This window comes from Nitrosomonas sp. Nm34 (assembly GCF_900113925.1).
Lineage (GTDB): Bacteria > Pseudomonadota > Gammaproteobacteria > Burkholderiales > Nitrosomonadaceae > Nitrosomonas.
Genome location: NZ_FORD01000001.1, coordinates 173,015 through 230,685, shown reverse-complemented (window position 1 = coordinate 230,685; position 57,671 = coordinate 173,015). Strand labels below are relative to the sequence as shown.

Here is a 57,671-nt window from a genome sequence, read left to right as displayed (position 1 = left end):
GTTGCGTATACTGCTGTAGACCGAGCTGAAAGCGAGCCCGATCTGGCGTACCAGATCAATGTTGAAGCAGCGGCCATTTTAGCGCAGGAAGCGCAGCGTATCGATGCCTGGTTGGTTCACTACTCTACGGATTATGTCTTTGATGGCAGCGGTGATAGCCCATGGATTGAATCTGATTTGACTTCCCCTTTGAATGTTTATGGCCAAACCAAACTCCAGGGGGAAGAGGCTATTCGCAATGCTGGCTGCCACCATTTGATTTTTCGGACAAGCTGGGTTTATGCGGCACGCGGCAATAATTTTGCCAGAACCATGCTGCGTCTGGCGCAAGACCGTGATCAGTTAACTGTCATTGATGACCAGGTTGGTGCGCCGACAGGAGCGGACTTGCTCGCTGATGTGACGGCGCACGCAATTTTAAAGGCATTGAAACAGCCTGAGGTAGCAGGACTTTATCATCTGGTCGCAGGCGGGGAGGTTTCCTGGTATGGTTATGCCCGCTTCGTACTTACTTTTGCAAGAGAGCACGGCTGGGCAACCAAGACTCAATCTGGAGCTATTCTGCCAGTGCCCAGCCGTGCCTTTGCCACAGCTGCGAAACGACCGCTGAACTCTCGCTTGAATACTGAAAAATTCCGCTGCACTTTTGGGCTGAATATGCCTCACTGGCAAATAGGAGTTGCCCGGATGCTGATGGAGGTACTGGAGAAATAAGCCAAAGTTATCGGAACTGCCAGCTTTCCGCAGTCCCAATTAGCAAATTGGCGGTCATTTTGCCGAAACGCTTGGCAAAATGCTCAGCTAATCCTTCTTTGGTTGTATAATCAACGATACGTTCGACTTGGATGACTTCTCGCGCTACATATTCGGCACTGCCGAGTGCATCGACCAAGCCGAGGTCTATGCTCTTTTGACCTGTCCAGAGCATGCCGCTGAAAATTTCTGTTGTATTCTTCAGGCGTTCCCCTCTCCCTTGTTGAACCACCTGTATGAATTGCTGATGAATTTCAGCTAGCATTTTCTGGGCATGCTCTCTTTGTTTGGGGTCAGTGGGTGAAAAAGGATCCAGAAAACTCTTATTTTCCCCAGCTGTGAGCAGGCGTCGTTCAATACCCAGTTTTTCGAGAGTGCCCGTAAAACCAAAACTATCCAGAATGACGCCGATGGAACCAACAATACTTGCTTTGTCCACAAAGATTTTATCGGCAGCCACCGCGGCATAGTAACCTCCAGAAGCGCAAATATCCTCTACTACGGCATAAAGTGGAATTTGCGGATACTCCGTTCGTAACCGTCTAATTTCGTCATTGATATAGCCTGCCTGTACCGGGCTTCCTCCTGGGCTGTTGATTCGTAGAATTACTCCCGCTGTATTTTTGTCTTTAAAGGCTTTTTGCAGCGCTGCATTAACATTATCAGCGCTTCCCATACTATCAGGCTTGATTTCGCCACGTAAATCAACGAGTGCCGCATGTCTTTCGGAAATTCCCACAGATTCTTCCCCGAGCCAGCCTAATCCCCAGAAAAGCAGAACATAAAGGTAAATAAAAGTCAGTGATTTAAAAAAAATACTCCAGTAACGCGTGCGACGTTGCTCCTGCAAAGAGGAAAATACCAGTTTTTCCAATATTTCCTTTTCCCGGCCTTCTTCATTACGATTTGTTGAATCTGTCATAGCTTCCTCAACTCTTTAGAATGATGTTTCTGAAAATAATAGTAAGTATGGTTAGACTATTTTTGAAATCTTACTCACATTATAAGCATTAAATGATATGTCGGGATTGCAATGAGATGCTGAATAAGTGCCATTTACCAGTAGGCTGGTACGTTAAGTGACGTGAAGGAATGAGCAAAGTTCGCTTTAACGAAACTAATTTTGCTCATTTTAGCGAAACTCACTCTGTTCGTTTTCTCGTTTACTGCACTCCGTTTGCCTTACACTTTATCTTGCTCGGTAGCTATTCAGGATCTGGGTTTCCTTAATGGCGAGTCAGGGTTGCCCAATCCTGACTACTTTACGACGATTTTAATCCCATCATCGGGTTGAAGTCTGGGATGACTGCTGCTCCATGACAAAGATTTCCACGCGCCGGTTTTTAGCTCGATTAGAGGGTGTGTCGTTTGAAGCAATGGGTTGAGAGGAGCCACGGCCATCAATCTGTATACGTCGAATTGGCACATTACGACTGACCAGGTAATCACGTGTACTGGCAGCACGATTAACCGATAGAGGATTGTTAATGGCATCCGTACCGGTATTATCAGTGTGCCCCACAATCATTATGGTCGTATTAGGATTATTAAGTAGACTGGTTGCGAAGCTATCGAGAATGGGCCTGAAATTGGGCTTAATATCTGCGCGCCCGCTGTCGAATGAGATATCACTCGGAATATTGAGCATCAAGCGGTTATCAGGAGTTTGCGATACCTGTACCCCAGTGCCGGCCGTCGCTGCTTCCATTTGTCTTTTTTGCTCTTCCATTCTTCGTGACCATATGTAACCTGCTCCAGCACCGAGTACAGCACCGGAACCTGCGCCAATGGCAGCACCTTTGCCACCACCCAGGATTGCACCAATCACGGCTCCTGTACCTGCACCAATGGCGGCACCTTGTGAGCTACCGCGTTGTGTTTCCGTCATGGTGGCACAGCCACCGAGCGTCAACGAAGTTACAAGAGTTGCAATTGTCATTCTAAATTTCATAAATATCTCCCTCATGAATAAACGGTACTGTAGCAGAAGAAGTAAAAAATTCAATCTTCATTATCTTATAGAGTGCGCTATTATTTCCTGTAGATAGCGTTGAAACCAGTTTTTCATTATTTTAAAAGGTTGAATATTTATGACACAACAGATCATTGATTGTGAACTGCACGATTATATTGAAGTGGCTTGTATGTATGGCTATCAAGTCAGACTCATTTTAAGGGATGAGCAAATATTTGAAGGTAAAGCAAAAGATATGGCAACAACTGCTGAAAAACGAGAATTTTTGATTATTGATAATGAGCAGGGGTCACAACAGGTTGAGCTGATACAACTTAAAAAAATACAGATACTGACACCTGATGCACCGTTCAAAGAAGTTGTCTTTTGATAACTATCTTGCAGAGAATTTACAGAATTGTCTCTTTTCACCAGATTATCTCTTGAATTAACTATTAGGCGCCTCGAAAAATTCAGAGTTCTAAACAAGACAAGGCGAGAACCAAAAATGTTGATGCAGCCTATAACAGATAGGCAAGGAAATATTTTTTGTGAACTACGCAGTATTATGACGAGACGGGGTAAACAGGCAATCTGCGAAGTGGATGCTCACAAATATGAATTTTTAGAGATGCCCTATTTTAAAATCGGAAATTAGGGTGCGATGTTTCACCGTTGTGTATCATGCTGGTTATGTCTTTTATCGTCTACTTTATTTCCGTATCTGGTATGATCACAGCTTACGACATACAAAACTTTGCAGAGAGCCTCTATAATGAATTCATTTTATTCTTGATATGTTGTCAGTAATAGTTATATAGCGGAGATAACCTATCAGCAGAGCGATCTCACAATAACATTAGGAGTGTGTGCAAATCTGGTGTTGCCGAAGGATAGAGTTGTTCAAAATTCAAGCATGGAAGCTTTACAAAAAAATATCCAATGCTTGATGTTTAAATAGTACCTAACAAAGGAGACATAATGAATCTGATTCTTACCGGAGATCATGTAGAAATCACACCTGCCTTACGCGATTATGTGAATTCTAAAATGGAGAAGATTAGCCGGCATTTTGATCATCTGATTGATGTTAATGTCATTTTATCAATAGAAAAGCATCAACAGAAAGCTCAAGCTTATATTCATCTCCGTGGCAAAGATATTTTTGTCGAGGTAGAGAACGCTGATATGTATGCTTCAATTGATAGTTTAGTGGATAAGCTTGACCGGCAGATTCTTAAATATAAGGAAAAAAATATAGAACGTCGTAATCATGAGGCATTAAAAAATCAGGAATTTGACCATCCTGAGTAACGTTAAGTCAACTTAATAGAAAGTTGCAATGCCAGAAATTATCTGCTTCATCACAAGACTTAATCGGCCTAAGATAGGACAAGATTAAGAGAATAGAAGTTATGGCATATCAAGTTGCCTACAGATATGTTATCAATACAAGCTAGTTTTTTCCCTCGTTATCAAATCCCACCTAATTACAGCTTCAACTTCGATGTAAAAAGATAATTTCAGGCGGAATATCCTATTTGTGTTTATTGAGAGTATTTTATTTCTTTTTATGAACCTTATTTCACAATTTTTACCAGAATCCAACGTGATCGTTGATCTGGATGTCGCCAGTAAGAAACGCGTCTTTGAGCAGGCTGGATTATTGTTTGAGAATACACTGCACATCGCACGCAGTCAGGTATTTGATAGCTTGTTCGCGCGAGAAAGGCTTGGCTCTACTGGCCTGGGTCAAGGTGTGGCAATTCCGCATGGTAGAATCAAGGGGCTGCGTGAAGCTGCTCTAGCTTTAGTCAGAATGAAAGAAGCCATACCTTTTGATGCACCAGATGGTTTGCCAGTCAATATTGCCTGTATCCTGTTGGTACCTGAAAAAGCAACGGATAAACATCTCCAAATTTTAAGTGAGCTGGCCCAAATGTTTAGTGACAAAAGTTTTCGTGAGAAACTGCTCTCGAGTAAGGGCGCAAAGGAGATTCATCAGCTTATCTCTGATTGGACACCGGGTAATGTCTCACATTAGCATTACTCAGCTATTTGAAGGCAATAAAACTAAATTGAGGCTGACCTGGAATTGTGGGCAGGAGTATGGCAATAAGGTGCTGAATAATGAAGTCGTTGCTAAATCTCCACAAGGGCTCATAGGCCACCTCAATTTTATCCATCCTAATTGGATACAAGTGCTGAGTAGTTTGGCTATGGATTATCTTAATCAGCTTGACCTCTCTTCCTTGGAGAGAAAATTTCAGCAATTAGCCCAAAGTAATTTAGCATGCATGATTGTGGCTGATGGTGCTTTGGTTTCTGATGCCCTAAGATCATTCGCTGCGAGGACACACACACCGATACTTTGTTCAACCAATTCAAGCCTGGATGTCATCTGGATATTACGCTCCTTTTTAACCAAAGTGCTGGCGCCAAGCGTGAGCAAACATGGGGTGCTATTGGATGTTTTAGGAATGGGTGTGCTGATAACGGGTGAAAGTGGGGTGGGTAAAAGCGAATTGGCATTAGAGCTGATCAGTCGCGGTCATGGGTTAGTAGCAGATGATGTGGTTGAATTACGTCGTATCGGACCAGAAACACTAGAGGGTTTCTGTCCGCCAATATTACGAGATTATCTGGAAGTGCGCGGACTCGGTTTATTGAATATTCGGACTATTTTTGGGGAAACTGCGGTTCGTCGGCGCAAAAATATGAAATTAATCGTCCATTTGGAAAAATCCAGTGGTTCAGATATCAGTGCGGTTGAACGACTTCCTCTGAGCAATCTGAATGAAGATATTTTGAATGTAAACATACGCAAAGTGATTATTCCCGTTGCTGCCGGGCGGAACCTCGCGGTATTGGTCGAAGCGGCAGTCCGGAATTATGTTTTGCAGCTGCGCGGAATTGACAGTACCCAGGAGTTTATTAAGCGGCATGAGCAGAAAATGACCGATATTGCTTCAGATTAATATATTGGAGATCCTTTCCTGAAAATGAGGGCTGCGCATACGATCACTCTTGCCTTTACAGGTGCATCCGGTATGCCTTATGGCATTCGTTTGCTAGAAATATTATTAGCTCAAGGTGTGCATGTTTATTTACTATATTCACAAGTGGCGCAGATCGTTGCCCAGCAGGAGATGAAATTGACGCTCCCTTCGCGCCCACAAGAAGCAGAAGCATTTTTTACCGACTACTTTAATGCAGAAAAAGGGTTACTAAAGGTATTTGGGCGGGAGGAGTGGTTTGCCCCCGTTGCTTCTGGATCAAATCCAGCTGATGCGATGGTAATTTGTCCTTGTACTATGGGCACCTTGTCAGCCGTTGCTTCAGGCCTGAATCAGAAATTAATCGAGCGTGCGGCGGATGTCATGCTCAAGGAGGGACGTAAACTTATTCTGGTGCCGCGTGAAATGCCCTTTTCTACGATTCATCTCGAAAATATGCTGAGGTTGGCTCGTTGTGGCGCCATTATCCTGCCGGCTAATCCCGGATTTTATCATCACCCCCAGAGCATACAGGATATCGTCGATTTTGTCGTCGCACGTATCCTTGATCATCTCGGTGTCGCACATACGTTAATGCCACGCTGGGGCGAAGAAAGCGAGTGAGTTATTAAGCAATAAGCGTTCTTCTGGTTATCCCATTTCTAAATCAAACCTGACTTTGTAGCTTCGCCTTACCGTATGATTGATGCTGTCTGCCGCTCGCCTTCGCGTCATGTTTGATTTAGAAATGGAATTAAAAGCTTTTCACTAAACCTGACATTATTTCAATGCATTTCTTATCGCACATGTCTCCCGTGAAATTGACTGTAATGTATGGTCAGTTAAATAGTAGATCGTTTTCTCAGTAATCACATAATCCATCGCGATATCATGCTCATGGGGATAGATAGTAGGGAGGTGGAGTACCTCAAAAGCGATCCCGATAGTTAACGGTCGAGGATTGATGGCAGCCAGGGTGCGATCAAAAAAGCCGCTGCCATAGCCTAGCCGGTACCCTTGACTATCAAAAGCGACCATTGGGATGATGATGGCGTCGATGATGACTTCCTCGGTATCGTGAGGAATAGCAATGCCATAAGCATCTTTTCTCATTGGAGCTTGCGGCCACCATTTGCGGAATTTCAATGGTTGATGCGGACCCATCACCTCGGGAAGTGCCAGTGTCGCTCCACAGGCATATAAATAGGTCATTACTTGTGCCGGGTCGTACTCGCCCTGGAAGGGTGAATAACATCCCACATGGCTTTGTTGCAGTGCCGGGAAGGCTTGTATGAGTGAGGTGGTGATCGCCTCACTCCATAGAGTGCGTTCTGCCTCTGGGGTTTGTTTACGACGCGCGATCAAATCTGCACGCTGTTGTTTCCGCCATTCTCGCCAGTTATTCATGGGGTGACATTTTAATCTGTCAGAAGTAATTGCTGGAAGTAAGTTCTAACAAAATTTTTCTGACTGGTACAGGGATAGCTAATTGTAATGCCTTATCAATAGTTAACCAAATCTCAGTAGCTGTTTTCTTGCGAGAATAATTGATCACTTGCAGTAGTTGGGGGTGAATCCGCAGCTTAAAATGGGTAAAGGTATGGTTAAGCGGAGGTAAGCTACTGATCGGTACACTCTCAATCCCCATACATTGCCTGCAGTAAGTTTGACTGTCGATGTCGATCGGTTTTTCTGGCAGACACCATAACCCGCCCCAAATACCCGGGCTTGATCGTTGTTCAAGTAAAATCTCATCCTGATTTCTTAATATTAAGAAAGTGGTTTCCTTACTGGGTAATGGTTTCCTGGGTTTGGAGGTAGGCAGGCTCGCTACCCGATTTTCCGCGAAAGCAATACAATCTGGCTGTAAAGGACAACTCAGACATTTTGGCTGATGACGCGTGCACACAGTAGCGCCCAGATCCATCAATGCCTGGGTATAAGTAGCCATTTGTTGTTGGGCGTTTTCTTGAGGGAGGAGTCCCTCTGCTTTTTGCCACAATAGTGCTTCTGTTTTCTTTTCACCCGGATAACGGGTGACAGCAAAGTAACGAGCAAATACCCGTTTGACATTTCCATCCAGTATCGCGCAGCGCTCCCCATAAGCGAAGGCAGCGATAGCCGCGGCCGTGGAGCGACCTATACCCGGCAGCTGTGCAATTTCTGCGGCATGTCGGGGAAACCTGCCCTGAAAACGCTCCATTATGAGGCAAGCTGCTTTATGTAAATTTCGGCCGCGCGAATAATAACCAAGACCGCTCCATAAAGTGAGTACAGTATCAAGCGATGCTTCGGCGAGGCATTCGATATCAGGAAAAGCTTCCAAGAAACGCTGATAATAAGGGATCACTGTCATCACTTGTGTCTGTTGCAACATAACCTCTGCCACCCAAATAGCGTAAGGGTCATTGGTTCCCTGCCAGGGCAGACTATGCCGGCCATGCTGCTTTTGCCATTCAATCAGGGTATTAGCGAAAGTAGACATTCAAGCAATGCGATGACTCGGTTTCTGATTGGACATGCTGAGGATGATACGGCTGAAACCCATTAATTCAAGGAGAATACTACTCGGCTGTTAGGCTGCTGATCATCGCTTGCAGGCTCTACTTTTGTTCCCAGCACGAATACGCGCTCGTTCGGAATGCCACCTTGTTCAATCAGCCAATAGAGGGCAGCGCTTGCTCTTTGTTCTGCAAGTTCATGCAACTCATCATCACTGATTGTGGTGTGAGCGAGGATCAGCTGTTTCATTTCCTCTACAGGTAAGTTTTTGGTCAATCCGATGATGTTTTTGGGCTTTTCGAAATCAGCTTCTTTATAGACGTGCGTGAGATACTGGGCGTATTCTTTTTCATCGAGCCTGATTTCGTCCAGTGTACCAGTAGCCTGTCCTTTTTTTACGCTTGCGGAAAGTTTCTGTGCCTTGATGCTTCGCTCGAGTAATGCATGTTTGAGCTCTTCATGATCGTTGACCGGATCCGCAAAACCCGTTATTTCAAGCTTGAGCGCAGGATGATCCAGCAAGGCTGCCGCGAGTGCCTGCAGACTTTTTTCTGCTTCAGGTTGAAGTGTGGGGTAGCCTGAAGGGAAGCTGATCTGTGACAGCTCCTCTTCATCTCCCATTAAAGAGCTCAGCAAGGTAAACGGAGCCGTGGCGGCTTTGGTGATCAAATTGACAAATGCTGTCCAGATAATGCCTGTCAAACTGAACTCGGGATCGTTGATCGAGCCCTTGAGTGGCAGACGAATGTCTATTTCGCCATGTCTATTCTTGAGAAGTGATATGGCGAGATGGAGCGGCAGTGACACAGCTTCAGGACTATCGGTTTTGTCACCGAGAGCAAGCTGGTCCAAAAAGATTTTGTTTTTCGCTTTCAATTCACCTTTTTCAATATGATAACTGACATCAAGCGAGAGTTTTCCTTTCTCAATGACATAGCCAATGTATCTGCCAGAATAAGGACTGAACGTTGGCAAATCGATCCCCGTCACGGTTGACTTGATATCGAGAAAGAGTTGCCCGCTGAATGGATCAATCATGCCTGAAATATGCAAGGGTGCAGATCGATCAAACAAGCCTTGGATATCTATTTTTCCGGATTTACCTGGATGAAGTGGTCCAATCTGGCCTTTGAGTCTAGTCAAATTAGCGCGGTAGCTTGGTTTGATGAATTGATCCGCAAAATCAATATCACCATTTCGTAAAACAATTTTATCGATATAAACGGGTAAAGGGGCATTGTCGGCTGGTGCAATAGAGGTTGGCTGGACTGAACCGTTCAAAGTGGATTCGGGAATGGGAGTGGGCTCTGTTTGCTTGACAAGACTGTGAAGATTGAGCTTCTTATTCGGTAATAAGGTGACGCGCGCATAAAAATCAGCGAGGTCAATAGTTGCAATGTCTACTCGTAATGGTTCGTTGATAAACTTGATGTTTGCCAGATCGATTTCCTTCCAGCGTAGCAGCCTAGAGCCTTTGTCCTTATCAACTATATTGAAGTCAGTCAGTTGTCCTTTGCCGATTAGAGCTATTTTGAGCGGTTCTCCCTCTGCTTTGATATTACCCTCAAAAGAAAGCGCACCCTGACTGAGAAGCGCATTTAATCGGTCGCTTAACCAACCTTGCAAGGGCACTAGATCAACATTTTTGAGATTAACGGTGAGATCAGTTGTTAATGGTGTTCGCCTGAGATTGCCTCTGGTTTCAATGCTGCCGTGCTGATTAATGGTTGCTTGCAATAGCAGATCGAGTGGTGTAGTACCGTCCACATCAATATTATTAATCATCAAATTCAATGAATCGATGTTCATTGGGGTTATTTTTGCCAGCGTGTGATCTTCAAAACGTACGGAAGCATTCGTCAATTTCACTTGATTGATTTGTGTTGACCAGGCTTTGCCGGTTTCAGTGTTTACCGGGGGGGTAGCGAATTTTGCCAACACCTCGTCTCGATCGTTGTTAATTTCTACCATGCCAGTGCTGGCTGGATAGGCCGGTTTGGCAGCGGGAATGGGAACGGTCGTTTTGGCTGAAAACACGGCAACCTTCTCTGCTTCACTGGATACATCGGTTCTATTGGCAGGTTTTTTATCTGGAATAGGAATGAGAGAGGTGGAATTTTGGATGGATTGAGGCGCTGATGACAATGTTGCTGCGGGAGCAGCATTGCCGGATGATGGTGTCAGGATAAACAGTTGAGCCAGATCAAGTTGACCATCAGCTTGCCGGCGTATCAATGTTTCTGCCTCATCCAGTATCACCGAACCCAGCTCGATAAACCGTTGAGCACGATTGATCTTGATCGTATCGATGTCCAGTTTCGGCAGTTGCAGCACAGGTTCCGTTTCACCATGACGCGTGAGTTTTGCATCTGCCAGCGATATTGTTGCCTCTACAGGCTGAGGCTCAGTCAGCACGGCTTCCTGCAATGTCATATCGAGCCGTTTCAACGCTATCTGATGCGGCGCTTGAACTGCTTCATTGTCGATAGCCAGGTTCTTGAGTGCAGCACGGCCAGACAGGCTAATGGTGGGTGCTTTGTCCCTCATTTGCGTAAAGACCAATGATAAATCGCTGTCTAGGTTTCCGGAAAGTAGACGGAAACCGACCGGAATGGGAGAATATTCATCGATATCAGTCAGATCAATATCATTAAACTTAAGCGAGAGCGTTGCTTCACGCCTGTCAGTAAACGGGCGCAACTTACCTTCGAGTAAAAATGGAGCACCATTGATCGTAGCGCTGAGATGGGGTTCAACCCAATTGGTTTGCACGCTTTGAAAATTAGCGATAAATGGAATGCCCAGCTTGATTTGGTCAATATTCTGCTGGCTTTTTTTGAGCCGATCCTCAAACGCTACGGCTCCTCCATCAATGCTGATGTTACTGATGGAAAAGCGCGATTTGCCTTGTGTATCATCTGCTGGGCTGGTGGGCTGTGATTGGAATTGCTCGATCAGATCGGAAATATTGAAACGATGCTTATCCTCACGCACGAGGTGCAGTCTGGGCGCTGTTAACGTCATGGTACTGACAATGGGGGCTAGATGCCTGATCGATTCGGCGCTCAGATCAACATATAAACGATCGAAAGCAAACAGGAGGTTGTCAGTATTGGCTTTTTCCGCTACCCGGAAGCCCGATATAGTCAATTCTAACGTATAAGGGTGAATGTCAATGGATTGAATAGTAACCGACCGATTCAGCTTCTCGGATAAAATGCCTTCAATCTTGGTCTTGGCATAACCAGGTAACCAATAATAGCCAAGCAATCCAAACAGTGCAATGACCAGTATGGCGGCAACGAAGCTAATAACGAGACGCTTGCGCGTCACGAAACGACGTGGTGCTATAGGAGAATTTGAAGAATTTTCCATGCATCGTACCTCCAAAAACGAGCCTGCAGGAAGCGGGTAACGCAAGCCAAAAGTTGATACTAAGTGCAGGTGATTACTTTGCCTGCGTTACCTGGCTGGATTGGCTACTATTGCAAGCCAATCAATTCTACATCGAAAATCAAGGTTGCATTAGGTGGAATCACATTGCCAGCGCCGTGCGCGCCATAAGCCATATTGGGGGGGATGATCAATGTGCGTTGCCCACCCACTTTCATTCCCATTACTCCTTGATCCCAGCCTTTGATAACACGCCCTGAACCCAGCAAAAATGAAAAGGGCTCCTTTCGGTCGTATGAACTATCAAATTTTTTTCCTTTTTTATCAGGAGCCGCCGCATCATAAAGCCAACCTGTATAATGAACACGCACGGTTTTACCTATCCCAGCTTCCTCACCTGTACCCTCTTTGACATCGATTTTTTGCAATTCAGTGACTCCTGACGTGGTGGTGTGTGGCTCTGAGGCATGTTCCTTGTAGGCAACAGCGCTCAGCGGCAATAGCGTTAAACTTAGCAGAAAAAAGCTCAAACTCAATGAAATTTTTGTTTTATTCATGAAGACCTCAAAAGAAAAATCAAAAAATGTATTGCCTTTTATCAAACAGCAGCAAGTATTATACTCACTATGGCTTACCTAATAGGGCAATCCATGCAATTTCATATTATTGTGCCTTATTAACGGTATTCTGTTTTTTTAAATTTTATAATCGGCAGTCCGTCTATTTATTCATATGCAATTAAACGAACAAGCAAATCAGAATAGAGAGGGAGTGCATATCCTGCACTTGCATAATTCTCTTTTTATGCGTTGGCTTTATTTTGGGGTCGGCATCACAGCGTTGCTGTTGGGGATATTGGGGATTTTTTTACCTATTCTTCCTACTACACCGTTTATCTTGCTAGCTGCAGCTTGTTTTGCACGCAGTTCAGAACGTCTTCATGAATTTTTGCTCGGTAATCGTATTGCTGGCCCCATCATTTACGAGTGGTGCCAATACCGTAGCGTATCCCGGCGAGTCAAACGCTGGGTATATTTTATGATCGTCTTGTCATTTGGTAGCTCTATCTTGATGGTATCTTCCTATTGGCTTAAGTTGATGTTAATTGCGCTGCTAATAATATTAATATTTTTTATATGGCGCATACCAGTCAGAGATACCGTCATTTATCCAAAAGAAAATTAGCAGACTTGATTATTGTCAGCAGCTATTTTGCCGATCCTTAAAAACGCAAAATCAAGTGCGTGCTGATGTATCTGGTATGCAAGAATACATTATTCCCGCCACGACGGAAGCTGGTAAATTTATAGAACGGTAAAAGCTAATACCCAAGCGGGGATGAAAAGTATTTATATGAATCTTAAAAAAGCTGTCAATAAAATTATTGTAGCTGATTCATCAAGGGGATAGTCCGCTTAAAACTATAACGACGCGGTAAAACCCTAAAAAGTAAAACTTCAGTTCTCTGCCAAAAGTATTGAACAAAAATATTAGCCGAAAATTTTTTTTCAGTATCGTGCAGACATCTTTCCTGGTTAACTTTAATGTGAATTAAGAGCTAACTGGTAAAAAATTTCAGGAAAACAAAGCCGCAGCCAGCTTTCCGAACACATGCGCCATAAGCCCCTTATAAGAACGAACTTTGCTGGCACATTCAATGCCTGTTTTTTCTTCTATCCAGGCAAATAATGTTTTAATCGGTTGCCGCACGCGAGAAACTGCTGTAGACAACTATTGATCCTGTGGTTCCAGATAGGGTTGCCTCGCAAGGATGACTGTAAATGTATCAGTCAACCAAACCTGCCCGGGGTTCCTGGTTTCCTGTTCTTGCTGAATCAGTGCTAATAAGGGTGCAAACACATCGGCTACTCGATTCAGGCGCTGAACATAAGCCACATAACCAGGAAGTCGTGGAGACCACTCGCGTAAATGGCGAGCTGTGTACTCATCAATACCTTTGATTTCTCGATGCTTGTCCACCATACCGAACAGGAAGAGGGTAATGATTTCTTTGTCGCTAAAACTTAAATCCGCGTAATGGCTCATTCTTTGACTATAAGTTCAAAGATTTTGCTGATACTGATAATGCTTGCAAACATAGAGATAAATGGTTATTGATCGGTTTTTCCAGCTCATTGGTTACTTTGATTGAGGTTGGGTGATGTCTTCCTCAATAGTTTTATGTTATTGATGAACTGGCTTCTATTTCAGCTCTTAATTCGCATTTTAATAGTAACAATTGAGTTGCAGAGGTTCGTAAGCAATTTTGGGGGCTTAGTCTGAGTATGATAAACTATGTAAAGAAGAGCTTAATTATTTAGAAGTTAACAGGAGAGAAGAATGAAGAAAAAGCTACCTTTGTTGTTATTAGGTTGTATGCTGGTTGTATTGAGTGGCTGCTCGAGAGATAAATATATGCCAGAAGCAGGCGCAACGCCTGAGACTATTTTTAAGGAGGCTTGTGCAAAATGCCATTCTCCTGTAAATGGCAAGGTAATGGCGTTGAGTCCGGAAATAGCCAACAAGGAGGCAATTATTGATAGGATTAGAAATGGGAAAGGATTAGGCATGCCTGCTTTCCCTAATCTTATGGGGGATTCCGTGGAAGATCTGGCACAGTATGTATTGGAAAATAGCGCAACAAAGTAAATTGTTGACAGTCGTCGTTTTCTGTGATAAAGATTTCTGCTGGTCATTATGAGCTATCCATGCCGCATAAGGATTTCTGAATGGTTTGCTTGTGCGGCATTTTTTGATTGAAGCGGTAATTTGAGTTGACTTGATTCGTATTTACTCAGGAATTTGTTTTGCCTAATCACACAATAGCTAGAAATTATATTGTATCTACAGCGGAATCGAAATGTGCTACGTGTAGTTTGCGAGAGATATGTTTGCCAGTGGGTCTTGATAAAGATGAAACAGAGCTCCTGGGCGATTTAATTAATCATAAGTATAGGATTCGACGTGGAGAGCACTTGTTTCATGCTGGATTAGCTTTCAAATCACTTTATGCTGTCCGCAATGGTTTTTTTAAATCTTGTGTGCTTGACTCGGATGGTCGTCAGCAGGTTACTGGGTTCTATATGACGGGAGAGTTGTTGGGGCTGGATGCAATTAGCTCAGAAAAACACACTTGTGATACCGTTGCGTTAGAAGATAGCGAGGTTTGTGAGGTTCCTTTTATCAAGCTTGAAGAGATTAGCCGTCGTATTCCCTTGCTTATGCATCATTTTCATAAAATCATGAGTCGTGAAATCGTTCAAGATCACGCCATAATGATGTTGATGGGGGGTAGGAAAGCTGAAGAACGATTAGCTGCTTTTTTACTTAATCTGTCAGAACGTTTTGCCAAGCGTGGATATTCATCCACAAATTTTATTCTTAGAATGACGCGCGAAGAGATCGGAAGCTACCTGGGACTCAAGCTTGAAACGGTTAGCCGTTCATTGTCCAGATTGCAAGAAGAAGGAATTATTACGATCAACAACAAAAACGTCAGATTAAACGATATTTATCGCTTGAACCACAAAATTAGTGGCTACTCAGATTGAGAGTGGTTGTGTCATTTCTTGTCATTCAGAATTTATTGGAACCTCAATCTATATTTTTAGATAAATGGCTTTCTTGAGAGTAGGCTAGAGCATGTTATAATCGCCGGCTATTAAGACTCTCAAATATATAGCGGGAAGTCTAATTGTAATCCATATAGTAAATATTAATAAATACACACACTTGTCATTATAGGGTGCTTAATAAGCAAAATAGCTGGAGACGAGTGGCGGTTTAACCCTAAAGGAAATTTTATGTCAGTAAATATGCGTCAAATGCTAGAGGCTGGTGTACATTTTGGACATCAGACCCGCTTCTGGAACCCAAAAATGTCTCCGTATATTTTTGGGCAGCGAAATAAGATTCACATTATCAATCTTGAAAAAACCTTGGTCATGTTTGATGATGCGATGAAATATTTGCGCAGACTGTCTGCAAATGGAGGCACTATTCTGTTTGTTGGAACAAAACGCCAAGCACGCGATATCATTCGCGAAGAAGCAACACGTTGTGGTTCTCCCTATGTCAACCAACGCTGGTTGGGGGGGATGTTAACCAATTTTAAAACAATTAAACAATCGATCAAGCGCCTCCAGGACATGGAGGCAATGGTGCAGGATGGTTTGCTTGATAAGTTCGTCAAAAAAGAGGCGCTCGATTTTCAACGTGAACTCGATAAGCTCAATAACAGTTTAGGTGGTATCAAGGAGATGAAGGGGCTGCCTGATGCGATGTTTGTTATTGATGTGGGATATCAAAAAGGCACTATCACTGAGGCAAACAAATTGGGGGTTCCTGTTGTGGGTGTTGTCGATACTAATCATAGCCCGACTGGCGTGGAGTATGTGATTCCGGGCAATGATGATTCAGGCCAAGCTATACGTCTTTATGCGCGCGCAGCAGCTGATGCTATTTTGGAAGGGCGCAATCAATCTATCCAGGAAATTATCGAAATGAGTAATTCTAGCGCTGAAAGTTGATTGGATTTAGCTGGAAATGTAGAAAAGTAGTGATTAGAGCAGAAACAGAATTTGAAGCAGATATTCACTTTTGATGCTGTTATAAAATAAAAAAGTGATAAATAATTAAAACCATTATCTTGCTCTTTTCTTTCATCTTTATTAATCAATAATTAAGTTTTTAGTACTTGGAGTAAATATGGCGGAAATTACCGCAAGTATGGTAAAAGAATTACGTGAGCGAACCGGCTTGGGTATGATGGAGTGTAAAAAGGCCCTGGCAGAAACAAGCGGTGATATGAAAGCAGCGGAAGATTTGTTGCGAATCAAAAGCGGTGCCAAGGCAAGTAAAGCGTCTGGACGTATCGCTGCTGAAGGTGTTATTGGCGCTTATATTTCGACAGATAGAAAAAATGGCGCATTAGTAGAAATTAACTGTGAGACTGATTTTGTCGCAAAAAATGACGATTTCGTCAATTTTGCCAAAAGTTTGGCGCAGTTGATTGCATCAAAAAAAGTGACTGAGACAGGAGCGCTTTCGACAATGACGCTGCCTCATGGAGAAACTGTGGAAGCCTCCCGCCAAGCCTTAGTGATGAAGCTTGGAGAAAATATCAGTATAAGACGAAGTGTTTGTTACACGGCAAGTGGCAATCTTGCAATGTACCTGCACGGATCAAAAATTGGTGTAATGATCGATTACTCCGGTGGGGATGAAGCGCTAGGTAAGGATTTAGCTATGCATATTGCTGCATGTAAGCCGATATGCGTTTCTGGTGAGCAAATACCATCAGACTTGCTGGAACATGAGCGTCAGATTTTTACAGCACAGGCTGCAGAGAGCGGAAAGCCGGCCAATATTATCGAGAAAATGGTAGAAGGACGGATAGCGAAATATTTAGCTGAGGTAACCTTGCTAGGTCAGCCTTTTGTTAAGGATCCAGAGCAAACAGTCGAGAAATTGCTTGCTAGCAAATCTGCCAAGGTTAATGGTTTTACTCTTTTCGTGGTTGGTGAGGGGATAGAGAAAAAGTCTGACGATTTTGCTGCTGAAGTTATGGCGCAAGTTAGTCAAACAAAAGAGAAAAAAGCATAATAGCCATTTCTTACTTCAGCTTATGCCATCTGCTTATAAACGTATTCTGCTGAAACTTTCTGGGGAAGCCCTGATGGGCGATGATAAGTATGGGATTAATCGCAATGTAGTAGAGCATATCGTAGTTGAAATTGCAGAGGCATGTCAGTTCGGTGTTGAAGTGGCCATCGTGGTGGGAGGGGGAAACATCTTTCGTGGCATGAAATCTGCCGGTGACGGCATGGATCGGGTAACCGCGGATTACATGGGTATGTTGGCTACCATAATGAATGCTCTGGCTCTGCAGGATGCGATGCGAAGGAAAGGCTTAATATCACGAGTACAATCTGCATTACGAATTGATCAGGTGGTAGAACCCTATATACGCAATAAGGCAATACGGTATTTAGAAGAGGGGAAAGTTGTAATATTTGCTGCGGGTACCGGTAACCCTTTTTTTACTACCGATACCGCTGCTGCGTTGCGGGGCATGGAAATTAATGCTGACGTTGTACTTAAAGCGACTAAGGTAGATGGGATTTATTCTAGTGACCCCAAAATAAATTCCAACGCAACACGCTATCATCATTTATCTTTTGACGAGGCGATTATTGAAAATCTGCAAGTCATGGACGCTACAGCTCTGACACTTTGTCGCGACCAGAAACTACCCATTAATGTTTTTAGTATCTTTAAATCGGGCGCGCTTATGCGAATACTCATGGGGAAAGATGAAGGAACCCTGGTAAGTAATGGATGATTCAAATTAGGACGATTAATTATGATCGCTGATGTAAAAAAATCTGCTGAGCAGAAAATGCAGAAGACTCTCGAAACACTTAAAAATGATTTTAGTAAAGTCAGGAGCGGCCGTCCACATACTGGTCTATTAGACCATGTTATGGTTGACTACTATGGAACCCCAACCCCTATTAATCAAGTGGCTAATATTAGCTTACCAGATGCACGTACCATTGGTGTTGTGCCTTGGGATAAAAAAATGCTCAATGCTATTGAAAAAGCCATTCGTGAATCTGAATTAGGGGTGAATCCTATGACAGTGGGTGAAATGGTACGTGTACCCATGCCGCCGCTGACTGAAGAGCGGCGTCGAGAACTTACCAAGATTGTTAAGAATGAGGCTGAAGCCGCCCGAGTAGCCATGCGTAATATTCGTCGAGATGCAAATGCTCATATGAAAGAATTACTCAAAGAAAAACAAATTTCTGAGGACGATGATCGGCGAGGTCAGGAGGAGATTCAGAAACTCACTGATCGCTATATCGCTGAAGTAGATAAATCTTTGCAAGCCAAAGAAGCCGAATTGATGGCTGTGTAAGTTATGCCTCAGAGCCTTAGCTCAACTGCCGAAATTTCAGGAAAAAGTATCATTCCCAGGCATATCGCCATCGTTATGGATGGTAATGGGCGTTGGGCAAAAAAGCGGTTTTTGCCAAGAGTTACCGGGCATAGAAAAGGTGTCGAAGCTGTAAGGAGTATCATTAAGGCGTGCATTGAACAGGGGGTGGAGTTTCTTACGCTCTTTGCTTTTAGTAGCGAAAACTGGCGCAGGCCTGAGGAAGAGGTCACATTTTTGTTACAGCTTTTTGTTAATACACTTGAGCATGAAGTGACCAAACTGAATGAAAATGGCATCTGCTTCAAGGTGATAGGTGATCTATCCAAATTTGATGCAAGAACTGTAACGTTCATTCGTCAGGGCGAAGAATTAACTGCCAATAATAACCGCTTGATATTTACGGTTGCAGCAAATTATGGAGGACGCTGGGATATCATGCAGGCTATCCAGAAAATGATGATCCATTCACCAGGTTTAATGGAAAATTTTGAAGAAGCGGATCTTGCCAAGTATTTTGCGATGAGTTATGCACCTGACCCAGATTTATTTATTCGGACTGGTGGGGAATGTCGTATCAGTAATTTCTTGCTGTGGCAATCAGCCTACGCAGAATTATATTTTACAGATACACTTTGGCCAGACTTCGATGCCCAGGCGCTTGATTTGGCGATAAAATCTTATCAGCAACGAGAGCGTAGGTTCGGTCGAATCAGTGAGCAATTGCAAAATATGCCTGTTGAAAAAGGAATGACCAAAATTGCTGCCAAGAAAAAATTTTAATTTCTTTATTTTTTATTTCAGCGGGATGTGACCCGCTCATGCTGAAAACACGGATCCTTACAGCTATTATTCTGATAGCTTTATTCATACCAGCTTTATTTTATTTGCCGGCAATATTTTGGGCGATGTTGCTTCTAGGGCTGACCATTGTTGCGTCTAGAGAATGGTGCAGATTGGCAAAGTTTACAACCCATCAAACTATACTTTATTTAATTTCGACAACCTTGCTGGGTGGAGAGTTACTGCTAATAATAAGTGAAGCAGTGACAATTAATCCAAACAATACTAGCATGATGTGGATTTATGTGGTGTCATGTATATTTTGGGGAGGCGTTGCCCCGGTTTTATTATGGAAATTTTACGCGGTTAAAAGCGTAGGCTTATTAATGTTAATGGGTTGGCTCATTCTTCTCCCAACTTGCCTGGCCTTATATCAATTGCGCGCTATCGATCCGTGGTTACTGCTTGGATCGATGGGTGTGGTCTGGGTATCAGACATTGCTGCCTATTTTGTCGGTCGCTCGTTTGGTAAACATAAACTCGCCCCTAACATTAGTCCTGGCAAAACTTGGGAAGGTGTAGCTGGCGCTTTAATAGTGGTTGTTTGTTATGCGTTGATATGGGGTCAATTTATAGGAAAAGGGAATAATATATTAATAATCAATTTGGTTTTATTGTCCCTGTTGCTAGCCGGATTAGGAATTATAGGTGATTTATTTGAATCGCTAATGAAGCGACAGGCCGGTGTTAAAGACAGCGGTAACATTTTGCCTGGCCACGGCGGTATACTCGATCGAATTGATGCACTTACTTCAACTTTACCCATTGCAGTATTGGCATTTCTCATTTTTTATTCATTCGAACTATGACAGTAATGCATCATCTGACTATACTTGGATCTACGGGAAGTATTGGTGAAAATACATTGGATGTAGTAGCGCGTCATTCCGACCGGTTCCACGTGATTGCCCTTACTGCTAATAAAAATGTAAATAAAATTTTTACACAATGTCAGCGTTTCCACCCTAAATATGCAGTCATGCTAGATGCAGTCAGCGCTGAACAGCTGGAAAAAAAATTAAGAGCAGCAGGTATTGATACGCAGGTATTGGCAGGGATTGAATCGCTGGAAAGCGTGGCTTCTTTAGCTGAAGTGGATACTGTCATGGCAGCAATTGTTGGTGCTGCTGGCATCCGCCCGACGATAGCAGCTGCACGCTCGGGTAAGAAAGTTTTATTAGCTAATAAAGAAACGCTAGTGATGGCAGGTCGTATTTTTATGGATATAGTAAAGCAGTGCCACGCCATCCTGTTGCCGATTGATAGTGAACATAATGCCATCTACCAGTCACTGCCAAGACATTTTAGTGGAGACCTTGCTTCATCAGGTGTTCGCCGTATCCTGCTAACAGCATCAGGAGGACCCTTTCGGCGGTTAACTTTGTCAAATCTAGACCATGTCACACCTGAGCAAGCTTGCGCACATCCTAATTGGGTTATGGGAAGAAAAATATCAGTAGATTCTGCCACAATGATGAATAAAGGGCTGGAAGTGATCGAAGCACATTGGTTATTCGATGCAGCATCAGATAAAATCCAGGTTGTCATTCATCCAGAAAGCGTCATTCATTCCATGGTCGAGTATATTGACGGTTCAGTTCTGGCGCAACTGGGAAATCCGGATATGCGCACGCCAATTGCGCATGCCCTCAGTTATCCTGAGCGAATGGAAAGCGGTGTCAAGTCATTGGATATATTTGAGATAGCACAATTAAATTTTGAAGCACCGGATTTTGCGCGTTTTCCTTGCTTGAGACTTGCCTATGAGGCATTGTCTGCAGGTGGCAATATGCCAGCAGTACTCAACGCTGCCAACGAAGTTGCTGTCGAGTCTTTTCTTGCTGGTCAAATGCCATTTACTGCGATACCAGTAATGATCGAGCAGGCTTTGCAGATGATCAGTCGAACAGAGATTGCCTCACTGAATGATGTGCTGACAGCTGACTCTATGGCACGAGACGTCGCACGAGAGTGGTTGGCGTGCCAAGCTTAAGGTTAGCGTGGCTTTTGTGTGAAAAATAGAAACAATGAGTAATTGACGAGGTGTAGCACGTTCTTTCTTCCTAAGTATATTAAGAAACATATTGTTGTCATCATATTTAATTGATATGTCATTACTTTTTACAATTCTCTCTTTTATTGTTGCGCTTGGCGTATTAATCACTTTTCATGAGCTTGGTCACTATTTCGTTGCACGCTGGAGCGGTGTTAAAGTGTTGCGTTTCTCAATTGGTTTTGGCCAGCCATTGTTCAAAAAACGCTTAGGTAAAGATCAAACCGAATGGGTGATTGCAGCGCTTCCCTTAGGGGGATATGTCAAGATGCTGGATGAGCATGAGGGAGAGGTTTTGCCCCAGGAGTTGCCGCGTGCATTTAATCGCCAACCTGTCATAAAGCGTTTTGCTATTGTCGCTGCAGGGCCGCTCGCTAATTTTCTGCTGGCAATTCTTCTCTATTGGCTTCTTTTTATATCTGGAGTGAGTGGGTTGAAGCCTATACTGGGTCCCATAAAGCCATCGACACCCGCTGCCTTTTCAGCTTTTAAAGAAGGTGAAACCATTGTAAAGATTGAAAATGAACCTGTGGTGACTTGGCAGGATGTGCGTTGGCTCGTATCAACCCATGTCATTGACCGTAATCCTGAAGTGATGGTGGAAACAGTTAATCCTCAGGGGGAAGTTTTTTGGCGGAAATTAGATTTAAGTAGTGTAGATACTGAGGATGTGAATGCAAACTTCCTGGAAAAAATTGGTTTGGTAACTTATCCACCGAATATGGCGCCAATTATTGGTCAGGTAATGACTGGCGGAGCAGGTGATCGGGCAGGGTTGCACGTCGGAGATGAAATTCTTGCAGTAAACAATAAAGGCATTTCATATTGGGAAGAATTGGTTAAAGAAATCCGAGCCATGCCAGGGCAGCCGCTTACCTTGGAAGTTTTGCGTGATGGTAAGACAATAGATATTCCTATCACACCGGATAAAGCGGTCGATGGTAATGCAGAGATCGGGAAAATTGGAATTGCACCAAGGATTGATCAGGAAGCACTCACTAAGCTGCTGGTTAATGTAAGTTATCCTGCTGGCACTGCATTGTTGAAAGCGTTGGATAAAACTTGGGAGATGACCTTTTTTACTCTTCGAATGCTCGGAAAAATGGTGATGGGGGAAGTTTCATGGAAGAATATGAGCGGTCCCATCACGATCGCAGATTATGCTGGGCAATCGGCAAAAATGGGGATAATTGCTTATCTTGGCTTCCTCGCTTTGATCAGTGTGAGCCTTGGAGTATTGAATCTATTACCTATTCCGGTATTGGATGGAGGACATCTAATGTATTATATGATCGAAATTTTTAAGGGTGCTCCAGTATCTGAGAAAACCGTGGCTATTGGCCAACAGATTGGTATGGTGATGTTATTTACCCTCATGGTTTTTGCAATTTACAATGATATTTATCGGCTTATTTCTGGTTAAGCATGAAATTCAAGTGTCTCGTCATACTTTCTTGCTTGTTCTATTCGCTTGTTTGCGAAGCAATTGAACCATTCGTGGTAAAGGATATTCGTGTTGACGGGATACAGCGTACTGAAGCAGGAACAGTCTTTAGTTATCTCCCCATAAAAGTGGGGGATGTTCTCGACGATACTAAAGCCGCTGCTGCAATAAAAACACTTTATGCAACTGGCTTTTTCCAGGATATAAAATTAAAGGCACAAGATGGATTATTGATTGTACAAATCCAGGAGCGTCCAGCTATTGCGCAAATTAATATTAACGGCGCCAAGGAATTTGAAAAAGACAAGTTGAAAGAAGGCTTAAAACAAGCGGGTTTATCTGAGTCGCGTATCTTTAGTCGCGCCTTGTTGGAGAAAGCCGAGCAAGAGTTGAAACGCCAATACATCAGTCGCGGCAAATATGCTGTTAAGATTACGACGACAACGACCCCATTGGAGCGTAATCGCGTAGGAATTAACTTTGATATTGAAGAAGGTAAAACGACCAGAATCCGTCATATCAATATTGTTGGTAATGAAGTTTTTAGTGATAGTGATTTGGTAGGGTTGTTTGTGCTGAGAACACCGGGATTACTGACCTGGTTCACAAAAGATGATCAATATTCGAAACAAAAATTATCTGCCGATCTGGAAACATTGCGATCGTATTATCTCGACCGTGGTTATCTAGAGTTCAATATTGATTCTACTCAGGTATCCATTACGCCTGATTTGAAGGATATTTACATCACCATTAATATCACGGAAGGGCCGCAATATACGGTTTCAGATATCAAGCTTGCTGGAAATTTATTGGTACCAGAACAAGAATTACGCAACCTGATTAAACTCGAACCAGGAGGTGTTTTCAACCGGGAGAAGTTAACAGAATCCATCAAACTGATTACTGATCGATTGGGTGATGAGGGTTATGCCTTCGCCAATGTTAACGCTTCACCTGAGCTAGATAAGGACAGCAGGAAAACAGCGTTTACTTTTTATATCGATCCAGGACGCCGAGTCTATGTTAGGCGTATCAATATCAGCGGGAATGATCGGACCCGAGACGAAGTCATTCGCCGGGAATTTCGTCAAATGGAGGGAGCATGGCATTCAACCAGCCAAATCAACCGTTCGAAGCAACGCGTTGACCGAACAGATTTTTTCTCGAGTGTCGATGTGGAAACTCCCCCAGTACCTGATGCGCCTGATCAGGTTGATATCAATGTCAGTGTAACTGAGAAACCTACCGGTTCGATCATGTTTGGGGCAGGTTACTCAGATTTGGAAGGGATTATTTTAAATGCTTCTGTTTCCCAGAACAACATTTTTGGCACAGGAAATTTTCTCAGCGTGAATGTCAACACTGGTAGTGTCAATAAGATATTCGCGGCCTCTTTTACCAATCCTTATTGGACGATCAACGGCGTCAGCCTTGGCATTGATATCTTTCGACGTTACCTGAACACTAATTCCTTAAACAATGTGGGTGTTTTTAATACGGATACATCTGGCGCGACGTTACGCTTCGGGATTCCGATCGCGGAAAACGATATCGTTTCTCTGGGGCTGGGTGCGGAACATACGAAAATTGATCTTAAACCCAATAGCCCCCAGCGCTTTAGAGATTTTGTCGAACAGTTTGGAAGCTCGACCAATAATCTTCCGATTACCCTTAGTTGGGCGCGTGATAACCGTGATAGTGCAATCTGGACTACCTCAGGGACGACGCATCGAGTATTTGGAGAAATTAGCCTGCCTTTTGCTGAGCTGGAATACTACAAGGTGAGCTATGAACAGAAATGGTTTGTTCCTATTACTCGGATATTCACCTTGATGCTGAATGGACAAGTAGGTGTTGGCGATGGTTATTCAGGTGAGCCGCTGCCTTTTTTTAAAAATTTCTTTGCGGGCGGCTTTAATTCGGTGCGTGGGTACAATATTAATTCACTGGGACCGCGCGACCCCATATTGGATGCCAATGGCAACCCAATACCTGGCAGAAGAGGAAGTGTTGTAGGAGCGAGTAAGCGTGTGGTTGGCAGCGCAGAAATTTTGTTTCCCGCTCCTTTTATGAAAGACTCAAAAAGTGTACGTTTGGCTGCTTTTATTGATGGTGGGAATGTTTTTAATGATTGGTCAGAACTGGACCTGAACTATTTACGCTTTTCTACTGGGCTCGCTGTTACCTGGATTTCACCAATGGGTCCGCTGAGGTTCAGTGTGGCACAACCATTAAATGACCAAAAGGGTGATGATATACAAAGATTCCAATTCCAGCTGGGGCAAACATTCTAACTCCAGGCTAGTTAGTTCAGCAGGAGGAGTAATTGAGGCGTAAACTGTTACGAGTACAGTGGTTGATCAGCTTGTTCATGCTGATTTTTCTGATGGGTGGGAGCTCAAATATCTGGGCGGGAGAGATCAAGATCGGGGTGGTGAATACCGAGAAAATCCTGCGGGTATCTGCACCAGCTATCGCAGCACAAAAAAAAATAGAAAAAGAATTTCTGGTATATGATGAGCGCATCAAGAAAATGGCCGCTCAAATCAAAGAATTGCAGGAACATTTAGAGAGAAATGATAAAAGTACCACAATAGAAGAAAGGCAAACTAAGGAACGTGAGCTGGCGAACATCAGCCGACAATATCAACGTGCCCAGCAACAGATGCGGGAAGATTTAACTATGCGTCAAAATGAGGAATATAGTTTGATTTTGGAACGCGTCAATAAAGTTATTAAAAAAATAGCGGAAAATGAGGGTTATGATTTGATCTTGCAGTTACAGGATTCAGTCTATCGCAGCCAGCGTATCGATATTACGAATCACGTAATCAAGGCGCTTGCCGAGCAGGAGCAGGCAAGCGGAAAATAGGTATAATTCCAGCTCTAAATCAAAACTGACTTTGCCAGCTTCACCTTGCCGTATGATTGATACTGTCTGCGGCTCGCCTTCGCGTCATTTTGATTTAGAAATGGAATAACCTATTTTTCATTTATACGCACTCTGGGGCAGCATTAAGCGGACTATTATACAAATAGCTCATTCACTATCCAGGCTAAAAAGGGAGATAAGATTGAATGCCATGGACATTTATGAAATTTTAAAGTATTTGCCTCATCGCTATCCTTTCATTTTGGTTGATCGAGTTGTATCGTATGAGCCAGGCGAAAAGATTATTGCCCTGAAAAATGTATCGATCAATGAACCATATTTTATTGGACATTTTCCGCATTATCCCGTTATGCCAGGTGTTTTAATCGTCGAAGCTTTGGCGCAGGCAGCTGCATTATTAACGCTCAAAACAGAGAATGCTGCAAAAAATGATGCACAAGTTTATTATTTTGTAGGGATTGATGGAGTACGTTTTAAAAAACCAGTCATGGCTGGTGACCAGCTTATGTTGAAAGTTGAAATTACTAGACAGATCAAAGGCGTTTGGAAATATTCGGCGCGAGCAGAGGTAGATGATCAGCTTGTGACTGAAGCAGAATTGATGTGTACTGCTAGAAACATATAGAAGCTGCTTCACTTGTTTGCAAATTCCTTTTTGACTTCGGCGTTCTCCACTCATAGATAGCTTATTGACAAGCCAATGCATGAGACTGATTGGATCGGTGGTGTGGATGAGGCCGGCAGAGGACCACTTGCTGGGCCAGTCTATGCTGCGTGTGTTATTTTGGGCTCAGATTGCACTATTGAAGGGTTGGCTGATTCTAAAAAATTGAGCGAGAGAAAACGTACTTACCTTGCTGGTGTCATCAAGCATCGAGCGAGAGCATGGGCGGTCGCATCTGCTTCAGTTGCCGAAATCGATCAGCTAAATATTCTACAGGCGAGTTTACTCGCCATGCAACGAGCCGTTGAAAAATTGCCGTTGGTTCCCTCGATTGTTTTGGTTGATGGGAATCAATCGCCACGATTGAATTGCCCCACCAGGGCGATCATTAAAGGTGACAGTTTAGTTGCTGAAATTTCAGCGGCTTCGATACTGGCTAAGACAGCACGTGATGCTGAAATGCAGCGATTACACATACATTTTCCGGTTTATGGTCTAAATCAGCATAAGGGATATCCCACAAAAGCTCACCTGGAAGCATTAAAGCAGTATGGCATATCCAACATTCATCGTCGCAGCTTTGCTCCTGTGTGTGCATTATTGACAGAGCCTGCTAGTTCCTGATTCTACTTTTCTAGCAGGACGCACATGAAAATTCTATTATTTTTGCATTTATTGGGTGTGGTCATTTGGGTAGGTGGGATGTTTTTTGCTTATATGGTGTTACGTCCAACAGCTGCTCAGTTGCTTGACTCTCCTCTTCGATTAAAGCTGTGGCATGGTGTTTTTAGCCGGTTTTTTCCATGGGTATTTTTATCAGTAGGGCTCATCCTGGCAAGCGGCCTTTATATGATCATGCAAATGGGAGGCTTTATGGCCGTACGTCTGTACATCCACCTCATGTTTGCGCTAGGTCTAGTGATGATGCTTATTTTTATTTATGTGTTTTTCTCGACATTCAAGAATCTTAACTATCATATTACCAGAGAAGAATGGTCATCTGCAGGGATGGTACTAGGACAAATTCGCTTGTTAATCGGAATTAATCTTATACTGGGAATGGTCACCATTACCGTTGCAGTTTTAGGTGGATCAACTTAGCTTGACCGATCGTGAGGATGTACTAAAAACCTTTTTGTGTTTTTGTACTCCATTATTAAAGAGAATCAATATAGGTGAAAAAAAGATGCGTATAGAAAAGGATACCGTGGTATCGCTGCAATACTATAAATTGTCTAATTTAGACGGTGAGGTTATGGAAGAATCCACAACACCAGTCAGTTATCTGCATGGTGGTTATGGAGGAATGTTCCCGAGTGTAGAGGAGGCGCTACAAGGAAAGGAAGCAGGATATCAACTTTCCTTAGCAATGGAGCCGGAAGAAACTTTTGGGGAATATGACAGTGAATTGATTCGCATAGAACCGCGCAGTGCTTTCCCAGATACTGTTGAGGTAGGGATGCAGTTCGAAGGCGGAGAAGAGAATTCCGATGATGTGATGATTTATACGGTTACCGATGTCACCGATGATATTGTTGTCGTTGATGGCAATCATCCGCTCGCTGGCATGGCTTTGCAATTTGAATGTACCGTAATGGAAGTGCGCGCTGCTACCCATGATGAGCTTTCACATGGTCATGTACATGGGCCGCATGGTCATCATGAACACTAATAAACCCTAAAGGTTGTTGAAAAACTATCTTATAGTGGCTGCGGTGTTAAGAACAGGCTCAAAATTACTGATTTATCAGGTATGAATTTTTTTGCCTGTGTATTCCTACCATCTATCGCTATAAATACGTTTTTCAACAGACTGCTAATGCCATTTCCACATCAAACATGATACGCAGGTGAGCCGCAGACAGTATAATAATACGGTAAGGTGAAGCCGACAAAATCAGGTTTGATTTAGAAATGAAATAAAGACTTCTCAGATCAAAACGCTCAATCTTTATTCAGCATTGATTTCAATGTATAGAGATGTTCCAGTGCTTCCTTTGGACTTAATTCATCTGGTAGAAGTTTACTCAAATGGCTAAAAATGGGATGAAATGTTTCAGAAAATTGTATAGTGGTATCGGTTGGTTCTGAAAATAAATCAAGTTGTGGGTTGTTACTGATATTTTCCTGTTCTAGCTTAGTCAAGATTTTTTGAGCTGCCTTGATTACTGGAGCAGGTACACCTGCCAGCGCTGCCACATGCAGACCGTAGCTCTGACTGGCAGGTCCTTCATTAACCGTATGCAGAAAGACAATGTGTTGTTTATGTTCAACAGCTCCCAGATGAACATTGGCCGCTTGTTCAAATTCTTCGACTAATCTGGTCAGTTCGAAATAATGCGTTGCAAACAATGTATAACTCTGGTTCTTAGTCAGTAGATAACGGGCAATGGCAAAAGCCAGTGCCAAACCATCAAAGGTAGAAGTTCCCCGCCCAATTTCATCGACCAGCACCAAGCTCTGACTGGTAGCATTACGGAGGATATTGGCCATTTCGGTCATTTCAACCATAAAGGTGGATCTTCCACCGGCCAGATCATCTGATGCGCCAATGCGAGTAAAGATTTGATCAATCGGCCCAATACGTGCATGTGTCGCAGGTACAAAACTGCCGCAGTGAGCAAGTAACGCTATCAAGGCCGTTTGTCGCATATAAGTGGATTTTCCTCCCATATTGGGGCCTGTGATGATAAGCATTTGTCGCCTGCCAGTTCCACCTACTCCAAGATGCGTATCATTGCTAATATAATGATTGACCTGACTTTCTACCACAGGGTGGCGACCAGCTTGAATTTCTATGACCGCTTCCTCCGTAAAGACTGGGGCAGTATAGTTGAGTAATTGAGCTCGCTCTGCGAAGGTACTCAGCACATCTATTTCTGCCACGCTCTGCGCTATGTTCTGTAAATGGCTGGAATAGGCACTGAGTTTCGCCAGCAAGGTCTCATATAAACATTTTTCTCTGGCAAGTGCTTGATCTCTGGCTGTCAGCGCTTTGTTTTCAAAAGCCTGTAGCTCAGGCGTGACATACCGTTCGGCATTTTTCAAAGTTTGTCTTCTACGGTAATCCGATGGAATTTTGTTACTATGTACATGGGTGATCTCGATATAAAAACCATGTACCCGGTTATATTCCACTTTGAGATTAGGAATGCCTGTGCGTGTTTTTTCGCGGGCTTCCAGTTGCAGCAGAAATTCGCCACAGTTATTTTGTAAGGCTCGTAATTCATCCAGTTCAGCATCGTAGCCATCAGCGATGACTCCTCCTTCGCGTAACAGCGTACTCGGCTCGGAAAGTAATGCTTGCTGCAATAGCTCTACCAGAGAATTCTCCGGTATCATGGCATGTGCTAACAAGGTGATGTGCTCACTGGCAATATTGGTTGTCATGGCTACAATTTCAGGCAAAGCGATCAGGCTATCCCGCAGGCCGGAAAGATCACGCGGCCGAGCTGATTTGAGTGCAATGCGCGCAGCGATGCGTTCGATATCGGAAATACGCTTGAGATGTGCCATGATGCTAATATATGGCACCGTTATCCCAGAAGTTTCCATCAGGGCAGAGACGCTGCCAAGCCGATACTGCAGGATCCGGTAATCTCGTAGTGGATGATGCAACCAATGTCGTAACAGTCTGCTACCCATAGTCGTTGAGCATGTATCCAGTAACGACATCAAGGTAGGTGAAGCTTCTCCGCGTAAAGTTTCAGAAATTTCCAAATTACGGCGGGTAGCGGCATCCATACGGATGTAGGTTCCTTCACGTTCAACCTGGATTGTTTTGATATGTGTAACATCGGTTCCCTGGGTGAGGCGGACATATTCGAGCAGCGCTCCAGCAGCTTGCAGCGCAGCATGCAAATCATCACAGCCAAAGCCAGCAAGATCATGGGTGCCAAATAGCTTAGTCAGGCTGCGAGTAGCACTGTTGTAGTCGAATTGCCAAGCAGGCAGTTGTTTGGCATTCTTTGATTCATCAAGTGTTAGCGACGCATCCAACGATTCAGGTAAAAGAATTTCGGCAGGCTGCAACCGCTCTAGCTCACTCATTAGATTATTTGGAGAAGTTTCCAGCATTCGCAGCTGGCCAGCAGCTAGATTGAGCCATGCCAAACCCAACGTTGATTTATGGGAAGCTAACGCGAGCACGATACAGTCACGTTTGTCTTCGAGCAAAGCGGCATCGGTCAGTGTGCCGGGTGTGATAATACGTGTTACCTTACGTTCTACTGGTCCCTTGGTTGTAGTTGGGTCACCGACTTGCTCGCAAATAGCAACCGATTCACCTAGTTTGACGAGTTTGGCCAGGTATTGGTCAGCGGCATGATAGGGTACCCCGGCCATCTTGATGGGCTCACCTGCGGATGTGCCACGCTGTGTCAGTGTGATATCGAGCAACTTAACTGCTTTCTCAGCATCTTCAAAAAATAGCTCATAAAAATCTCCCATGCGGTAAAAGAGTAGCTTGTCAGTATGTTGCGCTTTGATGCGCAAGTACTGCTGCATCATGGGAGTGTGATCTTTTAGTGCCATAAAGTTGACGGAATATTAATCTGGCAATATATTTTAGCAGATGAGGCTATTGCACGAGTTAAGCCAATGCGATAGAGGATTTGCTTTGCTAAGCATACGAAGATGTACGCTAATGCGTATCCATGTCTCAATCAAAATGGACTTTGCAGCTTTACCTTGCTTATTATGGATGTTGTCTGCGGCCGGCCTTCGCGTCATGTTTGATTTAGGCATGAAATTAAAGGCGCCTCTGAAAATTAAACGCTCTTAACAAGACAAGGCGAGAACAAAAAATGTTGAAGTAGCCTATAACTGATAGGTAAGGAAACGTTTTTTGTAAACAACGAAGTATTGTAACGAAATATGAATTTTTAGAGGTGTCCTTAATACTGTATTAGATTGATTTAACCAGCTGATAGCGTGACTGGTTGCTGGCTAAACTTATCAAAGGGAAATAGAAATTCAACAAGCCTAGCCAGGATGAAGCATATTTCTTACTGCATTGTGGTAATTATTATTGAATAATACATAAAGTCAAACTACAAAACGATGACATCAGGTAACGGGAAGCCATTGAAATTGCTGGCGTAGGCTGTGGTATAGGCGCCGGCGTTAGGAATAAAGATGAAATCACCTTCTTGGATATCTTCTGGCAATAGCTCGTCATGCATCAACACATCAACAGAATCACAGGTTGGGCCGGCAATGGACCATGGCGTATTACTACCTGTGCGGTTAGTCAAAATCTCATAACGTAGCCCTTCACTAACTTCGATAATACCGCCAAATATACCTGCATCCCAATACATCCAGCGCTTGCCATTGCGTGTGGCCGTGCCCACAACTCTGCAAACAAAGCATGCAGAGTCCGATACGAGATACCGACCTGGCTCTGCCATGATGCGAATTTCTTCCGGAAGATCAGCGATTGCAGCATTGATGACATCTGCGATCACCTCGATAGAAGGAATTGGTTTAACATGACGTACAGGATAACCACCACCGATATTGAGTAAGCGAGGCCTTAACCCTGCCTGCCTCATGTCAGCGAAAACATTTTTCGCGCGTTCAATACCGACTCGCCAGTTTTGCGGATTACGGCATTGCGAACCCACATGAAAGGTAACACCTGCGAGATCAGCATTCAATGAGACCGCTTCGTTAATAATTGCTTTGATATCGGCAAGGTGCGTGCCAAATTTTCCTGCCAGCGGCCAGTCACTGCCGATGTTGGGTGTATCGATGCGCAAATATAACTTTGCATCTGGCTTGACACTGACGATTTTACGCAGCTCTTCAACACTGTCCAGAACATACCATTCCACACCTTTAGATGCAGCGTATTGCAGGTATTGACGTGATTTCATCGGGTTACTGTAGTAGATTTCCGCTGCAGGAACACCCAGACCAATTAACAGATCCAGTTCGGCAATGGACGCAATTTCAAATCCAGAACCTTCTTCTATTAAGGTTTTTAATACACGTGAATCCGGATTAGCTTTGGCTGCATAATGCGGATGAACACGTGGCATGGCAGCTTTAAAGCGGCGAATTTTATTACGGATAATATTGCTGTCGACCAACAAGAAAGGTCTGTTGTAACCTTTTTTGAGTGCGTCTTCAACGTGGGAAAGATCTAAACTAATCTCAGGATGGGTGTCAAAGATAACTTCATTTTCAGTTCTCTTTTGCACAGTGGCGGTACGTATTTTCATCATTAACTCCTATCAAAAGCCGCTACGTTTCTGGGATATGAATATGAACCAAATCAACCTTAGCAAAAGAATTCGCTTTACTTTTCATGATGACCTCCTTATTACTTCTTGGCGCTAATAAAATGACTAAAAGGGTAGGAATTATAGGCTGGATTTCTGTGGAATCAAGCATTTTTTTAATGTAGAAAAAAATAGTTTATTCTAAAAATAGATACATGAAATCATGAGGCTGTGGCATAAGTTATTTTTGCCTTTTAGGTCTTCAAATAGACTAAATTGTGTTTGAGACAATAAAAACAATTTATTGTTCAAGACAAATCACCTTAAGTGGTAAGGTGCATCAAATTTTGCTGTACTCAGCAGGTCGGCATCCAGCAGCTAAGAGAAGAGAAAGAGGAGATATAGGGTGGGATAGAGCATTTGCAGATAAGGGATTTAAGGAAATATAGGCGAGACGAGAGCGCTGGGCAACGAGGAAATATGCTAAGTTGCTGACATCTCTTTAAATTTTTCTGAAGATTATAACTCCATTTCCAAATCAAAAATGACGGGTAGGGGAACTGTAGACAGTATCAATAATAGAGCAAGGTAAAACCGACAAAGTTAGTTTTGATTTAGAAAAGGAATAACTTGGCATACCATTAGTTGAACCAAAATCAGCAATCGCCTGTACAATTCTCCGCACATTTAGCGTACCCCAAAAGAACGATGCCTATAATTAACTCTTTTGTACGAGTATTTTCAGGAATTCACTTCTACCGGGTGAAGCGCAAAGAACCGCGCAGCAATCAACGACACAATTCAAGAAAAATCGGCGAGAAACGAGCGAGCACTTAAAATCGTGATTCGTCTACAAACAGATTTATAGAGGTATCTTTATGTGGTTTAAGAATTTACAAATTTATCGTATCACTGACTGGAAGCTTATGCCTGAAGAGCTGGAAGAGTTATTAGCCAGACGCACTCTGCAAGCCTGCTTAAGCATGGAAATGCAAAGCCTGGGCTGGATTCCACCAGGCATGGAAGAAAACCGCCTTGTGTATGCGCGAGGCCAGCAAATACTGATTGCGCTCGGATCTGAAAAAAAATTGTTGCCTGCTTCCGTCGTGAATCAGCGTGCCAAGGAACGTGCTGTGGAAATGGAAGCGCAGCAGGGCTATCCAGTTGGCCGTAAACAGATGAAAGAAATCAAAGAAGCAGCCTTATACGAGCTACTACCGCGCGCGTTTGTCGTGCGGCAAAAAAGCCATGCCTGGATCGATCCGGTAGACGGTTGGATCATTATTGATAGCTCGAATATTGCCAAGGCCGATACCTTTGCTGAAACTCTCCTGAAAACGATTCCCACGCTTCTACTCAAGCGCATCAAGACTAATTTAACTCCTGCTTCAGCCATGACCCGCTGGCTATCAGGCGATGAGTTACCTCATGCGTTTACCATCGATAGCGACAGCGTTTTCCGTAGCAGAGAAGATAAAAAAGTCTCGGTCAGCTATCAGCGTCATCCACTCGATTCAGATGAAATTACCAGACATGTCCGAGCAGGCAAAGAAGTTACCAAACAGGCAATGGTATGGGAAAACAACCTTTCCTTTGTGCTGGATGAAAACCTGCAAATCAAGCGGCTCACCCTGCTCGATATTGAAAAAGAACCCGCTGAATCAGCAGAAGAACAATTCGATAGCAATTTCTTCCTTATGACCGAACAATTGAAGCAGTTATTACCTGATTTAATCGATGCATTAGGCGGGGAGGTGGTTGAGTGACAAGCTGGTTGAAAATTTAAGTGGTAACTTTAATGCTAACCCATTATCCCATAAAGTCCGATTAATTCGGAACAATATCATTATTGTGTTGCTACTTATTTTCAAGTATGGCTGTTATATCCGACATTCCCCCATTCGCAATTATCTGAATTTTCTTGAGATATTTTTTCATACCCATTTTTTTCAGAAAAGTTAATGAAGAATTATCAGTGAGTTATGAAAAGGGTGCGGAATGTCGGTTATATAGAAACTATGTAATTATTTAACTCTAGACTAACAGCTCGTTTCTGCTAGTCTAGAGCCTTACTTATTAGGTAGGCTGAAGACTGCTTTTACTCTCTGATTCCATTTCTAAATCAAAAATGAGGCGAAGGCAAGCCGCAGACAGTATCAATAATACGGCAAGTTGAAGCCGACAATATCAGTCTTGATTTAGAAATGGAGTGAGGTATTCATCATAATGAAAATTAGGTTTGCATCTTGGAACGTGAACAATCGTATCCTGTGTTCTAACCACTTTGATTTTTTGTATGAAGTTAACCCAGATATTTTGGCCCTCCAAGAAGTAAATCCTAAATTTTCTGAGCATCTCACAAAGACCAATCTTTTTTCTTACTCAACCTGTTCTCTCCACTTAAGACCACCTGGTAGCAGTGAAGGTAGAGCTCGGCAGTTGGGCTGTGCTCTTTTTAGCAAAGCTCCTTTTAAGATATCGACTCCTTTCTTACTCAATAGCTTACCATTCCCAGAACGGGCGCTGATTGCACGTATTAGTACGACCAAGGGAGCAATTACTGCTTGCAGTTTTCATACCCCACCTGGAGCAAGCTGGAAAGAATTGAAACCAAAATCTCACAAGCTGTTTGCAGAGTGGCTTGTTTCTCAGCCAACTCGCTTGATATTGGGTATTGATGCCAATGCCCCTAAAACTGATCACCCTGATATTAAGCAAAATGATTGGTGGTGGAAAGAGGAGCCTCTATTATTGGGAGACAGGCCTATCCATTCTCTCAAAGATGCTTTTCGGCTATATTTGGAAGCTAATCCCGTTAAACTGCAAAGGATTAGAATGGAGCGTCCGAAAGGGCCGCTTGCCATTTCATATATTCGAGGGAATAAATGGCGAAGAACTATGAGCCGCTATGATTTTATTTATGTAACGCCTGATATCAGTATTAGCTCGGTCGAGTATCTGTATGAAGCATCAGTAAAAGCTGGTAGCGATCACGCTTTGGTGATAGCAGAAATAGAAGTGACTGATGATCAAAAAATGTAGACTCAAGGTCGCAATACCGGCGAGAAGAGCTCCGGCAATCTGCAAGGGACTGTAGATACTATGAAAGTAAGTTGCGGATTCAACTATGAAGTGCAACGCTTGCCCACATCAATACCTGAGCGGGCGTCAAAAATCTGAGACGTTTACTTGATCAGCTGTTTAAATGTTAACGAGCTCAGCTTTTTTATGTATAATCCATTGGTAAGTAATTAATCTGTAAGTTAGAAATAGCAGTGTTGCCGACTATTACAGGAGCACGTGTATGAAACTTCTTGCAGTTGCTTTCGCTACTTATCTTTTTGGGACACCCATTCTTGGTCTCTCTCAGACTATCCGTTATGATGCAGAGCGCGCATTGCCAGTAACGCCTGCATCGATCAAGAACATCCTTGCTGTACGTCCTTTTACACTTGAAACACCTTACGCATACACCTGGAGCAAGGAGCGCATCATGGTGTCGACCGGTGTTCTCATTGTTCTTGAGGTCGACCCGGCTTACGTCGTTCCGCGCAACAAGCTGGAACCGGTGCTCTACGCGGGCAATGTTCCGGTACAGCGACTGAACCACGGCAATGTCTCCGGTCGCGTCATAGGCATTGTGCCGGGCAGCACCGATCTCACCAATGCACTTATCTGGTTCGGTTCGCCGGATCTGCCGGAGCGCATCACGGCAAATACAGTCGAATCCGAACGCGTACGTGCCGAAAAGGCTGGTATACGTGCATTTCCAGAAGCAAGGATTGCCAGTGTTTCGCATCCGCCGGTCGTCGCGAAGGATCTTGCGGCACTGCTGCGCGATACCGCCGCCGAACTCATCCTTGAGTACTCCCCGCAGGAAAAGGAACTTGCGGAATCTTGGCGCCTACCCACAGCGAAGGCACCGCCGAAGAACAAGTCTAATTAACATCAGCTGTCTTTCGGATATGAGCATTCGACATGGGAGGTATAATTATGAACACGCACCTTTTGGGGCTTAAGGTCAAGTTCGTTGCCTTCAGCCTGCTGTTACCGCTGTCCGGGGCGGCGGCGATCACGGAAACGGAACTCGCCGGCAATTCTCTTACGCAATACCCGTTTTTCGCATATGTGCGCGCGTTTAACGTCGACGCACCGGTGAACGTGGCGATCGATCCGACGCGCTTCCCCGCCATCGTCGGCGCTACCTGCGACGTCTATGTTGTTAACCACCAGAGCGCGTCCGACTGGACTACCAATCCTGCGCTTGTCGACGTGACACCCGGCGGAATGCAGACGCACACGTTCAGTGCAGGAACGATTCAGGCGAATACCATTGAAGTAGCCGCGGCCTCCACATTGAATGCCAACGCCGGAGAGGGCCTCGGCGTACCCTACGACATCGTGCTTGACTGCGACCAAAACGGATCTTTAAGCGATGGCGACTATATCGACGGCCTAAGCGGCGAAGCCGGGTTCTACATGGTATCTGATACCACAATGGCAGGGCCGTACGCCGTCACCGAACTGGTCTACAACCTTGACTCCACCGTCGCCGTGGACTTCGGCATTCCGGGCAACAAACTCGGCGAAGACCTCTACTTTCCCACTAACATTGCCGCAATGGGGAGACTGCCTCTCGTCATCATCAGCCGTGGTAACGGCCATAATTTCCGCTGGTACGACCATATCGGAAATCATCTTGCCTCTTATGGTTACGTGGTGATGAGCCATGACAACAACACCCAGCCTGGGCCAGAGTTCGCCGCAACCACGACACTCGGCCACACCGACGCATTTATCGATCAGGTGGAAGCAGGCGCGATCGCTGACGGTGTGCTCGCTGGTCATGTTGACGCGCGGCGCATCGTATGGATCGGCCACAGTCGCGGTGCTGAAGGGGTGGCGATCGCCTACCACCGCCTTTTCGACGGTACGGCCACGCCGACTCACTACGGCCGTAGTGACATCCGGCTGATCAGCAGTATGCTACCGACGGACTTCAGCGGTACTGATACCGCCAATCCGCACGACGCCAACTATCACTTGTGGACGGCCTCTGGCGATACAGACGTGAATGGCTCGGCAGGGGATGAGTGCAGCGATGACAATGTCAATTTCCTTGAACGGTGCCAGACCTTTCACTTAGTTGACCGAGCCACAGGCTACAAGCAGTCGACGGTCGTGCAGGGAACTGGGCACGCCTGGTTTCATAATGGCGGCGACGCTTCCTCATCTTCTTGGTTCACCGGTCCTTGCCCGATTGGTCAAACCAATACTCATCTCATCCTGCTGGGCTATCTCCTACCGCTCGTTAAACACTACGTTGAGGGAAACATTCCCGCCCTCGATTTCTTGGCGCGTCAGTACGAGTCTTTCCATCCAATCGGTGTGCCGACAGACGACCCGTGCATCGTCGTCACTCACGAATACCACAATGGCGCGGCGGATGGCAATTTCATCATCGATGATTACCAAACGCAGCCCGCAACCAATGTGAGCAGTTCTGGTGGAGCGGTGGCATTCGACGTCGAGAATTTAACCGAAGGTCGTCTTGACGACAGCAACTTGGATTTCGGCTGGGATGCGTCAGATCCTTTCAACGGAGCCACACAAGCCGGCGCCACCGATAGTCTCACCACGCGTTCCGACAATAGCCGCGGCGTCGTGTTCGACTGGACGGACGCAGACCATTTCTACGAATGGCAAGTGCCCGCGGGTAGTAATGATTTCACGCGCTTCAAATTTCTGTCGTTCCGCGGCGCGCAGGGCACCCAGCACCCGAACACTGTGGCCGAGCTCGGCGACCTCACCTTTACAGTCACGCTACGCGACGGTGCAGGTGTAGTGAGCCACATCAACATCGGTGCCTATGGTGGCGGGCTCGAGGAGCCTTATCAGCGTGACGGGGGGTGGCACAACGAAATGGAAACCGTCCGCCTGCGCACGACGGATTTCGCCAACAACGGTACTGGCATCAATCTCATTAACATTGTCGCGGTACGGTTTAATCTCGGCCCGTCATTCGGGTCGAGCAAAGGCCGCATTGTCATCGACGATCTGATGCTCACCAATGATCTGCCGCCGAATTCGCTTGCAGCCGTTGAGTAAGCTGGCGCGCAGACGCGGCTCTGGCTCGCTGGCAGCTCGGTAGTAGGCAGTCGTTTGCTTGTGCACTTTTTCGGCAGTGGAGGACTTGATCTGTCGCCCAGAAATCTGAAGCTTTCTGTCGCTGGTGTAGCGTTCACTGTGGCATAGATTCGACGCCGGCAACATAGAGCTACGTGGCGAGACTTGAGTATTATCTCACCAGGACCGAAGCTTAACGGTTGCTAAGAGCTTCCGGTATGAACCGCTGTCATTTAGTGCCAGTTGTTGAGAGAGTATCTGCCTCATGCTTTAGTGCATGAAGGAGTGTAAATTTTATAGTAATGGAGTGAATATTGCTTCAGGTGCCGGTGGTTTCATCTAATTCCATTTCGAAATCAAAACTGACTTTGTTGGCTTCACCTTGCCATATTATTTATCCTGTCTGCGGCTCACCTTCACGTCATGTTTGATGTGGAATGGAATTACAAAACGGGTAGGTACGGCCAGCGAGAAATCGGAGTGTTTTATCAATTGCACCCAATGACGATTAGGGTAATTGTTCGCAAGAACAAGAATTCTTGATTCTGTACTTGGTCCCTACTGTGCTGAGTAATGATGCTGCTACTATTGTGCATACCAGAACTCAGATCATCGTGATGGCAATGGATCAGATTTGAATGTGGCACATGCACCTTGTACGTATTCATAGCCAGGCATGGCAAACGGATATGTATTCCTCTGGAAATCCCATGCCCATAACGGAAAGCTTGACATGATTCCACCATTGGCACCGGTACAACTGCCAAAGCCCACAAACGGTGTATTCTTTACCCGACACTGACAGCTCAACGGTTTATCTGAATTGGATGAATTCGGGTTTTCAGTGCATGGAGCGGCATCACAGATAGCCCAATATAAATCCCCGGTATAGTCTGGTGTGTATTGATCACACGCTATTGGCTTGTATTCCAAAAGACTGCACCATCCACGATAAGAGTAAGTGGATACCCAATTATACTTGACATTATCCACTTCATACTTTCCATCTTTGATAGCCTTACATACAGGAGCTTGGTCTACATCACAAGGATATTCCTTGGTGCACTTAGTCAGCGTCATGCGTTTGGCCACAAGGTCCTGGATCTCACTCGTTGCAACAATATGGGGCTCATTAACTCTCAAACAGTCGCAGTCAGCCTTATCGCCATTCATTCTGCAGTCGGGGGATGCACTACAAAGGGCGTGCCACCCAGTACACACGACAAATTCCTGAGATACATCAATAAAATTAGAGGGGTCATTATCTGGTTTTTCAGTAACTTCTGCCAAACATATAGACCCATAATTTATTGCTATCCATGCTATACACGTGATCGCTAAGAATTGTAATCTCATCTTTTTATCTTTTTTCTTTCTGGTTGATTTATCTGATATCACGATGTAACTACAGAAAGGGTCACAGAATGGATCAATTCCAGATACAAGCACTGTTTTTCGTGTATTTTTGCAAATTAGCTCTTAATTCATATTGTAATTTTTAATCTTACGAATAGTGGTAATATATAATTTAAGCAGCAAAATTAAGCTTCTTATTCACATTGTCACATTGTTACTGCACGTGCTTACTGTAGTGAGCGCCAGGGTGCAATGTTTCGATCAGCCATTAGCCGATGTTGGCTGATGCCATCATCATTAAAGTCGGCTTGTTCAAATGCATTGATTTGATATATTCCAGATGCGAGATGGATTTTGATATGCCCATCTGCAACCGCGACATGTTTATTGCCATTTTTGCTCATATGGATGCTGCAGCGGGCGCCAGAGCCCTTGATGAGGGCATTGCCGACTTTTGCTTCAAGCTGATTGGGAGCATTTTTATCGATGTCAAAATAAACATTTCCCTTGAATAACTCAATTTGCAGAGGGTGCTCTAGTTTCACGGCTATAGAACTGCTCATATCCAACGCCATATCTATACCGGGCGCTATCGCAGTGGCCAATTGTTCTTCCTGTTTTGTCTCATAAAACCGGATGCTAGGCGGCTTACCAAAATACCATGTCATCAGACCGAGCATTATGCAACCACTCATAATTGCACAATGCACCAAAAAACGCCGCCAATTGAAAACAAATTTAAAGGGTTCTGGCTTAGGTTTTAGCATTCTATTAATCGTAATATAAAATATAAGTAAAAATTATATACTGATAGCAAATTTTTTAAAGCACGGAATTTAAAGTAAATTCTCGATAAATAAACAGGGTTGTCGATTTTCGGTAATTTGATTATTGACCTCCACTTTAAACATTTACCCTCCATCCTTCGTTGTCGGAACAGCGGCACAAACTGAGAATGAAACGAGTAAAACTGATATAACTTGCTGCTGGCACGGCAGTTATATCCGCCTGTGCAAATCTCTCCCTCTATCTGGTGATTTTTGCTCATTTTCCCCATTTTTATTAACCGCTAACATTTCAGAAGATTACCGAAATATATTGGGCAAGAAAATACGTGTAAGTACGTAATAAAAGATGAGCAAAGAAGATAGGATCAGATACTACTTTGAATTGCAAGTGTTGAATGATTAGCAAGCTCCCGCAGTCAGGTTCAATAACTGAACCGGTGTTCATGCTGCCGGAGATATCTTCCTCCATAATGTCGATACAGTGAATTTTACTGCCACAGATTGTTCACATCTTACCGGCGCTTTAGGTTGTGAAACAAGAGGGGCAATTTCTGGCGGCATGTGTATGGGTAGAGTATTTCCTTTGTATTCAGTTGTGTTCCGGTTGGCAATAGCACTCGCGCTTGTGGCCAGCGTAATAAGTTTTGCGCTATAAATAATGCAATATCGCATCGTGCTTCTTGGCCGATAGTCGCATCTTTGAAGCAGCGGCAATACCAGTCATGCCTGCTTGAAACAGCCACCGAACAACAACTGGATGGGCTTATGTATGATGGATACTGTCTGCGGCTCGCCCTCTCATCACATTTGATTTAGAAATCGAATGAGAAGCTGAAAAGTCGTTTTTACTGAAGGAAAAGGCGTAATACTCTGCGCCTGCGGCGGGGAGAGACAATTGATTATCATCGTAATTGAAGCGATCAGTTAATGATCAAGCTTTTAGGCTTAATAGTTTCTTATTTCGATGGATAATTATTCTTCCTGTTTATGAGCTAAACACTTTTATCTGTCAAGCTTTTAGCGTTATTTCCTTATTATTTCAAATGCATATCAATGATAATTGTATGCAATTGCATTATTGCCAGCCTCTCTGATATTCCCTAGCATGATTACCTAAATAAGTTGAAGTAGCTTAATTTATGGCTGCTTGGCATTAAATATCAAATTGTTTTATTAAACAGTATTGATAGACCTAAGTATTAACAGGTTGGAATGCAACAAATTTATTTATTCTTGGTGTTCATGTTGTTAAGCGATTTACTACGCTTGCGCAATTGCCTGAAATGAACTTATTGCCAAGGATGGGTTTCATTCTAGCGGTACAGCAAAGGCTAGTCAGCGGTTGGGGGTAGCATTTTGTGAGTAACCAAAGGATCAAAGAAAAGCAGAATGTTTGTTAGTTCTAAACTGGCGTTATCAGTAGACGAATGGATGAAATTGAGGAGTGCGAAATGACGATATTAAATCTGAAGTGGAAGTTTGAAATACATAACAAGACAACTGCTTGCATATCATAAAAATAATCAAGATGAATATTATTCAATCTTGAGAATCCTTCGAAATTTAAAAATCAAAGTGACTAAATTACTTCTGCATTACTAGGGGTAATTTAAATTAATTCATGAGGTAATTTCTTTTAAACAATAGCTCAGTAAAAACAGGTTGTGATGTTACTTCATGAGTTCTTTGATCGTAGCAACCGCAGCTAGTAGCAACCGCTATTGATATACATTAAAGGAAGAGTGAGATGAGCTTGGTAGATAGCTTTTCCTAACATGGTGCCAAAGGTTGTTCAACTAGTATTTATATAAAATAAGGAGAATACAATGGGTACAACAACTGGAAATGATGCTCGTTCAGCTTGGTTTGCGCAACAACAAGGTACTGGTACACAAGCTGCTGGTACTGAAGCAGCTGCAGCAGCTGCTGCAGCTGCTGCAGCTCATGGTGGTGGTAAAGGAGCCGCTGCAGCTAATGCTGATGGAACCAATGGAACCAATGCCGAAGCCAATGGAACCAATGGAACCAATGCCGGAGCCAATGGAACTAATGGAACCAATGCCGAAGCTAATGGGACAAACGGAACCAACGGAACCAACGGAACCAACGGAACCAACGGAACCAATGGAACCAATGCCGAAGCCAATGGAACCAATGCCGAAGCCAATGGAACCAATGGAACCAATGGAACCAATGCCGAAGCTAATGGAGCCAATACCGAAGCCAATGGAACCAATACTGAAGGAAATGCTGCAGCAGCTGGCGGTACAGCACCAGTAGACTTGCTTAGTATGATCCATGGTGGTTATGGGGGTGGAACCAAAGGTGGTGAAGGCCACGGTGGTCATCAGCATGGCGCTAATGGAAACGATGGCGGCATGAGCCCTGATGATGGTGGAGGCAAAGATGGTCATCAACATGGTGGTAAAGGAAACGATGGCGGCATGAGCCCTGATGATGGTGGAGGCAAAGATGGTCATCAACATGGTGGTAAAGGAAACGATGGCGGCATGAGCCCTAATGATGGTGGAGGCAAAGATGGTCATCAACATGGTGGTAAAGGAAATGATGGCGGCATGAGCCCTGATGATTGTGGAGGCCAAGATGGTCATCAACATGGTGGTAAAGGAAACGATGGCGGCATGAGCCCTAATGATAGTGGAGGCAAAGATGGTCATCAACATGGTGGTAAAGGAAACGATGGCGGCATGAGCCCTAATGATAGTGGAGGCAAAGATGGTCATCAACATGGTGGTAAAGGAAACGATGGCGGCATGAGCCCTAATGATAGTGGAGGCAAAGATGGTCATCAACATGGTGGTAAAGGAAACGATGGCGGCATGAGCCCTAATGATGGTGGAGGCAAAGATGGTCATCAACATGGTGGTAAAGGAAACGATGGCGGCATGAGCCCTGATAATGGTGGAGGCAAAGATGGTCATCACCAGGGTGGTAATGGAAACGATGGCGGCATGAGCCCTAATGATGGTGGAGGACACGGCAAACATCATCATAAAAATGTTGACGCACGTCCAGATCACCCTTGCCAAGGTGAAGAGGGAGCAGATAATTTTGTTTTCCATGATCTGGGAAACTGGAAAATTGACAACTTCAATGGGCAGGAAGGTGATACGCTGGATCTCAGTGGGTATGGTTTAACTCGTGATGAGGTAGCTAGTCATGTCACAAATGTCACAATTAATGCTGATAACATAATCATTAACTTTGGTGACGATATATCGGTTCAAGTGGTAGGCCAAGCGCCCACTTGGGATAACGTAATTTGCGCTGACCAGCCAGTAGCTTAATAGGGCATTAAAAGAGAGAGGGAAGTCCCATTCCCTCTTCTTATCAACACTGGAAAATCTGGGGCAGGAGTAAATCAGGATAAGGTTACTTTGGCCCCAAATCTTATGTACCAATTTTCTTCATAACGAGATAGTCAGATCACCTGATTATTTTCTTCTAAATGCCTGCCGCTGATAACTAAAATTGTATGCATCTGCATTATTGTCAGTTTATTTGCTATGCCATAGTTTAGTTATGTATCCAGAGGTCCGCCTCAATCTACTTGTTCCTTCTGTATGTTTAGAGAAACGAGCAGAGTTCAATTCAAATATTAATTTATTTCTCCTCAATGATTTAAAGAAATAGGTGGATTTACTCGGACTTACTCAGGAGTGAGCCATCCTGCCTTGGAGGCGCCGTGATGAATTTTATACATAAATTCAGGTTTCTTTATAGCTGCTGGATAAACAGAACTGAGTGGATGGCTTCAATAACGACTTTTCTGTAACGGCGGAGTTTGTCGAACTGCTAATAAATTACATTCACCTTCGACGCACTTAGCCCAAATCGCACTTTTATAAATAGGATGCTGGAACGATCTCCCGGGTTGAACATTCATCAATAGTTCGGAGGAAAGCCTTGTGACTAAAATTCATGGCTGGGCCACACACGGTCCCAAGCAGAAACTTGAGCAGTTTACTTATGATGCAGGGCCTCTTGGATCGGAAGAGGTGGAAGTTGCCGTCGAATATTGCGGTATTTGCTATTCCGATATTGCAATGATCAATGATGAGTGGGGCTGGTCGCAGTATCCGTTTATTCCAGGGCATGAGGTAGTTGGACGAATCGTAGCTTTGGGCGATTACAGTAAGGGCAAGGGCTTGCGAACTGGTCAACGGGTCGGCGTTGGCTGGAACGCCGGCAGTTGCATGCATTGTCACGAATGCATGACTGGTAACAATAACCTCTGTCCTAGAGTCGAACCGACAATAGTCGGACGCCACGGTGGATTTGCGGACCGTATTCGTGCGCATTGGGCCTGGACTGTTCCGTTGCCAGATAGACTCGACATATCGTCTGCAGGGCCGCTGTTATGTGGCGGTGTCACCGTATTTTCGCCATTGGTAACCTGTGGCATCCAATCAACTGACCACATCGGTGTACTCGGTGTCGGTGGTCTGGGTCATATGGCCCTCAAATTTGCCAGAGCTTGGGGCTGCGAAGTGACGGCATTTACTTCTCATCAATCCAAAGCTGATGAGGCGCAAGGTTTCGGCGCTCACCATGTGGTGCTGAGCCACGATAGAGACGCCTTGGAGAAAATCTCCAGCTCGCTTGATTTGCTGATTATGACCGCTAACGTGCCACAGGATTGGCAAACGCTGTTAAAAACATTGAAGCCCAGAGGTCGCTTGCATATCCTGGGCGTGGTGACTGAGCCGATACCGATTATAGCCATCGATCTGATTTTAGGGCATAAGTGTATTTCAGGATCACCGGTAGGCAGTCCCACCATGATGGCTACGATGATGGAATTTGTCGCACGGACCGGTATTGCACCGCAAGTGGAGCATTTTCCGATGAGCCAGGTCAACCAAGCGCTGGAATACCTCCGCTCAGGCAAAGCGCGTTACCGTGTCGTGCTGGATGCGGATTTTGCCTGACTAAAAGAATAATTTGGAATAATTTGGAATAATTCCATTTTCCAATCAAACATGACGCGAAGGTGAGCTGCAGACAGCATCCATCATACGGCAAAGTGAAGCTTGACAAAGTCCGTTTTGATTTAGCAATGAAATAAGGAGTTGAGTATTGCGCCTCTGCAACGAAGGTATGTGGATTGGATAGGGGATTATCCTTCAAGCAGGATATGAAGCATAACGGTTACCAATCGTAAAAAAATAGGAGGAGACGGTATGGCAATAACAGTTATTGAATATGTGCTTGGGCGTCTTCAAGATCTTGGGATAACGGATATTTTCGGGATACCCGGAGATTTTTCTTTTCCAATTAACGACGCAATCTGCAATGACAAAAACATGCGCTGGATTGGTTGTTGCAACGAACTGAATGCGGCTTATGCTGCAGATGGCTACGCACGCATCAGGGGATTCGGAGCTCTCTGCACAACCTATGGTGTAGGCGAGCTGAGCGCTCTCTGCGGCATCGCCGGTTCCTACGCCGAGAACTTGCCGGTGTTTCACCTGGTCGGTATTCCGGGACAGGCAATGATGGAGTCGAGAGGAAAAGTGCACCACACTCTGGGTAATGGGGAATTCGACTTATTCTACAAGATGTCAGAACCCGTCGCCTGTGCCCGTGCCATTATGACGCCTGAAAACTGCGCAAGCGAGACTGAGCGACTGATTGCTGCTGCTTGTTATAATCGTCAGCCAGTATACATGGCGTTTCCACTTGACTATGCGACCATGCAGGTATTAGGCAGGGCTGAACCTATTCCAACCCCTCTGAGCGATCCTACATCATTATCAGCTGCGGTCGACGCAATGCTCGTCATGTTATCCAGAGCCAATACCGCTGTCATTATGCCCGGAAATATCACCTCACGTCTTGGGCTAAAGGACCAAGTCATGGCGCTTATCAATTCGTCAGGGTTGCCTTGTGCCACCATCGCCTCGGATAAGACCGATGTTGACGAAACACATCCGAATTTTATCGGCATATGGTCTGGACGATTGGGCATTCCCGATGCGACCCAGGCTTTTGTCGAAGGTGCGGACTGTGTATTAGGTCTTGGCGCTTATATGACAGATTTCTTCTTTGGAAAAATTGACCGCGCTAAAACCATCAACATTGAGCTGCACGCAGTCAGGGTAGGGCATGCTGTTTTTCGTAATATCCAGCTTGCTGACGCCCTCGCAGAACTGACCCGGCGTCTACCCAAACGCACAGACGTCAAAGGACCCAAGCCTGTAGGTCTGGGTGAGCCGGAAGGTAAGGGGAATGATCCGATAACAGCTCATGCGTTATATCCACGCTGGGAGCGATTCCTGAAACCAAACGACATCCTGATTCAGGAAACAGGCTCCAGCGCTTTTCCGATGTTTTACGCCCGCATGCCCAAGGGGTCTGTGTTTCATAATCAATTACTGTGGGCTGCGATTGGCTGGGCAACGCCTGCTGCCTTTGGTGCTGCAATCGCTGACCCAAAACGGCGGCTGGTACTTATCACTGGTGAGGGTGCTCATCAAATGACTGTTCAGGAAGTTGGACAGTTTGGACGGTACGGGCTGAAACCGATCATCTTTGTATTGAATAACCACGGCTATCTTATTGAGCGGGTGCTCTGCAAGCACCCCGATATGGAATACAATGACATTACACAATGGCATTACCACCAGCTTCCGGATGCTCTGGGCTGCAACGACTGGTTCACCACGCGAGTGACGACCTGTGGAGAGCTCGATGCAGCCCTCGCATGGGCTGAAAGTTCAGAAACAGGTGCTTATATTGAAGTTGTCACTAAGAAGTATGATACTCATCCAACGATGAAGCATATTCATGAGGTTGTCGCAGGTAACGTACGGATCAATTGGGATAGATAAAATTTAATGATTTGCGGGCGTATAACGGATACCTGGTTAATCCAGTTCTGCCTGCCTTAATTCCCGTTTGAAGATGTTCCCTATTCACTCATAAGCACTGATCTTAATCAGGTAAGAATGTCGTTGCATGAGGTGATTTTTCTTGCTTAAAATACCTTTATTTCTAAACCAAACCTGATGTTATCCGCTTTTCCTTGCCATATGATTGCTACTGTCTGCGGCTCGCCTTCGCGTCATGTTTGATTGAGAAATGGAATAAGAGGGTTTTTATGGTGCCGGCCTGCGGGCTTCGCGGAACCAGCTGCGATATTGCTCCATTTTTGCGTGCTGTGCCGCGGGTGCCTGGCGGTGACAGGTGGAATACTCTTCTGTTCCTGGCTGTGCGCCCCAACGTATTTCAGGGCAATCGTTGGGGTTATAAGCCATTTCATAGGCTGACTTCCGTGCTAGCACCTCAGCTATGGAAAGCTCCCATGGGCTACCGTCAGTACGTGTATAGCGTATGCTGCGTTCATGGATGCGCCTTGCGTGGTATTGCTCGATTCCGGTCTTGGCTTCTTCGGGACTCTGGTTTTTCAGTACGAACAATTCTGGGTAGCGTACGATCTTCTCAGGTAGGCCGTTTAACACATTGATGGCAATGATCAGGCGCATATCGCGGGACGGGGTGGAGTAATCTTCCCATGGGCCGATGGTCTGGAAGATCGCCGTGCCGCTAGGCATGAGAATGGTGCTGCCGGAGTGCTTGCGAAAATAGGCTTCACCATTCTCTACCGAAGTCACGCGCGTTTCGATTTGTTCTATCAACGCATCCAGTGTGGCTTCGTAAATTTGCTTGGGTTCAAGGCCTGCAGGGCTGATGAGCTTGGTTACCTTGGCATAGAAATTGTCTGCAGAGAGTTGATCTTGCTCCAAGGAGAAAGGGGCAAAATCAGGGTTCTCGATCAATTCGTCATTCGAGAGTAGCCGTAACCCGCCTGAGGACGTTGGCAGCAAAGGACGAAAAGCTTTAAAGCCTGGTCCGGCGCTTTCATTATTTGTGAACAGCATCGTACCCTCCCAGACCCGTTTGCGCGCGACCGAGTTATCTGGTTGAGCATCGACGGCCAGTAAAAGGCCGGGGCGTCCTTCTATTTGCGGAATCCATTCAACCAGCACCAGCACATGACCGTAGGGATCAGCATAGACTGTGCCCGGCCAGAGTGTCTCCCGGCTGACAGGGATGGGATACAGATCCGTCGACTCGCTCTCCAATCCTGTCCGTAATGAACCTGAATGAACGGTATTGACTAACTGCCTGCTGATTTTTATGAAACCGGTCTGTGAGCTGATGCCGTGGGTAAATTCGGTTATGATGGTAGCCGTACCACATTGTGGTGGCGCCTTGGCTGAGCCACGCCCGCAAGCGCGGAAGGAGATGGGCAAACCAACCTTCCAGGCAAAATAAGCTCGCAAAATGTAGGGGAGATCGGCACAATCAGGGGTAAGTGGCAAGTGATGATCCTCATTGAGGCCAAGATAATTGTGCAGGAAGTTGCGCTCGTTGTTGCGCAACACAGGTTCCAAAGAATGGAAATGAAGGTTTTCCTCCGGTGGCGCGCCAAACAACGCTTCGATCCAGGCAGAGTAAAAAGCTTCTGTGGCAAGATTCCAAGTTTTGGCTCTTTGCTCTTTTTTCTGAGCTCCTGACTTGCCAATAATAATTGGATGGCAAGCGATTAGCTTTCCATTCCGGCTCGCCTCTACTCGATAATGGCCTTCGTTGACGCTTGCCAATTCAGCGACAAGGCTCCAAGGTGGCCCCCCTCGACGGTGTGAGCGCAGCGGCATGCGCTGACCTTGATTGTCGATCAGCATGAGTTCCGACACGAGCCCATCCGTGGATACCGCCATGATCTTGATCTGCTCATCGGCTTCAGGATGGAGAGGAGAGATCCAGATATGCGTCTCGTCAGTTTGTTGACATGAATTATCCCCGGCTTGCACCACAGAAATGCCGCCGAATGCGAGTAAGCATACGCAGAAAAAGCGAACAAGCGTGATGGAAAATTCCAAAACATAGCCTTGATGACCCTCTACCGCACAGCGCCAATTAACTAATCGGTATAAACGAATACTGCTTAACTTCAGAGTGATGAAAAGGGAGTTTTGTCGTTTTCCCAAAATGGATTTTGAAAGGCTTAACATTTTCACACATCTACTCCGAGGTTGATCAGGTCCGTAAATAAGGTGAATTACTAGTGTTTTTCTTTTTTATCATTTTTAAATCAAAACTAACTTTGTCGGCTTCACTTTGCCGTATTATTGATACTGTCAGCGCTCACCTCTGCGTCATGTTTGATTTGGAAATGGAATTACGTTGTGTAATAAAAGAATAAGCTCTTATTAACCATTATTTCCGGGAATTAACCATTATTTCCGGGATTTTATTTTCTTCACATTTGTCTGATTTTTTATTGGGTTATTAGCTGCTTTGATAATCAAAGCAGCAACCTCTCTGGATAATACGCAATTATGGGTCTCAGCGCCCGATGTAGGCAAAATTTAATAAAAAGGCTCTAAATAAAAACACGCAGTATGCGTGTACAAAAAAATTTCAATAAGCGCCCCAGCTAATGGGCTCATGGCTGGCGGTAATAAATTGAGCAAAAGCTAGCTATTTTAGCCAGTTACCTGCAAAAATGATCGCTAGTAGGAGACTGCGGGCCTTATACGCCAATTAACTAATAATAGGAAGGATTATGCCTGGCAAAGAGGATGTTTTTTGGTACAAAGATGCCATTATTTATCAATTGCATGTGCGTGCTTTCAGTGATAGTAATGGCGATGGCATTGGTGATTTCGCCGGATTGACTTCCAGGCTGGATTACTTGAAGGAACTGGGGGTCAATACGCTGTGGTTGCTGCCATTTTTTCCTTCTCCCCTGCGCGATGATGGTTACGATATTTCGGACTACCGCGGTATTCATTCCAATTACGGGACATTGGCTGATTTTCGAACCTTCCTGCAAGAAGCGCACAAACGCGATCTCAGAGTCATTATCGAGTTGGTTATCAATCATACTTCCGATCAGCATCCCTGGTTCCAGGCAGCGCGCGTCGCCCAGCCCGGTTCTGCCAAGCGTAACTATTATGTATGGAGCGATACCGTCAAAAAATACGAAGGAACGCGCATCATTTTTACCGATACAGAAAAATCAAATTGGGCATGGGATGAAGTGGCACAAGCTTACTATTGGCATCGCTTCTTTTCACACCAGCCGGATCTCAATTTTGATAATCCGCGAGTAGCCAAGGCAGTACTGCGCGCGATGCGCTTTTGGTTCGATTTGGGTGTGGATGGCATGCGACTGGATGCCATACCCTATCTGTGCGAGCGCGATGGCACCAATAATGAAAATCTTCCTGAAACTCATGCCATCATCAAGTATTTGCGTGCTGAATTGGACCAGCATTATGCTAATCGCATCTTCCTTGCCGAGGCTAATCAATGGCCGGAAGATGTGCGTGAATATTTTGGCGATGGAGATGAGTGTCACATGGCTTTTCATTTTCCCTTGATGCCACGTATTTTCATGGCAGTAGCCCAGGAAGATCGCCATCCCATCATTGAAATCCTGGGACAAACACCCGAAATTCCAGAGAATTGCCAATGGGCGGTATTTCTGCGGAATCACGATGAATTGACCTTGGAAATGGTCACCGACCGTGAACGTGATTATATGTATCTCACTTATGCTTCCGATCCGCTCGCGCGGCTTAATTTAGGTATCCGGCGACGCTTGGCGCCGCTGATGGAAGGTAGCCGCCACAAGATCGAGCTGTTATACAGCCTGCTCATGTCCCTGCCAGGCTCCCCTATTATTTATTATGGTGATGAAATCGGCATGGGCGATAATATTTATCTGGGCGATCGTAATGGCGTACGCACTCCGATGCAATGGAGTCCCGACCGCAATGCAGGATTTTCGCGCGCCGATCCGCAGCGGCTTTATCTACCGCCCATCATGGATCCGATTTATGGTTATGAAACTATCAACGTGGAAGCGCAAAGCCGTAACACCTATTCGTTACTCAACTGGATGAGACATTTAATTGCCACGCGTAAATCAGTCAAACCCTTTGGCCGTGGCAGCATTAAATTTTTACATCCGGGTAATCGCAAGATACTTGCCTATCTGCGCGAATATCAAGGCGAAAGTATTCTATGTGTGGCTAATCTTGCCAATAGCGCTCAGCCGGTAGAGCTGAATCTCGCAGCATACAAAGGCCGTGTACCAGTAGAGCTAATGGGGCGTACTGCTTTTCCTGCCATTGGTGAACTGCCTTATTTATTGAGTTTACCCAGTTACAGTTTTTACTGGTTCCGTTTGTCCATGGATGTAGAAGCGCCTGTCTGGCACGTGGACAAGTTACCGCGTGAATTGTTGCCTGTACTGGTTTTGCCTGAAGGTTTGTTGAGTGCATTGATGCTAAAGCCTGAAGGAAAAGTAAGTGATGTGCTTGCCCGCAAAACGCGCGCTCAATTGGAAACACAAGTGTTACCACAGTTTCTCATTGCTCAGCGCTGGTTTAACGAACCAGGTCAACCCATTACTCAGCTGGAATTAAACTTGAACCAAGTCTGGAAGGTCAATGATGGTAAAGAATGGCTACCACTTTTAATCAAGCTGCAATTCGATGAAGGGATAGCACAAACTTATTTTCTTCCGTTGGGTCTACTGCTCGGAAAAACTGCGGAACAGCAATACCACGATTTGTCACCTTGGATGCTCGCCAAGGCCAGGCAGCACGCGCGAGAAGGTATGCTCTATGACGCGCTAGGTGAAGATGTTTTCTGCCACTTCCTGCTCGATGCTATCGTAACAGAGATGCGTCTGCCTTTTGCCTCGGGTGAGATGGTGTGTTCCAGGACATCCGCTTTTCCGGAATTGCCAGAAACTATCGATGTGATTCATCTGGCAGAAGAGCAGAGTAATACTTCCATTATTTATGGCGACCAAGCTATACTCAAGGTATATCGGCGTGTACAAGAAGGTATCAACCCAGAGCTGGAAATGGGGCAATTTCTGACCGAAATTTCGCCATGCGCAAGCGTAGCACCGTTGGCAGGCAGTCTAACCTATCAAAGTGGAGATTCTGTTACTGCTATTGCAGTATTGCACCGCTATGTAACAAACCGGGGTACTTTTGGCCACTACACGCAAGACTATTTAGGCCGCTACTTCAAATTATGTGTAGATGAACCTGATCGCGCTCAAGCACCTGATGTGCATGCAGTTCATATGGTACAAATGAGCATCATAGGCCAGCGCACAGCTGAATTACATCAGGCATTGGCGAACACTACTGGCAATGCTGCATTCGATCCAGAGCGCCAGACTGCCAGTGAAATGGCGGCATTGATAGCCCAGTTAGAGAAGAATTTTATCTCTGTTTTCAATAAACTGGAACAAGTATTAATGCAGCTATCTGAGCAGTCATACCGGATTTGTGAACGCTTGCTCAGCTTGCGCTCGAAAATGCTTAATCGTGTAGTATATTCACCACCTGATGAATTTGCTTGGCACAAAACACGCATACATGGGAATTATCACCTTGATCAGGTTTTAATCAGCCATAATGATTTTGTGATTATCGATTTCGAAGGTGATCCTAACCAGCCTTTAGAAATCCGACGCGCCAAGCAATCATCCCTCAAAGATGTTGCTGGCATATGCTTTTCGATTAGAGCTACGGCACGCCTGGCGTTGAATCGACATCTTGTGGAACGTGCGGATCATCGGGACTCGTTGGAAAGTTATGCACGTCAGTGGGAACATCTTGCCATTAATGCTTTTATGTCAGGGTACCAGTCATCCATTGCCGGCTGCTGTTCTTACCCGACCGATCCGATTCAAGCACAAAAACTGCTCGAATTGTTCTTGCTGGAAAAAATTCTGGATGAACTGAGTCTGGCTCTAGATGAACGGTCCAGCGGATTGGAATCTGTGATGTTGCTTTTGCTCGACTTAATTGAACAAACCGCATTATGGCTTGGGGAGAATAAGCATGCCTAATCCGAGAATACTTGCGATGGTGATGGCTGGTGGTGAAGGTAAACGCCTTCATCCGCTTACTTGCGAACGTTCCAAACCTTCGGTTCCCTTTGGAGGGCGCTACCGTATTGTTGATTTTGTATTGTCTAATTTTGTGAACTCTCACATTTTTGCGATCTATTTGCTCGTGCAGTACAAATCGCAGTCGTTAATTGAGCACATTCGCCGTTCTTGGGGATTAGCGCCTATTTTTCCGGAACAGTTCGTGACTGTGGTGCCACCACAAATGCGCGAAGGGCCAGAGTGGTTTCAGGGAACAGCTGATGCGGTGTATCAGAACCTTAATCTGATTCGACAGCATGCGCCGGATCTTGTGGCAGTATTTGGAGCTGATCACATTTATCGCATGGATGTGCAGCAGATGGTAAAGTTTCACCTGGAAAATAATGCTGATGTCACCGTAGCCGCATTGCCAGTGCATATCACGCAAGCCAGTTCTTTTGGTGTGATTGAGTGTTGTGAGGATGGGCGTATTCATCAGTTCCATGAAAAACCAAAACATCCCCCGACCATGCCGAGAAACCCTGCCCGCGCTTATGCTTCTATGGGTAATTATCTGTTCAGTACTGAGGTATTGTACGCCGCGTTGGAGGAGAGCAAACGTCGTGGCGAGAAAGATTTCGGTAAACACCTGTTGCCGCGCTTGTGCCAGAGTCATCGTGTATTTGCTTATAATTTCGCTGACAATCGCATACCAGGTGTGCGCGATTACGAGGAGGAGTCCTATTGGAGAGATGTTGGCACAATTGATGCTTATTTTCTGGCCCATCAGGATTTGCTGGGGCTTGAGCCGAAATTCAATCTGTTTAATCCGCACTGGCGGGTTGCTTCCAGTGAATATCAAGGGCCTTCAGCCAAGTTCATGCGTGCTGAAATCGAGAACAGCATCATCGATGATGGCAGCTTTATAAAGGGCGCGAAGATTCGCAACTCGATCATACGCCGCGAGGTATTAATAGAAGAAGGAGTTGAGATCGATGAGTGCATTATCATGGATTATGCCATTATACGTCGCGGAGCATGCCTTAAACGTGCCATTATAGATCGCTATAATCTGATTGGAGCAGATAGTCGAATCGGCTATGACCGACAAGAAGATGCGAAGTATTTCACCGTTACTGACTCAGGAATTGTGGTCGTACCGAAAGGAAAATACGACCGCTCTATCGGTCGTTACCTGTAAGGAACGAGCATGAAACGACAACACCGCATGCCTTTCGGTGCTGAATTTACTCAAGAAGGTAAGATACGCTTTCGTTTATGGGCACCCGCAGCACGTCAGACCATGCTGTTCATTGATGATCGAGCGCCGGTGTCCTTGCAAGCACAAGGAGATGGATGGTATGAGTGGATAAGCGAGCATGCGCATGCGGGCAGCCGTTATTATTATCAAATTGATAATGGATTGTGTGTACCCGATCCCGCGTCACGCTATAACCCTGATGATGTACATAGAGCAAGCCAGGTAATTGATCCCGCTGCTTTCGAGTGGCAAGATGAGATGTGGCTCGGTCGACCTTGGCAAGAGGCCGTGATCTATGAAATTCATGTCGGTACTTTCACGCCAGAGGGTACTTTTGCTGCGCTCGAGCAAAAACTTGACTATCTGGCGGATCTGGGCGTGACCGGCATCGAATTAATGCCCATTGCTGATTTTCCTGGTCAACGCAATTGGGGTTATGACGGTACCTTACTGTTCGCACCGGACAAGATATATGGCACGCCTGACGATCTCAAACGTCTGATCCAGAGTGCTCATCGCCGCCACTTGATGGTGCTGCTCGATGTCGTTTACAATCACTTCGGGCCGGAGGGCAATTATTTGCATGTGTATGCGCCCCAATTTTTCACCGAACGGCATCATACGCCTTGGGGGGCCGCTATTAACTTTGATAGTGAAGGTTGCCGTGTGGTGCGCGATTTCTACATTCACAATGCGCTTTATTGGTTGGAAGAATACCATTTTGATGGTCTGCGTCTTGATGCAGTGCACACGATTGCCGATGACAGTCAACCCGATATTCTGGAAGAGCTGGCGCAGACGGTACGCGCAACATTCGGTGCGAAGCGTCATATCCATCTCATTTTGGAAAATGATCACAATGCCGCTCATTACCTTACACGTAGACCGAATGGACAAACTATCCACTATGATGCGCAATGGAATGACGATGTGCATCATGCCTACCATGTGCTGTTGACGCATGAGTACGATGGATATTATGCTGATTATGCAGACGCACCTATCCGTCACTTGGGACGCTGCCTGACAGAAGGGTTTGCCTATCAAGGTGAAATTTCTGCGTATCGACATGGTGAATCACGGGGTGAGCCCAGCGTATACCTGCCTCCCTCGGCCTTCGTTGCCTTTCTACAAAATCATGATCAGATTGGTAATCGTGCGTTCGGCGAACGCCTAGCTACACTGGCTGCACCTGAAGCATTACGTGCTGCTACGATCCTGTTCCTGTTGTCGCCCTCGGTACCTTTATTGTTCATGGGTGAGGAATGGGGTGCACGAGAGTCTTTTCTCTTTTTTTGTGGATTCAGTGGGGAACTGGCTCAAGCAGTGACCATTGGACGACGTAAGGAATTTACCCGTTTTGAACGTTTTCACGATTTAGTTACGTGTGAAGCGATCCCCGATCCGTGCGCAGCATCCACCTTTGAGCGGGCAAAACTGAATTGGCAGGCACAGCATCATCCACCGCATCATGAATGGCTTGCCTTATACCAAGAACTGCTGGCTTTGCGGCAACGCGTCATTGTTCCGCGCTTAGGCCTTTTGCGTGGTGGTGGGTTTGAGGTATTGACATCACACGCACTGCGTGCCAGTTGGCAGCTTGGCGATGAGACGGGGATGTCAGTGTATGCCAATTTGGGAGCAACGCCTGCTCGCTTGACTGCCTCGCCGCAAGGCAGATTATTTTACGGTAGCAGGGCAGATGTTGATGGCCAGCTGTCGTCTGGCAACCTCCTTGGATTTACCGTAGGCTGGTATTTAAAGGAAAGTGATAGGGAAGACTATGGATGAGCTTGAAAAAGAATCTGAATTACTGGCCCATTTAAGCGAGCTAGCAGGAATCTTGCCTGCCTATATCGATAATTGGCAGAAACGCCATATCACTACTCCTGCCACTCAGCGTATGCTACTGACTGCCATGGGATTCGATGTCTCCACGCCGGAAAAAATTATTGCAGCCATTGAAGAGTATGAGTTACGTCCCTGGCGGCGCGCACTTGAACCTGTATCGGTGCTACGAGACCAGCCACCTTGGGTGCGTTTGGCCATACAAGATGCCTATGCTGGAGTAGAGTGGGGGTGGCGCCTGGAGCGCGAGGATGGTCTTAATCACCATGGTCAGTTCTGTCCCCAAACGCTAGCAAAAATTGAAACCAAAAATATTAAAGGGGTTGGTTATACGACTTGGCGGTTAGTGTTACCTGAACATCTTCCTCCAGGTTATCACCGCTTAAGTCTATCATGTGCAGAAAAGCAATTGGGAGAACAATTACTGATTGTGCCTCCTGCTACGTGTTATCAGCCTGAGGCAATTGGCAATTCTGGTCGTATCTGGGGGCCAGCGGTACAATTGTATACAATACGATCCGAGCGTAACTGGGGAATAGGCGACTTTACGGATCTACGGTTATTGCTGGAGCAATGGGCCGCACAAGGTGCGGATGTGATCGGCATTAACCCGCTGCACGCCTTGTTTCCGCATAATCCAGAACATGCCAGCCCCTACAGCCCATCCAGTCGTTTATTCCTCAATATTCTTTA

At 45.0% G+C, this 57,671-nt stretch carries 47 protein-coding genes (2 of these 47 running past the window's edge); 34 read left to right on the top strand and 13 right to left on the bottom strand.

The window, feature by feature from the left end:
- Nucleotides 1-714, top strand: the 3' portion of a protein-coding gene (rfbD, locus tag BM283_RS00975) for a dTDP-4-dehydrorhamnose reductase (protein WP_090687946.1). It extends 183 nt beyond the left edge of the window; the window shows 714 of its 897 coding nt (coding positions 184-897); the start codon falls outside the window, past its left edge; it ends in the stop codon at nt 712-714.
- A gap of 7 nt (nt 715-721) precedes the next feature.
- Here rfbD and BM283_RS00970 read toward each other — a convergent pair whose 3' ends face one another.
- Nucleotides 722-1,675, bottom strand: a complete 954-nt coding sequence (locus tag BM283_RS00970) for a S49 family peptidase (protein ID WP_090687942.1) — start codon at nt 1,673-1,675, stop codon at nt 722-724.
- Between the two features lie 360 nt (nt 1,676-2,035).
- A complete protein-coding gene (locus tag BM283_RS00965) occupies nt 2,036-2,704 on the bottom strand; it encodes a YiaD family glycine zipper/OmpA-like lipoprotein (protein WP_090687939.1) in 669 nt (222 codons plus the stop codon).
- A 139-nt stretch (nt 2,705-2,843) separates the two neighbouring features.
- Between BM283_RS00965 and BM283_RS00960 the strand changes: the two genes are divergently transcribed.
- From BM283_RS00960 to BM283_RS00940, 5 genes are all read left to right on the top strand, one after another.
- A complete protein-coding gene (locus tag BM283_RS00960; RefSeq protein WP_090687936.1) occupies nt 2,844-3,098 on the top strand; it encodes a Rho-binding antiterminator in 255 nt (84 codons plus the stop codon).
- A 590-nt stretch (nt 3,099-3,688) separates the two neighbouring features.
- On the top strand, nt 3,689-4,021 hold the full coding sequence (raiA, locus tag BM283_RS00955) for a ribosome hibernation-promoting factor, HPF/YfiA family (protein WP_090687933.1): 333 nt from the start codon (nt 3,689-3,691) through the stop codon (nt 4,019-4,021).
- Between the two features lie 259 nt (nt 4,022-4,280).
- On the top strand, nt 4,281-4,751 hold the full coding sequence (locus BM283_RS00950; protein WP_046849948.1) for a PTS sugar transporter subunit IIA: 471 nt from the start codon (nt 4,281-4,283) through the stop codon (nt 4,749-4,751).
- Complete coding sequence (gene hprK / locus BM283_RS00945; protein WP_090687930.1) at nt 4,738-5,685, top strand: HPr(Ser) kinase/phosphatase; 948 nt, start codon at nt 4,738-4,740, stop codon at nt 5,683-5,685. Before BM283_RS00950 ends, hprK begins: the two co-directional genes overlap by 14 nt.
- 24 nt (nt 5,686-5,709) lie before the next feature.
- On the top strand, nt 5,710-6,327 hold the full coding sequence (locus BM283_RS00940; RefSeq protein WP_090687927.1) for a flavin prenyltransferase UbiX: 618 nt from the start codon (nt 5,710-5,712) through the stop codon (nt 6,325-6,327).
- Between the two features lie 156 nt (nt 6,328-6,483).
- Here BM283_RS00940 and BM283_RS00935 read toward each other — a convergent pair whose 3' ends face one another.
- The 4 genes from BM283_RS00935 to BM283_RS00920 all read right to left on the bottom strand — a co-directional run bounded on the left by BM283_RS00935 (nt 6,484) and on the right by BM283_RS00920 (nt 12,155).
- The gene (locus BM283_RS00935; protein ID WP_090687924.1) at nt 6,484-7,110 is read right to left on the bottom strand and encodes a 5-formyltetrahydrofolate cyclo-ligase; all 627 of its coding nucleotides are present in this window, start codon (nt 7,108-7,110) and stop codon (nt 6,484-6,486) included.
- Nucleotides 7,111-7,129: 19 nt separating this feature from the next.
- Nucleotides 7,130-8,188 (bottom strand): A/G-specific adenine glycosylase, encoded by a 1,059-nt coding sequence (mutY, locus tag BM283_RS00930; RefSeq protein ID WP_090687921.1) that lies wholly within the window; start codon nt 8,186-8,188, stop codon nt 7,130-7,132.
- A 62-nt stretch (nt 8,189-8,250) separates the two neighbouring features.
- The gene (locus BM283_RS00925; protein WP_090687918.1) at nt 8,251-11,580 is read right to left on the bottom strand and encodes a DUF748 domain-containing protein; all 3,330 of its coding nucleotides are present in this window, start codon (nt 11,578-11,580) and stop codon (nt 8,251-8,253) included.
- A 107-nt stretch (nt 11,581-11,687) separates the two neighbouring features.
- On the bottom strand, nt 11,688-12,155 hold the full coding sequence (locus BM283_RS00920) for an FKBP-type peptidyl-prolyl cis-trans isomerase (protein WP_090687915.1): 468 nt from the start codon (nt 12,153-12,155) through the stop codon (nt 11,688-11,690).
- 247 nt (nt 12,156-12,402) lie between these two features.
- Between BM283_RS00920 and BM283_RS00915 the strand changes: the two genes are divergently transcribed.
- Nucleotides 12,403-12,783, top strand: a complete 381-nt coding sequence (locus BM283_RS00915; RefSeq protein WP_254776066.1) for a YbaN family protein — start codon at nt 12,403-12,405, stop codon at nt 12,781-12,783.
- A 390-nt stretch (nt 12,784-13,173) separates the two neighbouring features.
- Here the strand turns inward: BM283_RS00915 and BM283_RS19195 are convergent, their stop codons facing one another.
- Both BM283_RS19195 and BM283_RS19190 read right to left on the bottom strand, forming a co-directional pair.
- The gene (locus BM283_RS19195; RefSeq protein WP_217646396.1) at nt 13,174-13,329 is read right to left on the bottom strand and encodes a hypothetical protein; all 156 of its coding nucleotides are present in this window, start codon (nt 13,327-13,329) and stop codon (nt 13,174-13,176) included.
- Nucleotides 13,330-13,644, bottom strand: coding sequence for a hypothetical protein (locus BM283_RS19190; RefSeq protein WP_217646395.1), 315 nt, complete (start codon nt 13,642-13,644; stop codon nt 13,330-13,332).
- Between the two features lie 294 nt (nt 13,645-13,938).
- Between BM283_RS19190 and BM283_RS00905 the strand changes: the two genes are divergently transcribed.
- The 16 genes from BM283_RS00905 to BM283_RS00830 all read left to right on the top strand — a co-directional run bounded on the left by BM283_RS00905 (nt 13,939) and on the right by BM283_RS00830 (nt 28,110).
- Nucleotides 13,939-14,247, top strand: a complete 309-nt coding sequence (locus BM283_RS00905) for a c-type cytochrome (RefSeq protein ID WP_254776064.1) — start codon at nt 13,939-13,941, stop codon at nt 14,245-14,247.
- 173 nt (nt 14,248-14,420) lie between these two features.
- On the top strand, nt 14,421-15,149 hold the full coding sequence (gene fnr, locus BM283_RS00900; protein WP_090688023.1) for a fumarate/nitrate reduction transcriptional regulator Fnr: 729 nt from the start codon (nt 14,421-14,423) through the stop codon (nt 15,147-15,149).
- A 252-nt stretch (nt 15,150-15,401) separates the two neighbouring features.
- Nucleotides 15,402-16,127 (top strand): 30S ribosomal protein S2, encoded by a 726-nt coding sequence (rpsB, locus tag BM283_RS00895; RefSeq protein WP_090687910.1) that lies wholly within the window; start codon nt 15,402-15,404, stop codon nt 16,125-16,127.
- Between the two features lie 178 nt (nt 16,128-16,305).
- A complete protein-coding gene (tsf, locus tag BM283_RS00890) occupies nt 16,306-17,202 on the top strand; it encodes a translation elongation factor Ts (protein WP_090687906.1) in 897 nt (298 codons plus the stop codon).
- A 22-nt stretch (nt 17,203-17,224) separates the two neighbouring features.
- Entirely contained in the window at nt 17,225-17,941 is a 717-nt protein-coding gene (pyrH, locus tag BM283_RS00885; RefSeq protein ID WP_074665327.1) for a UMP kinase, read from the top strand.
- Nucleotides 17,942-17,962: 21 nt separating this feature from the next.
- Complete coding sequence (gene frr / locus BM283_RS00880; RefSeq protein ID WP_090687903.1) at nt 17,963-18,520, top strand: ribosome recycling factor; 558 nt, start codon at nt 17,963-17,965, stop codon at nt 18,518-18,520.
- A 3-nt stretch (nt 18,521-18,523) separates the two neighbouring features.
- Complete coding sequence (gene uppS / locus BM283_RS00875) at nt 18,524-19,321, top strand: polyprenyl diphosphate synthase (RefSeq protein WP_090687900.1); 798 nt, start codon at nt 18,524-18,526, stop codon at nt 19,319-19,321.
- Nucleotides 19,322-19,359: 38 nt separating this feature from the next.
- Nucleotides 19,360-20,190 carry a phosphatidate cytidylyltransferase gene (locus tag BM283_RS00870; RefSeq protein ID WP_090687897.1) on the top strand — a complete coding sequence of 277 codons (831 nt, stop codon included), beginning with the start codon at nt 19,360-19,362 and terminating at the stop codon, nt 20,188-20,190.
- Nucleotides 20,187-21,374 carry a 1-deoxy-D-xylulose-5-phosphate reductoisomerase gene (ispC, locus tag BM283_RS00865; RefSeq protein WP_090687895.1) on the top strand — a complete coding sequence of 396 codons (1,188 nt, stop codon included), beginning with the start codon at nt 20,187-20,189 and terminating at the stop codon, nt 21,372-21,374. Before BM283_RS00870 ends, ispC begins: the two co-directional genes overlap by 4 nt.
- A gap of 115 nt (nt 21,375-21,489) precedes the next feature.
- Nucleotides 21,490-22,857 carry an RIP metalloprotease RseP gene (rseP, locus tag BM283_RS00860; protein WP_090687892.1) on the top strand — a complete coding sequence of 456 codons (1,368 nt, stop codon included), beginning with the start codon at nt 21,490-21,492 and terminating at the stop codon, nt 22,855-22,857.
- A gap of 2 nt (nt 22,858-22,859) precedes the next feature.
- Nucleotides 22,860-25,175: an outer membrane protein assembly factor BamA gene (gene bamA, locus BM283_RS00855; protein ID WP_090687888.1), complete on the top strand. Its 2,316-nt coding sequence runs from the start codon at nt 22,860-22,862 to the stop codon at nt 25,173-25,175.
- A 32-nt stretch (nt 25,176-25,207) separates the two neighbouring features.
- Nucleotides 25,208-25,753: an OmpH/Skp family outer membrane protein gene (locus BM283_RS00850; RefSeq protein WP_254776062.1), complete on the top strand. Its 546-nt coding sequence runs from the start codon at nt 25,208-25,210 to the stop codon at nt 25,751-25,753.
- 211 nt (nt 25,754-25,964) lie between these two features.
- Complete coding sequence (gene fabZ / locus BM283_RS00845) at nt 25,965-26,399, top strand: 3-hydroxyacyl-ACP dehydratase FabZ (RefSeq protein WP_046851636.1); 435 nt, start codon at nt 25,965-25,967, stop codon at nt 26,397-26,399.
- Between the two features lie 75 nt (nt 26,400-26,474).
- Nucleotides 26,475-27,062 carry a ribonuclease HII gene (rnhB, locus tag BM283_RS00840; RefSeq protein ID WP_090687885.1) on the top strand — a complete coding sequence of 196 codons (588 nt, stop codon included), beginning with the start codon at nt 26,475-26,477 and terminating at the stop codon, nt 27,060-27,062.
- A 24-nt stretch (nt 27,063-27,086) separates the two neighbouring features.
- Nucleotides 27,087-27,539 carry a CopD family protein gene (locus BM283_RS00835; protein ID WP_090687882.1) on the top strand — a complete coding sequence of 151 codons (453 nt, stop codon included), beginning with the start codon at nt 27,087-27,089 and terminating at the stop codon, nt 27,537-27,539.
- An 85-nt stretch (nt 27,540-27,624) separates the two neighbouring features.
- Entirely contained in the window at nt 27,625-28,110 is a 486-nt protein-coding gene (locus BM283_RS00830) for an FKBP-type peptidyl-prolyl cis-trans isomerase (protein WP_074906014.1), read from the top strand.
- 272 nt (nt 28,111-28,382) lie between these two features.
- On the opposite strand, the gene mutS is transcribed toward BM283_RS00830, so the two are convergent.
- Both mutS and BM283_RS00820 read right to left on the bottom strand, forming a co-directional pair.
- Complete coding sequence (gene mutS / locus BM283_RS00825; RefSeq protein WP_254776061.1) at nt 28,383-30,971, bottom strand: DNA mismatch repair protein MutS; 2,589 nt, start codon at nt 30,969-30,971, stop codon at nt 28,383-28,385.
- Nucleotides 30,972-31,489: 518 nt separating this feature from the next.
- Nucleotides 31,490-32,665: a type III PLP-dependent enzyme gene (locus tag BM283_RS00820; RefSeq protein WP_090687880.1), complete on the bottom strand. Its 1,176-nt coding sequence runs from the start codon at nt 32,663-32,665 to the stop codon at nt 31,490-31,492.
- Nucleotides 32,666-33,543: 878 nt separating this feature from the next.
- On the opposite strand from BM283_RS00820, the gene BM283_RS00815 reads away from it, so the two are divergent.
- From BM283_RS00815 to BM283_RS00800, 4 genes are all read left to right on the top strand, one after another.
- On the top strand, nt 33,544-34,431 hold the full coding sequence (locus BM283_RS00815; RefSeq protein ID WP_090687877.1) for a recombination-associated protein RdgC: 888 nt from the start codon (nt 33,544-33,546) through the stop codon (nt 34,429-34,431).
- Nucleotides 34,432-34,891: 460 nt separating this feature from the next.
- Nucleotides 34,892-35,707, top strand: a complete 816-nt coding sequence (locus BM283_RS00810) for an endonuclease/exonuclease/phosphatase family protein (protein WP_090687875.1) — start codon at nt 34,892-34,894, stop codon at nt 35,705-35,707.
- A gap of 262 nt (nt 35,708-35,969) precedes the next feature.
- Nucleotides 35,970-36,611 carry a hypothetical protein gene (locus BM283_RS00805; protein ID WP_090687873.1) on the top strand — a complete coding sequence of 214 codons (642 nt, stop codon included), beginning with the start codon at nt 35,970-35,972 and terminating at the stop codon, nt 36,609-36,611.
- 47 nt (nt 36,612-36,658) lie between these two features.
- A complete protein-coding gene (locus BM283_RS00800) occupies nt 36,659-38,773 on the top strand; it encodes an alpha/beta hydrolase (RefSeq protein WP_090687871.1) in 2,115 nt (704 codons plus the stop codon).
- A gap of 627 nt (nt 38,774-39,400) precedes the next feature.
- On the opposite strand, the gene BM283_RS00795 is transcribed toward BM283_RS00800, so the two are convergent.
- Both BM283_RS00795 and BM283_RS00790 read right to left on the bottom strand, forming a co-directional pair.
- The gene (locus BM283_RS00795; protein WP_139225156.1) at nt 39,401-40,081 is read right to left on the bottom strand and encodes a hypothetical protein; all 681 of its coding nucleotides are present in this window, start codon (nt 40,079-40,081) and stop codon (nt 39,401-39,403) included.
- A 293-nt stretch (nt 40,082-40,374) separates the two neighbouring features.
- Entirely contained in the window at nt 40,375-40,842 is a 468-nt protein-coding gene (locus BM283_RS00790) for a FecR domain-containing protein (RefSeq protein ID WP_254776059.1), read from the bottom strand.
- 1,919 nt (nt 40,843-42,761) lie between these two features.
- Here BM283_RS00790 and BM283_RS18540 point away from each other — a divergent pair.
- The 3 genes from BM283_RS18540 (at nt 42,762) to BM283_RS00770 (ending at nt 47,789) form a co-directional block, all read left to right on the top strand.
- Entirely contained in the window at nt 42,762-44,243 is a 1,482-nt protein-coding gene (locus tag BM283_RS18540) for a hypothetical protein (RefSeq protein ID WP_175491985.1), read from the top strand.
- Between the two features lie 621 nt (nt 44,244-44,864).
- Entirely contained in the window at nt 44,865-45,887 is a 1,023-nt protein-coding gene (locus BM283_RS00775) for an NADPH-dependent aldehyde reductase Ahr (protein WP_090687858.1), read from the top strand.
- Between the two features lie 252 nt (nt 45,888-46,139).
- Nucleotides 46,140-47,789, top strand: coding sequence for an alpha-keto acid decarboxylase family protein (locus BM283_RS00770; RefSeq protein ID WP_090687854.1), 1,650 nt, complete (start codon nt 46,140-46,142; stop codon nt 47,787-47,789).
- A gap of 267 nt (nt 47,790-48,056) precedes the next feature.
- Here the strand turns inward: BM283_RS00770 and BM283_RS00765 are convergent, their stop codons facing one another.
- Nucleotides 48,057-49,976 (bottom strand): hypothetical protein, encoded by a 1,920-nt coding sequence (locus BM283_RS00765; RefSeq protein WP_254776072.1) that lies wholly within the window; start codon nt 49,974-49,976, stop codon nt 48,057-48,059.
- 554 nt (nt 49,977-50,530) lie between these two features.
- Here BM283_RS00765 and treS point away from each other — a divergent pair.
- The 4 genes in view from treS to BM283_RS00745 are tightly spaced (at most 9 nt apart) and all read left to right on the top strand, a layout consistent with a single transcriptional unit that may run on beyond the window.
- Entirely contained in the window at nt 50,531-53,848 is a 3,318-nt protein-coding gene (gene treS / locus BM283_RS00760) for a maltose alpha-D-glucosyltransferase (protein WP_090687851.1), read from the top strand.
- Nucleotides 53,841-55,070: a glucose-1-phosphate adenylyltransferase gene (gene glgC, locus BM283_RS00755; RefSeq protein WP_090687849.1), complete on the top strand. Its 1,230-nt coding sequence runs from the start codon at nt 53,841-53,843 to the stop codon at nt 55,068-55,070. The genes treS and glgC overlap by 8 nt, the downstream gene beginning before the upstream one ends.
- A 9-nt stretch (nt 55,071-55,079) precedes the next feature.
- On the top strand, nt 55,080-56,921 hold the full coding sequence (gene treZ / locus BM283_RS00750) for a malto-oligosyltrehalose trehalohydrolase (protein WP_090687846.1): 1,842 nt from the start codon (nt 55,080-55,082) through the stop codon (nt 56,919-56,921).
- Nucleotides 56,914-57,671 carry the 5' end (the start) of a malto-oligosyltrehalose synthase gene (locus BM283_RS00745; RefSeq protein WP_090687843.1) on the top strand. 4,378 nt of this gene lie beyond the right edge of the window, so only the first 758 of its 5,136 coding nucleotides appear in the window; the start codon lies at nt 56,914-56,916; its stop codon lies off the right edge, out of view. The genes treZ and BM283_RS00745 overlap by 8 nt, the downstream gene beginning before the upstream one ends.

What these genes read in the sequence shown, in the direction of transcription:
- BM283_RS00970 (WP_090687942.1), bottom strand. Translation starts at nt 1,675, where the DNA reads ATGACAGATTCAACAAATCGTAATGAAGAAGGCCGGGAAAAGGAAATA.
- BM283_RS00965 (WP_090687939.1), bottom strand. Translation starts at nt 2,704, where the DNA reads ATGAAATTTAGAATGACAATTGCAACTCTTGTAACTTCGTTGACGCTC.
- BM283_RS00960 (WP_090687936.1), top strand. Translation starts at nt 2,844, where the DNA reads ATGACACAACAGATCATTGATTGTGAACTGCACGATTATATTGAAGTG.
- raiA (WP_090687933.1), top strand. Translation starts at nt 3,689, where the DNA reads ATGAATCTGATTCTTACCGGAGATCATGTAGAAATCACACCTGCCTTA.
- BM283_RS00950 (WP_046849948.1), top strand. Translation starts at nt 4,281, where the DNA reads ATGAACCTTATTTCACAATTTTTACCAGAATCCAACGTGATCGTTGAT.
- hprK (WP_090687930.1), top strand. Translation starts at nt 4,738, where the DNA reads ATGTCTCACATTAGCATTACTCAGCTATTTGAAGGCAATAAAACTAAA.
- BM283_RS00940 (WP_090687927.1), top strand. Translation starts at nt 5,710, where the DNA reads ATGAGGGCTGCGCATACGATCACTCTTGCCTTTACAGGTGCATCCGGT.
- BM283_RS00935 (WP_090687924.1), bottom strand. Translation starts at nt 7,110, where the DNA reads ATGAATAACTGGCGAGAATGGCGGAAACAACAGCGTGCAGATTTGATC.
- mutY (WP_090687921.1), bottom strand. Translation starts at nt 8,188, where the DNA reads ATGTCTACTTTCGCTAATACCCTGATTGAATGGCAAAAGCAGCATGGC.
- BM283_RS00925 (WP_090687918.1), bottom strand. Translation starts at nt 11,580, where the DNA reads ATGGAAAATTCTTCAAATTCTCCTATAGCACCACGTCGTTTCGTGACG.
- BM283_RS00920 (WP_090687915.1), bottom strand. Translation starts at nt 12,155, where the DNA reads ATGAATAAAACAAAAATTTCATTGAGTTTGAGCTTTTTTCTGCTAAGT.
- BM283_RS00915 (WP_254776066.1), top strand. Translation starts at nt 12,403, where the DNA reads ATGCGTTGGCTTTATTTTGGGGTCGGCATCACAGCGTTGCTGTTGGGG.
- BM283_RS19190 (WP_217646395.1), bottom strand. Translation starts at nt 13,644, where the DNA reads ATGAGCCATTACGCGGATTTAAGTTTTAGCGACAAAGAAATCATTACC.
- BM283_RS00905 (WP_254776064.1), top strand. Translation starts at nt 13,939, where the DNA reads ATGAAGAAAAAGCTACCTTTGTTGTTATTAGGTTGTATGCTGGTTGTA.
- rpsB (WP_090687910.1), top strand. Translation starts at nt 15,402, where the DNA reads ATGTCAGTAAATATGCGTCAAATGCTAGAGGCTGGTGTACATTTTGGA.
- tsf (WP_090687906.1), top strand. Translation starts at nt 16,306, where the DNA reads ATGGCGGAAATTACCGCAAGTATGGTAAAAGAATTACGTGAGCGAACC.
- pyrH (WP_074665327.1), top strand. Translation starts at nt 17,225, where the DNA reads ATGCCATCTGCTTATAAACGTATTCTGCTGAAACTTTCTGGGGAAGCC.
- frr (WP_090687903.1), top strand. Translation starts at nt 17,963, where the DNA reads ATGATCGCTGATGTAAAAAAATCTGCTGAGCAGAAAATGCAGAAGACT.
- uppS (WP_090687900.1), top strand. Translation starts at nt 18,524, where the DNA reads ATGCCTCAGAGCCTTAGCTCAACTGCCGAAATTTCAGGAAAAAGTATC.
- BM283_RS00870 (WP_090687897.1), top strand. Translation starts at nt 19,360, where the DNA reads ATGCTGAAAACACGGATCCTTACAGCTATTATTCTGATAGCTTTATTC.
- ispC (WP_090687895.1), top strand. Translation starts at nt 20,187, where the DNA reads ATGACAGTAATGCATCATCTGACTATACTTGGATCTACGGGAAGTATT.
- rseP (WP_090687892.1), top strand. Translation starts at nt 21,490, where the DNA reads ATGTCATTACTTTTTACAATTCTCTCTTTTATTGTTGCGCTTGGCGTA.
- bamA (WP_090687888.1), top strand. Translation starts at nt 22,860, where the DNA reads ATGAAATTCAAGTGTCTCGTCATACTTTCTTGCTTGTTCTATTCGCTT.
- fabZ (WP_046851636.1), top strand. Translation starts at nt 25,965, where the DNA reads ATGGACATTTATGAAATTTTAAAGTATTTGCCTCATCGCTATCCTTTC.
- rnhB (WP_090687885.1), top strand. Translation starts at nt 26,475, where the DNA reads ATGCATGAGACTGATTGGATCGGTGGTGTGGATGAGGCCGGCAGAGGA.
- BM283_RS00835 (WP_090687882.1), top strand. Translation starts at nt 27,087, where the DNA reads ATGAAAATTCTATTATTTTTGCATTTATTGGGTGTGGTCATTTGGGTA.
- BM283_RS00830 (WP_074906014.1), top strand. Translation starts at nt 27,625, where the DNA reads ATGCGTATAGAAAAGGATACCGTGGTATCGCTGCAATACTATAAATTG.
- mutS (WP_254776061.1), bottom strand. Translation starts at nt 30,971, where the DNA reads ATGGCACTAAAAGATCACACTCCCATGATGCAGCAGTACTTGCGCATC.
- BM283_RS00820 (WP_090687880.1), bottom strand. Translation starts at nt 32,665, where the DNA reads ATGAAAATACGTACCGCCACTGTGCAAAAGAGAACTGAAAATGAAGTT.
- BM283_RS00815 (WP_090687877.1), top strand. Translation starts at nt 33,544, where the DNA reads ATGTGGTTTAAGAATTTACAAATTTATCGTATCACTGACTGGAAGCTT.
- BM283_RS00810 (WP_090687875.1), top strand. Translation starts at nt 34,892, where the DNA reads ATGAAAATTAGGTTTGCATCTTGGAACGTGAACAATCGTATCCTGTGT.
- BM283_RS00805 (WP_090687873.1), top strand. Translation starts at nt 35,970, where the DNA reads ATGAAACTTCTTGCAGTTGCTTTCGCTACTTATCTTTTTGGGACACCC.
- BM283_RS00800 (WP_090687871.1), top strand. Translation starts at nt 36,659, where the DNA reads ATGAACACGCACCTTTTGGGGCTTAAGGTCAAGTTCGTTGCCTTCAGC.
- BM283_RS00790 (WP_254776059.1), bottom strand. Translation starts at nt 40,842, where the DNA reads ATGAGTGGTTGCATAATGCTCGGTCTGATGACATGGTATTTTGGTAAG.
- BM283_RS18540 (WP_175491985.1), top strand. Translation starts at nt 42,762, where the DNA reads ATGGGTACAACAACTGGAAATGATGCTCGTTCAGCTTGGTTTGCGCAA.
- BM283_RS00770 (WP_090687854.1), top strand. Translation starts at nt 46,140, where the DNA reads ATGGCAATAACAGTTATTGAATATGTGCTTGGGCGTCTTCAAGATCTT.
- BM283_RS00765 (WP_254776072.1), bottom strand. Translation starts at nt 49,976, where the DNA reads ATGTTAAGCCTTTCAAAATCCATTTTGGGAAAACGACAAAACTCCCTT.
- treS (WP_090687851.1), top strand. Translation starts at nt 50,531, where the DNA reads ATGCCTGGCAAAGAGGATGTTTTTTGGTACAAAGATGCCATTATTTAT.
- glgC (WP_090687849.1), top strand. Translation starts at nt 53,841, where the DNA reads ATGCCTAATCCGAGAATACTTGCGATGGTGATGGCTGGTGGTGAAGGT.
- treZ (WP_090687846.1), top strand. Translation starts at nt 55,080, where the DNA reads ATGAAACGACAACACCGCATGCCTTTCGGTGCTGAATTTACTCAAGAA.